The sequence below is a fragment of the uncultured Paraglaciecola sp. genome, from assembly GCF_943787955.1.
GTDB lineage: Bacteria > Pseudomonadota > Gammaproteobacteria > Enterobacterales > Alteromonadaceae > Paraglaciecola.
In genome coordinates this window covers 638,633-696,303 of sequence record NZ_CALSOK010000010.1, presented here as the reverse complement: position 1 = coordinate 696,303, position 57,671 = coordinate 638,633, and the positions used below count along the sequence as shown (strand labels likewise).

General features: G+C 39.8%; 58 protein-coding genes and 5 tRNA genes (2 of these 63 running past the window's edge). 15 read left to right on the top strand and 48 right to left on the bottom strand.

Going from position 1 to position 57,671, the window contains the following annotated elements:
• The 3 genes from Q0Y52_RS10880 to Q0Y52_RS10870 all read left to right on the top strand — a co-directional run.
• Positions 1–1,168, top strand: partial view of an ATP-binding protein gene (locus Q0Y52_RS10880; protein WP_297821437.1) — the 3' portion only. The gene continues 179 nt to the left of window position 1, outside the view; 1,168 of the gene's 1,347 nt are visible here — the last part of the coding sequence; the start codon falls outside the window, past its left edge; its stop codon occupies positions 1,166–1,168.
• 140 nt (positions 1,169–1,308) lie between these two features.
• Positions 1,309–1,959 (top strand): LiaF domain-containing protein, encoded by a 651-nt coding sequence (locus tag Q0Y52_RS10875; protein ID WP_297821435.1) that lies wholly within the window; start codon positions 1,309–1,311, stop codon positions 1,957–1,959.
• A 297-nt stretch (positions 1,960–2,256) separates the two neighbouring features.
• A complete protein-coding gene (locus Q0Y52_RS10870; protein WP_297821433.1) occupies positions 2,257–2,697 on the top strand; it encodes a hypothetical protein in 441 nt (146 codons plus the stop codon).
• 361 nt (positions 2,698–3,058) lie between these two features.
• Here Q0Y52_RS10870 and Q0Y52_RS10865 read toward each other — a convergent pair whose 3' ends face one another.
• Positions 3,059–4,132 carry an AI-2E family transporter gene (locus Q0Y52_RS10865; RefSeq protein WP_297821431.1) on the bottom strand — a complete coding sequence of 358 codons (1,074 nt, stop codon included), beginning with the start codon at positions 4,130–4,132 and terminating at the stop codon, positions 3,059–3,061.
• A gap of 86 nt (positions 4,133–4,218) precedes the next feature.
• Here Q0Y52_RS10865 and folX point away from each other — a divergent pair, with 86 nt between their 5' ends.
• Together folX and Q0Y52_RS10855 are read left to right on the top strand one after the other, a co-directional pair.
• Positions 4,219–4,587 carry a dihydroneopterin triphosphate 2'-epimerase gene (gene folX / locus Q0Y52_RS10860; protein ID WP_297821429.1) on the top strand — a complete coding sequence of 123 codons (369 nt, stop codon included), beginning with the start codon at positions 4,219–4,221 and terminating at the stop codon, positions 4,585–4,587.
• A gap of 24 nt (positions 4,588–4,611) precedes the next feature.
• Positions 4,612–5,505: a TIGR01777 family oxidoreductase gene (locus Q0Y52_RS10855; RefSeq protein ID WP_297821427.1), complete on the top strand. Its 894-nt coding sequence runs from the start codon at positions 4,612–4,614 to the stop codon at positions 5,503–5,505.
• A 74-nt stretch (positions 5,506–5,579) separates the two neighbouring features.
• On the opposite strand, the gene Q0Y52_RS10850 is transcribed toward Q0Y52_RS10855, so the two are convergent.
• Both Q0Y52_RS10850 and Q0Y52_RS10845 read right to left on the bottom strand, forming a co-directional pair.
• The gene (locus Q0Y52_RS10850) at positions 5,580–8,114 is read right to left on the bottom strand and encodes an FtsX-like permease family protein (RefSeq protein ID WP_297821425.1); all 2,535 of its coding nucleotides are present in this window, start codon (positions 8,112–8,114) and stop codon (positions 5,580–5,582) included.
• Between the two features lie 4 nt (positions 8,115–8,118).
• On the bottom strand, positions 8,119–8,838 hold the full coding sequence (locus Q0Y52_RS10845; protein WP_297821423.1) for an ABC transporter ATP-binding protein: 720 nt from the start codon (positions 8,836–8,838) through the stop codon (positions 8,119–8,121).
• Between the two features lies 1 nt (position 8,839).
• On the opposite strand from Q0Y52_RS10845, the gene Q0Y52_RS10840 reads away from it, so the two are divergent.
• A complete protein-coding gene (locus Q0Y52_RS10840) occupies positions 8,840–9,481 on the top strand; it encodes an arylesterase (RefSeq protein ID WP_297821421.1) in 642 nt (213 codons plus the stop codon).
• Between the two features lie 99 nt (positions 9,482–9,580).
• Here Q0Y52_RS10840 and Q0Y52_RS10835 read toward each other — a convergent pair whose 3' ends face one another.
• From Q0Y52_RS10835 to Q0Y52_RS10825, 3 genes are all read right to left on the bottom strand, one after another.
• Positions 9,581–9,754 (bottom strand): hypothetical protein, encoded by a 174-nt coding sequence (locus Q0Y52_RS10835; RefSeq protein WP_297821418.1) that lies wholly within the window; start codon positions 9,752–9,754, stop codon positions 9,581–9,583.
• Between the two features lie 120 nt (positions 9,755–9,874).
• Positions 9,875–10,801: a tRNA dihydrouridine(16) synthase DusC gene (gene dusC / locus Q0Y52_RS10830; protein WP_297821416.1), complete on the bottom strand. Its 927-nt coding sequence runs from the start codon at positions 10,799–10,801 to the stop codon at positions 9,875–9,877.
• Positions 10,801–10,998, bottom strand: coding sequence for a DUF1289 domain-containing protein (locus tag Q0Y52_RS10825; protein ID WP_297821414.1), 198 nt, complete (start codon positions 10,996–10,998; stop codon positions 10,801–10,803). The genes dusC and Q0Y52_RS10825 overlap by 1 nt, the downstream gene beginning before the upstream one ends.
• 377 nt (positions 10,999–11,375) lie before the next feature.
• On the opposite strand from Q0Y52_RS10825, the gene Q0Y52_RS10820 reads away from it, so the two are divergent.
• Positions 11,376–12,749, top strand: a complete 1,374-nt coding sequence (locus Q0Y52_RS10820; protein WP_297821412.1) for a hypothetical protein — start codon at positions 11,376–11,378, stop codon at positions 12,747–12,749.
• A 305-nt stretch (positions 12,750–13,054) separates the two neighbouring features.
• On the opposite strand, the gene Q0Y52_RS10815 is transcribed toward Q0Y52_RS10820, so the two are convergent.
• The 4 genes from Q0Y52_RS10815 to gltX all read right to left on the bottom strand — a co-directional run bounded on the left by Q0Y52_RS10815 (position 13,055) and on the right by gltX (position 15,138).
• Positions 13,055–13,130: transfer RNA gene (locus Q0Y52_RS10815), tRNA-Glu, on the bottom strand.
• A 185-nt stretch (positions 13,131–13,315) separates the two neighbouring features.
• Positions 13,316–13,391: transfer RNA gene (locus Q0Y52_RS10810), tRNA-Glu, on the bottom strand.
• Positions 13,392–13,550: 159 nt separating this feature from the next.
• Positions 13,551–13,626, bottom strand: a tRNA-Ala gene (locus Q0Y52_RS10805).
• A 102-nt stretch (positions 13,627–13,728) separates the two neighbouring features.
• Entirely contained in the window at positions 13,729–15,138 is a 1,410-nt protein-coding gene (gene gltX, locus Q0Y52_RS10800; protein WP_297821410.1) for a glutamate--tRNA ligase, read from the bottom strand.
• Positions 15,139–16,060: 922 nt separating this feature from the next.
• Between gltX and Q0Y52_RS10795 the strand changes: the two genes are divergently transcribed.
• The 4 genes from Q0Y52_RS10795 to Q0Y52_RS10780 all read left to right on the top strand — a co-directional run bounded on the left by Q0Y52_RS10795 (position 16,061) and on the right by Q0Y52_RS10780 (position 17,658).
• Positions 16,061–16,136 (top strand) — tRNA-Val (locus tag Q0Y52_RS10795).
• Positions 16,137–16,163: 27 nt separating this feature from the next.
• Positions 16,164–16,239: transfer RNA gene (locus Q0Y52_RS10790), tRNA-Val, on the top strand.
• A 663-nt stretch (positions 16,240–16,902) separates the two neighbouring features.
• Entirely contained in the window at positions 16,903–17,208 is a 306-nt protein-coding gene (locus Q0Y52_RS10785) for a hypothetical protein (protein ID WP_297821408.1), read from the top strand.
• Between the two features lie 24 nt (positions 17,209–17,232).
• Positions 17,233–17,658, top strand: a complete 426-nt coding sequence (locus tag Q0Y52_RS10780) for a helix-turn-helix transcriptional regulator (protein ID WP_297821406.1) — start codon at positions 17,233–17,235, stop codon at positions 17,656–17,658.
• 549 nt (positions 17,659–18,207) lie between these two features.
• Here Q0Y52_RS10780 and Q0Y52_RS10775 read toward each other — a convergent pair.
• The 38 genes from Q0Y52_RS10775 to tssB all read right to left on the bottom strand — a co-directional run bounded on the left by Q0Y52_RS10775 (position 18,208) and on the right by tssB (position 55,187).
• Positions 18,208–18,558: a hypothetical protein gene (locus Q0Y52_RS10775; protein ID WP_297821404.1), complete on the bottom strand. Its 351-nt coding sequence runs from the start codon at positions 18,556–18,558 to the stop codon at positions 18,208–18,210.
• A 2-nt stretch (positions 18,559–18,560) separates the two neighbouring features.
• The gene (locus tag Q0Y52_RS10770) at positions 18,561–20,363 is read right to left on the bottom strand and encodes a SpoIIE family protein phosphatase (RefSeq protein WP_297821402.1); all 1,803 of its coding nucleotides are present in this window, start codon (positions 20,361–20,363) and stop codon (positions 18,561–18,563) included.
• 254 nt (positions 20,364–20,617) lie between these two features.
• Entirely contained in the window at positions 20,618–21,031 is a 414-nt protein-coding gene (locus Q0Y52_RS10765; protein WP_297821400.1) for a DUF4150 domain-containing protein, read from the bottom strand.
• A gap of 13 nt (positions 21,032–21,044) precedes the next feature.
• Positions 21,045–21,692 (bottom strand): DUF3540 domain-containing protein, encoded by a 648-nt coding sequence (locus Q0Y52_RS10760; RefSeq protein ID WP_297821398.1) that lies wholly within the window; start codon positions 21,690–21,692, stop codon positions 21,045–21,047.
• 33 nt (positions 21,693–21,725) lie between these two features.
• On the bottom strand, positions 21,726–22,784 hold the full coding sequence (locus Q0Y52_RS10755) for a pentapeptide repeat-containing protein (protein WP_297821396.1): 1,059 nt from the start codon (positions 22,782–22,784) through the stop codon (positions 21,726–21,728).
• The gene (locus Q0Y52_RS10750; protein WP_297821394.1) at positions 22,785–23,465 is read right to left on the bottom strand and encodes a pentapeptide repeat-containing protein; all 681 of its coding nucleotides are present in this window, start codon (positions 23,463–23,465) and stop codon (positions 22,785–22,787) included.
• Positions 23,425–23,676 (bottom strand): pentapeptide repeat-containing protein, encoded by a 252-nt coding sequence (locus Q0Y52_RS10745; protein WP_297821392.1) that lies wholly within the window; start codon positions 23,674–23,676, stop codon positions 23,425–23,427. Before Q0Y52_RS10745 ends, Q0Y52_RS10750 begins: the two co-directional genes overlap by 41 nt.
• Before the next feature lie 7 nt (positions 23,677–23,683).
• Positions 23,684–23,941, bottom strand: coding sequence for a hypothetical protein (locus Q0Y52_RS10740; protein ID WP_297821389.1), 258 nt, complete (start codon positions 23,939–23,941; stop codon positions 23,684–23,686).
• The gene (locus tag Q0Y52_RS10735) at positions 23,941–24,093 is read right to left on the bottom strand and encodes a hypothetical protein (protein ID WP_297821387.1); all 153 of its coding nucleotides are present in this window, start codon (positions 24,091–24,093) and stop codon (positions 23,941–23,943) included. Before Q0Y52_RS10735 ends, Q0Y52_RS10740 begins: the two co-directional genes overlap by 1 nt.
• Entirely contained in the window at positions 24,068–24,382 is a 315-nt protein-coding gene (locus Q0Y52_RS10730; RefSeq protein ID WP_297821385.1) for a hypothetical protein, read from the bottom strand. The genes Q0Y52_RS10735 and Q0Y52_RS10730 overlap by 26 nt, the downstream gene beginning before the upstream one ends.
• A gap of 68 nt (positions 24,383–24,450) precedes the next feature.
• Complete coding sequence (locus tag Q0Y52_RS10725; protein WP_366939279.1) at positions 24,451–24,945, bottom strand: DUF2169 domain-containing protein; 495 nt, start codon at positions 24,943–24,945, stop codon at positions 24,451–24,453.
• A gap of 50 nt (positions 24,946–24,995) precedes the next feature.
• A complete protein-coding gene (locus tag Q0Y52_RS19530; RefSeq protein ID WP_366939285.1) occupies positions 24,996–25,082 on the bottom strand; it encodes a hypothetical protein in 87 nt (28 codons plus the stop codon).
• 44 nt (positions 25,083–25,126) lie between these two features.
• Positions 25,127–25,645, bottom strand: coding sequence for a DUF2169 domain-containing protein (locus Q0Y52_RS10720; RefSeq protein WP_297821381.1), 519 nt, complete (start codon positions 25,643–25,645; stop codon positions 25,127–25,129).
• A 2-nt stretch (positions 25,646–25,647) separates the two neighbouring features.
• Positions 25,648–27,558: a type VI secretion system tip protein VgrG gene (gene vgrG, locus Q0Y52_RS10715; protein WP_297821379.1), complete on the bottom strand. Its 1,911-nt coding sequence runs from the start codon at positions 27,556–27,558 to the stop codon at positions 25,648–25,650.
• A gap of 16 nt (positions 27,559–27,574) precedes the next feature.
• Positions 27,575–28,468 (bottom strand): type VI secretion system Vgr family protein, encoded by an 894-nt coding sequence (locus Q0Y52_RS10710; RefSeq protein WP_297821377.1) that lies wholly within the window; start codon positions 28,466–28,468, stop codon positions 27,575–27,577.
• A 67-nt stretch (positions 28,469–28,535) separates the two neighbouring features.
• A complete protein-coding gene (locus tag Q0Y52_RS10705; protein ID WP_297821375.1) occupies positions 28,536–28,820 on the bottom strand; it encodes a hypothetical protein in 285 nt (94 codons plus the stop codon).
• Positions 28,820–32,035 carry a type VI secretion system Vgr family protein gene (gene tssI, locus Q0Y52_RS10700; RefSeq protein ID WP_297821373.1) on the bottom strand — a complete coding sequence of 1,072 codons (3,216 nt, stop codon included), beginning with the start codon at positions 32,033–32,035 and terminating at the stop codon, positions 28,820–28,822. The genes Q0Y52_RS10705 and tssI (Q0Y52_RS10700) overlap by 1 nt, the downstream gene beginning before the upstream one ends.
• Positions 32,036–32,086: 51 nt before the next feature.
• Positions 32,087–32,590: a hypothetical protein gene (locus Q0Y52_RS10695; protein ID WP_297821371.1), complete on the bottom strand. Its 504-nt coding sequence runs from the start codon at positions 32,588–32,590 to the stop codon at positions 32,087–32,089.
• 49 nt (positions 32,591–32,639) lie between these two features.
• Positions 32,640–33,050, bottom strand: coding sequence for a DUF4150 domain-containing protein (locus Q0Y52_RS10690; protein ID WP_297821369.1), 411 nt, complete (start codon positions 33,048–33,050; stop codon positions 32,640–32,642).
• Between the two features lie 5 nt (positions 33,051–33,055).
• Positions 33,056–33,721, bottom strand: a complete 666-nt coding sequence (locus tag Q0Y52_RS10685) for a DUF3540 domain-containing protein (RefSeq protein WP_297821367.1) — start codon at positions 33,719–33,721, stop codon at positions 33,056–33,058.
• Between the two features lie 65 nt (positions 33,722–33,786).
• Positions 33,787–34,887 carry a pentapeptide repeat-containing protein gene (locus Q0Y52_RS10680; protein WP_297821365.1) on the bottom strand — a complete coding sequence of 367 codons (1,101 nt, stop codon included), beginning with the start codon at positions 34,885–34,887 and terminating at the stop codon, positions 33,787–33,789.
• Positions 34,888–35,523, bottom strand: a complete 636-nt coding sequence (locus Q0Y52_RS10675) for a pentapeptide repeat-containing protein (RefSeq protein ID WP_366939278.1) — start codon at positions 35,521–35,523, stop codon at positions 34,888–34,890. It abuts the gene before it with no gap.
• A 97-nt stretch (positions 35,524–35,620) separates the two neighbouring features.
• Positions 35,621–35,875, bottom strand: coding sequence for a pentapeptide repeat-containing protein (locus Q0Y52_RS10670; RefSeq protein WP_297821363.1), 255 nt, complete (start codon positions 35,873–35,875; stop codon positions 35,621–35,623).
• Positions 35,876–35,894: 19 nt separating this feature from the next.
• Entirely contained in the window at positions 35,895–37,832 is a 1,938-nt protein-coding gene (locus Q0Y52_RS10665) for a DUF2169 domain-containing protein (protein WP_297821361.1), read from the bottom strand.
• A gap of 15 nt (positions 37,833–37,847) precedes the next feature.
• On the bottom strand, positions 37,848–41,066 hold the full coding sequence (tssI, locus tag Q0Y52_RS10660) for a type VI secretion system tip protein TssI/VgrG (protein WP_297821359.1): 3,219 nt from the start codon (positions 41,064–41,066) through the stop codon (positions 37,848–37,850).
• A 50-nt stretch (positions 41,067–41,116) separates the two neighbouring features.
• Positions 41,117–42,079, bottom strand: a complete 963-nt coding sequence (tssG, locus tag Q0Y52_RS10655) for a type VI secretion system baseplate subunit TssG (RefSeq protein ID WP_297821357.1) — start codon at positions 42,077–42,079, stop codon at positions 41,117–41,119.
• A complete protein-coding gene (tssF, locus tag Q0Y52_RS10650) occupies positions 42,076–43,845 on the bottom strand; it encodes a type VI secretion system baseplate subunit TssF (protein ID WP_297821354.1) in 1,770 nt (589 codons plus the stop codon). Before tssF ends, tssG begins: the two co-directional genes overlap by 4 nt.
• Positions 43,845–44,249 carry a hypothetical protein gene (locus Q0Y52_RS10645; protein ID WP_297821352.1) on the bottom strand — a complete coding sequence of 135 codons (405 nt, stop codon included), beginning with the start codon at positions 44,247–44,249 and terminating at the stop codon, positions 43,845–43,847. The genes tssF and Q0Y52_RS10645 overlap by 1 nt, the downstream gene beginning before the upstream one ends.
• Positions 44,249–44,737 (bottom strand): type VI secretion system tube protein TssD, encoded by a 489-nt coding sequence (gene tssD / locus Q0Y52_RS10640; RefSeq protein WP_297821350.1) that lies wholly within the window; start codon positions 44,735–44,737, stop codon positions 44,249–44,251. The genes Q0Y52_RS10645 and tssD (Q0Y52_RS10640) overlap by 1 nt, the downstream gene beginning before the upstream one ends.
• Positions 44,737–46,431 (bottom strand): type VI secretion system contractile sheath large subunit, encoded by a 1,695-nt coding sequence (gene tssC, locus Q0Y52_RS10635; RefSeq protein ID WP_297821348.1) that lies wholly within the window; start codon positions 46,429–46,431, stop codon positions 44,737–44,739. The genes tssD (Q0Y52_RS10640) and tssC (Q0Y52_RS10635) overlap by 1 nt, the downstream gene beginning before the upstream one ends.
• 3 nt (positions 46,432–46,434) lie before the next feature.
• A complete protein-coding gene (locus Q0Y52_RS10630) occupies positions 46,435–48,060 on the bottom strand; it encodes a hypothetical protein (protein ID WP_297821346.1) in 1,626 nt (541 codons plus the stop codon).
• Positions 48,044–49,858 (bottom strand): type VI secretion protein IcmF/TssM N-terminal domain-containing protein, encoded by a 1,815-nt coding sequence (locus Q0Y52_RS10625; RefSeq protein WP_297821344.1) that lies wholly within the window; start codon positions 49,856–49,858, stop codon positions 48,044–48,046. The genes Q0Y52_RS10630 and Q0Y52_RS10625 overlap by 17 nt, the downstream gene beginning before the upstream one ends.
• A gap of 13 nt (positions 49,859–49,871) precedes the next feature.
• Positions 49,872–50,519: a DotU family type IV/VI secretion system protein gene (locus tag Q0Y52_RS10620; RefSeq protein WP_297821342.1), complete on the bottom strand. Its 648-nt coding sequence runs from the start codon at positions 50,517–50,519 to the stop codon at positions 49,872–49,874.
• Positions 50,520–50,522: 3 nt separating this feature from the next.
• Complete coding sequence (gene tssK / locus Q0Y52_RS10615) at positions 50,523–51,887, bottom strand: type VI secretion system baseplate subunit TssK (protein WP_297821340.1); 1,365 nt, start codon at positions 51,885–51,887, stop codon at positions 50,523–50,525.
• Positions 51,888–51,900: 13 nt separating this feature from the next.
• Positions 51,901–52,572, bottom strand: a complete 672-nt coding sequence (locus Q0Y52_RS10610; protein WP_297821338.1) for a type VI secretion lipoprotein TssJ — start codon at positions 52,570–52,572, stop codon at positions 51,901–51,903.
• Positions 52,573–52,640: 68 nt separating this feature from the next.
• Positions 52,641–53,159: a type VI secretion system tube protein TssD gene (gene tssD / locus Q0Y52_RS10605; RefSeq protein ID WP_297821336.1), complete on the bottom strand. Its 519-nt coding sequence runs from the start codon at positions 53,157–53,159 to the stop codon at positions 52,641–52,643.
• A 30-nt stretch (positions 53,160–53,189) separates the two neighbouring features.
• Positions 53,190–54,644: a type VI secretion system contractile sheath large subunit gene (gene tssC, locus Q0Y52_RS10600; protein ID WP_297821334.1), complete on the bottom strand. Its 1,455-nt coding sequence runs from the start codon at positions 54,642–54,644 to the stop codon at positions 53,190–53,192.
• A 36-nt stretch (positions 54,645–54,680) separates the two neighbouring features.
• Positions 54,681–55,187: a type VI secretion system contractile sheath small subunit gene (tssB, locus tag Q0Y52_RS10595; RefSeq protein ID WP_297821333.1), complete on the bottom strand. Its 507-nt coding sequence runs from the start codon at positions 55,185–55,187 to the stop codon at positions 54,681–54,683.
• Positions 55,188–55,471: 284 nt separating this feature from the next.
• Between tssB and Q0Y52_RS10590 the strand changes: the two genes are divergently transcribed.
• The 4 genes in view from Q0Y52_RS10590 to Q0Y52_RS10575 are tightly spaced (at most 16 nt apart) and all read left to right on the top strand, a layout consistent with a single transcriptional unit that may run on beyond the window.
• Complete coding sequence (locus Q0Y52_RS10590; protein ID WP_297821331.1) at positions 55,472–55,735, top strand: hypothetical protein; 264 nt, start codon at positions 55,472–55,474, stop codon at positions 55,733–55,735.
• Between the two features lie 16 nt (positions 55,736–55,751).
• A complete protein-coding gene (locus Q0Y52_RS10585; protein WP_297821329.1) occupies positions 55,752–56,732 on the top strand; it encodes a hypothetical protein in 981 nt (326 codons plus the stop codon).
• A 16-nt stretch (positions 56,733–56,748) separates the two neighbouring features.
• Entirely contained in the window at positions 56,749–57,489 is a 741-nt protein-coding gene (locus Q0Y52_RS10580) for a PDC sensor domain-containing protein (RefSeq protein ID WP_297821327.1), read from the top strand.
• Positions 57,479–57,671 carry the beginning of a type III PLP-dependent enzyme gene (locus Q0Y52_RS10575; RefSeq protein ID WP_297821325.1) on the top strand. It continues 995 nt past the right edge of the window, so 193 of the gene's 1,188 nt are visible here — the first part of the coding sequence; it begins with the start codon at positions 57,479–57,481; its stop codon lies beyond the right edge, outside the window. The genes Q0Y52_RS10580 and Q0Y52_RS10575 overlap by 11 nt, the downstream gene beginning before the upstream one ends.

The window sequence follows — 57,671 nt, the reverse complement described above, 5'->3', positions numbered from 1 at the left end:
CAAAGCTAGCCAAGTTCAGATGCCTGAACAACTATATAATGAACAATTCAATATTCCAGATTCTGGTTTGTACGCTTTTATTCAATCCCAGGATGGCGTGTTATGGCAATCACTGTCTACTCTCAATTGGCAGCAACAACCTGATTTTTTTGCACCCAACTTTTTTGTACCCGACATAGGTGCTGAAGTGTTTATTGAAGATTTTTTGATGCAAAACGACTACTTTTTATATGCTTATACCGCCGAATTTGAAACATCCTTAGGTTACCAACCAGTGAGTTTTTATATTCTGCAAGATAAACAAGTATTTAATATCGAGAAAAGTAAATTTGCCAATACCTTATGGAATTGGTTAGTGCTGATTGCGCTGTTATTACTTATATTGTTATTAGTAAGCCTTAACGCTGCTTTGTTACCGATAAGCAGACTGAATAAGCAAATACGCCAAGCTGAAAGTGGCCAACTCAAACGCATTGATCAGCGCTACCCACCCGAACTGGAAAAACTCAAAACTAGCATTAATAATTTATTAGATACCGAACAACAACAGCGAAGTCGCTACAAAAATAGCTTAAACGATTTAGCCCATAGCCTTAAAACCCCCTTAGCAGTGTTATCTGGAACTACAGGGCTACCAGAACAAGCGAAAGTGCCTATTAGTCAAATTAATTTGCAAATACAGCGACAACTAAAACGCGCCGTAGCAGGCACTTCTAGTACGTTCGAGCAAGCCGTTTCTATCAAGCCTGTGGTCGATAAATTATTTAACGCTATGAACAAAGTATACGCTGACAAACACTTAACGATTACCCATGATATTCAACATCAAGAATTAGGCTTTCACGGCGATATAAGTGACTTGATGGAAATATTGGGTAATGTATTAGACAACGCCTGCAAAGCTGCCTTCAAGCAAGTCACTCTTTCGGTGCAAACTAGCCTCAATATCTTACTGATACATATTGAAGACGACGGCCCTGGCATACCAAAAGACAAGCGTGAACAGTTATTAGAAAGAGGGACTCGTTTAGATAGTTATAAAGAAGGCCAAGGTATAGGCATGGCTGTAGTGACAGACTTGGTTTCTGCTTACCAAGGCCAGCTTGAAATCAAACAGAGTAATTTAGGCGGCGCTAAACTCACTTTGATTTTTCCTATTAAAGTGTGAAAATTACTAAAAAGTGCCCAATGCTTCACATTGAAACTCACAATAATAATGTAACTCCATGATTTATAATTAATTTTAAAGTGGCATGGTATCTGCTCTACCTGTCAAAAATATCAATAATTAAAAAATAGAGAACAAACATGGCCGTAATACTCGAAGACAGACCGATTGAAACCTTACGTGAAGAAGTGATCGATACCCTGATTTATAACTACAGTCATGGGGTCATTTCTAATGAAGCATTTGAACGCAGATTAGATCAAGCCATGGCCAGTCAAAACCATCAAGAGATAGTCGACTTAGCTGCCGATCTAGAAAAAAATACTGACTCTGAATTTACCTCGCAAAAAGAACGCCAGTTTAATATCAACTATGCAGCGAGTGATAACGACGAAACCGAGACCATAGTCAATATTCTCGGTGGTTCCTGTCGTAGCGGTCAATGGAAAGTGCCACAAGAGATAAGAATTATTACACTATTCGGAGGGGCTGATATCGACTTTACTGATGCAATATTTACTACCCCGAACGTCACCATAAAAATATTATGTTTATTTGGCGGAACCGATATCTCCGTACCAGAAGACATTAATGTTATTTCAAAAGCCTTTTGCATTTTAGGTGGCATTGATAATTCTGCACCTTCTATTGCCTCCCGCCAAGCTCCTACCCTCACAATTGAAGGATTAGTGATGTTTGGTGGTTTGGATATAAAAATAAAGCGCACTATAAAAGAAAAGTTTGTTGCCTTTGCCAATCAGATGAAGACTATGTTTAATAACCGCGTTTAACAACCGTATTCAACATTTTGCTAAAACGTGGCTAAGAACGGCTAAGTTAAGTTGTGACAAAGTCGCTGGGGATTAACAATACATTGATTAATGTTTACCTAAAAGCTATACAAATTAGCTTTATGAAGTTTGTTACAGTATGAGTTTGAACGGATAATATGCATCCAAGGTGTAAATAATTTTATCTTTGATTTCAACTCACGTTATATTTTTTTAATACATTAAAATCAGGAATACCCACATTCTGGCCCTAGAGTCTTGTACAATTAAATATCATAAGCGCATAGGCAGTACATTTTGAAGCACTATATTATTAGGATTACTCAGTCCATTAAACGACAGAACTCTGCCGTAAAAAACAAGGCGCTTATACCGCTAAAACGTGGTTTATTGACTGTTAAGCAAGGACTAGCAGAAGAATCCCGACAGACGAAGACCATGCTGATCACTTACCAGCGATTCACCAAAGGTCAGGCAAGCAAACTGGAAATGGAAGAAGCGAATAAACAATTTATTGATGTTATTCGTGGGCTAGGATTAGGCGTGCTTGCGATCTTACCTTTTTCGCCCATCACGTTACCCTTTGTAGTCAAATTGGGGGAAAGAATAGGCGTGAATGTATTGCCCAGTGCATTTATGATAGATCCCCAGGAAAATGAAGTTATCGACATTCAACAAGAAGTTGAAGTAATAGTTGAGTCTGCGAGTGTGATCCGCACTGCCGATGATAAACTATAACCGTTTGTTAACTACAACAAAGGTGACATTTTTAAGGTAGTACTAGAGGATTCCTGTAAACGTCTAGGTTAAGCTCTTCATGACTTGTTTGCTATCTTATTAACCTTCAATTACATACTTTATAAGATCAATGAAATAATTGTTTTGCTTATGACCTGGTCAACTTAATACGACTATGTCGAAAGCTGGAGCATCAAAGCCTTAATCACCTCGTTTTACTCTGTTAATCAGATTATATATTTACATAACTGTCTGTTACCCGTTACTCAAATTAGGACTGAACTTCAGTCTAGTGACTTAATCGAGTATTGACCAAAACACAATAAAGTCCTATTCCTGTTCTTTAAGCTTGAAGTTATTGCTATTGTTCTTTCTCCTCAGCCATAACCTCAACGTTTTGAATCACAGGTTCATCTGTGTCACTGGCTAATAATAACGCGACCCAGCGAGTATCTGGGCTGGACTCCAAAGCAATTTTAACAATCATAGTAAGAGGTACTGATAACAACATGCCCACTGTGCCCAATAACCAGCCCCAAAAGATTAAGGATAAAAACACCACCAAGGTAGACAAGCCTAAACCACGTCCCATATAACGTGGTTCGATAACATTTCCCATCACCATATTCGATACCACAAAGCCCAATGCGGTAAAACTCGCAGTGGCAGGGCCTAATTGTACAAAAGCTAGCAACACAGCGGGTACAGCTGCGATGATAGAGCCGATGTTGGGGATATAGTTGAATAAAAATGCTAAGACTGCCCACAACAAAAAGTGATCGACGCCTAAAAAATATAACCATAGGCCAATGATTAGGCCTGTGCCTAAACTGACCAAGGTTTTAATCGCTAAATAATTTTTAACAGAAACTAAAAACTTGTCAACTTGTTGCATCTTCATACTGGGATCATCCAGCGCAATATGAATTTTCTTGGGTACTGATTCCGCCTCAAACAACATAAACACCACTATCAGTAAGATCAGTAAAAAATTGGTCAACACACCGCCCAAGCTCGAAAGTAAGTTAGTTGCCATGTTCATGGCGGCACCAGGGTCTAGATAAGAAATCAAAGCATCCTTATTAACTATAATATTGACCTTATCCAGTTGGCCTATCACCCAAGCAAATTCTTCAACCAATTGTTCTCTATATTTGGGCAGATTTTGACTAAATTCATTCATCGATTGGCCAACTAATGCAGCCAAAATCAATCCAAATACCACTATAATAAGTATGACTAATATCACAGCTATGGCTCTGGGTAGCTTATATTGATTTGCCCAAGTAATAATAGGGCTGCAAGACATAGCGATAAATACTGATAGCAAAAATGGTACGACTATTGCGCTAGCCGCTTTGACACCGGCTAAGATGATGACAATTGAAGCCATTATCAGTAATATTTTGACAGATGTTTGAGATTTAATTTGCATATAAACTTTCTGAACGAATACCTTGTGGGCAAATTAGCAGATCTGTATGGTATTTTATAGCGCGTAATAAAAAATATAGGAAAGATATGAATCTAAACCCAGCCACGATTAGGATTAAAAATTTACGCTTGCGGACTTTCATTGGTATTAACGACGATGAAATTGTGAATATGCAGGATGTTGTCATCAACGTTAAAATACAATACCGCGCAGATCAGGCAACAGATTCAGATGAAATGGACGATGCCCTCAATTACAAAACCATCACCAAAAGAATTATTAAACTGGTTGAAAACAATCGATTTTCTTTACTTGAAAAACTCACCGCTGATGTACTTGCCATCGCGGCAGAACACACCAGGGTCAACTACGCCGAAGCAGAAGTGGATAAACCTCACGCATTACGTTTTGCAGATTCTGTTTCTTTATGTTTGTCATGTAACAAAAATGGATAATGTAAACATTATTCTGAGGGCGTTATGAAAATACTTATTACTGGTGGTTCAGGCTTAATCGGTTCAAACCTTATCCCTATTTTACGTCCTTACGACGTGTCAGTTTATACTAGAAATGCAGCCATGGCGGAACAAATACTTGGGCATAACATTCAATTTTTATCCTCACTCACACATCTTTCTAACTTAGACGACTATGACGTAGTGATTAATCTCGCAGGTGAACCCATTGCAAACAAGAAATGGACAGATGAACAAAAACATAGAATTGAATATAGCCGTTGGTCAATCACCGAAGACATAGTAACGCTTATCAACGCAGGGGAAAATCCTCCTAAGTTACTCATCAGTGGTTCCGCAATAGGCTTTTATGGTCGTCAAAAAGACAACATTATTGATGAAAATTTTTCATCTTCTCACGATGAATTCAGCCACCGATTATGCGAACGTTGGGAAACTATAGCTAAAAAAGCCCAGTCAGATAAAACCCGCGTATGCATTTTACGAACGGGAGTAGTTATCACCAAAAGAGGTGGCGCATTACAAAAAATGTTGTTGCCATTTAAACTAGGTTTAGGTGGCCCAATGGGTGATGGTAGTCAATATATGTCATGGATACACCTTGAAGACATGCTGCAAGGTATCGCGCATTTAATTGCCAATGATAGCTGTCAAGGTGTTTATAATTTTACGGCCCCCAATCCTGTTACAAATGCAGAATTTAGCCGTGAGCTAGCTGCATCCCTATCTCGCCCTTGTGTATTTAAAGTACCTAAATTTGTGCTCAGAATGATGATGGGGGAAATGGCTGATTTAGTATTATATGGTCAAAGAGTCGTGCCTACAAGCTTAGAAGAAAGCGGTTATAAGTTTATTTACCCTAAAATATCCCAAGCTTTAGACTGCTTACGTAAATAACTATTTGCAAAGAATGTAATGAAATTATCAAAACAAGAAAGTTGATACCTGAGGGTATCAACTTATCTTCTTATTTAAACCATCTGACGTAACAATTGACTGGTGTTAAGTGATAACAAGCGCCAGCACCCTAAGGCACCAAGAATACCCACCACCAGCGCACCTGCTAACGGCGCAATGATCCAATACTCAAGATGCAAACTGGCAGGCATTTGGAATACCTGGGTTTGTAGCATATACAAACTGAATTCATTGGCGGCTGCAGCCATAGCCCCAGCCACCACACCAATGATAATAAATTCAAACACCACACTGGCTCTTATTAGTCTGCCTTTAGCCCCAAGCGTGCGTAAGATAGCGAGTTCTTGTTGACGTTCATCCATGCTAGCCTGTACTTGAGCAATTAGCACCAAAGCGCCCGCGGCTAAAACCAATATCAGAATAAACTCTACAGCCATAGAGACTTGGTCAACGATATTGCGAAGTTGATTAATTCGCGCATCAACATCAATCAAGGTGACGTTAGCAAAAGGCTGCATCAATTGGGTGATATCGGATTTGCGCTCAGTCGGTAAATTGAAACTAGAAATGTATGTTGGAATAAAGCTCTTCAGCGCACGAGGTTCAATCACAAAAAAGAAATTCGGTTGCATAGATTGCCAGTTAACGTTTCTGATGCTGGTCACATTAAGTTCAACAATTTCACTGCCAATATTAAAGGTCAACTTATCACCTAAGCCTAGCTGCATTCGCTGTGCAATACCCTCTTCAATCGACACTTCATAAGGTCTTTGTGCTTCGGTGTCACTATTATTGTTATCACCCAACCATTTTCCAGCAATGACCTCGCTACCTTTTTGCAGAGTATTGCTCCACGTTAAATTCGCTTCTCTACCTAAACCATCACGGCCATTGCTTTGTTCGTCTGGGTCTTCTTTGGATACCGCAGTGCGCACCTTTTCATCATTTACTGCAACAAACCGACCACGAATGACAGGATAGAATTTATCGATCTCAACTTGATTAGTGACGAAGTGTTGTTGCAGATTAGGTTGCTGCGCTTGACTGATATTGACTAGGAAGTAGTTAGGAGTATCTTGAGGTAACTGGTTTTGCCATTGTTGTACCATGTCGTTTCGCATTACCAGTACAATCAACAGCAGCATGATAGTGACGGCAAAACTAATCAACTGCACACTATTATCCATTGCTCGGCGATGAATTCTTGCCCAAGCGAGCTGCCAAGCTCCCATTTTACCTTGGCCGAGTTTACGCCCCACCCAAATCAAACCGAAGGTCACACCTAACAGACTGACTACCAAAATAATACCTGAAATAAATAAGATAGCGCTAACCTTAATATTTTGGCTATAGGCCCACATCAATAAAAATATTGCACCGCCGGAGGCCACAAACTGGATCAATCTAGAGCTTAGATTTGCACCTAAGTCACGGCGTAATACACGCAGTGGTGATACCGAAAATAGTTTCATTAAGGGATACAAAGAGAATAAGACCGCACACACAGAACCGGTGAAGATAGAAATAATAAGTGGCCGCCAATGCCACACATCAATCGACACATCGACTTTTCCAGCGATGGCTGCGACGACCAAATGTTGAATAATAAAGCCAAATATCACACCAATAGTAATACCCAATGCGGTGATAAATAAAATTTGTAACAGATAAATTTGTTGCACCATTTTTTTTTGTGCACCTAGCGTTTTCATAATCGCGACGGGGTCATAATGACGCATACTGTATCTCTGCGCTGCCACAGCAATAGAAACAGCAGCCAAAACAATAGCTAACAGACTTGCCAATAAAAAGTATTGTCCCGCCCTACCCACCGCTCGTCCAATGCCAGACTCGTCGTCTTCAATAGAGTCCCAATCATGGATTTCATTATCAAGTTGAGGCTCAAGCCAGTCGTAATAATCCTCTAGATCGCCATTCTCGCCTGTAAAGAAATAGCTGTAGTCAATCCTACTGCCGGGACCTTCAACCTTAGTTGCAGCTAAATCTATTTTTGAAATTAATACTTTAGGATCACCTCCAAATACGCTAAAACCAGCGTCAGGCACTTCAGTCAAAACCTTACTGACCCTAAATATTTTGTCACCGACTTCAATATTGTCGCCTACAATAATCCCTAAGGTTTGAAACAATTGAGACTCAATCCACGCCTCACCTGACGTCGGCAGACGGTCTATCACGATACCTTGTGTGAACGGCTCATCAGCTACCTTGACTGAACCTTTTAACGGATAACCTGTATCTGCCGCTCTTAAATCGACTAGGTCCATATTTTCGTTGGCAAAAACCATAGAGCGGGCATAAGTTTGGTGTGCCGTGTTTAGGCCCATCTCTTGGGCTTTGTCAATCCAAGCAATATCAATAGGTTTATTAGATCCAAGTACTCTATCAGCGGCAATGAACTCGGCACTTTTTTCAGTTAACGCATATTTAAGCCGTTCGCTAAATAACGAAAGTGATAATACAGACGCCACCGATAAAATTATCGCCAGCAGTATAATGGTTAACTCGCCTCGCTTAGTTTCATGACGAAACAGTCGCCAGGCTAAACTCAAAGTATAATTAGTCATATCACTAACCCACTTTTAGAGCAGCTTGCTCATTAGATGAGCTTGTAAAAACCTCTTTTAATTCACCCGCTTGCATGTGTAATTGACGCTGACATTTACCTGCCAACACAGGGTCATGAGTCACCAATACCAAAGTAGTATGAGAATTTTGATTTAACTCGAATAATAACTTTTCAATCTTGTCACTGTTAGCGGCATCCAAATTACCGGTCGGTTCATCAGCAAATAAGATTTTAGGCTCAGAAATAAACGCTCTAGCTATCGCCACTCTTTGTTGTTCACCGCCAGATAATTGATTGGGATAGTGGCTTGCTCTATGATCTAGCCCCACCAGTTCTAAAATGTCCAAGGCTCTTTTTTTCGCATCGTCGCGGCCAGCAATCTCTGCAGGTAACATAATGTTTTCCAAAGCAGTTAAACTTTGAACTAACATAAAGCTTTGAAAAATAAAGCCCACTTTCGCGCCTCTCAACTGAGCACGTTGTTCTTCGTCCATGTTCTGCATGGCTTGACCGTCTATGTATAATTCTCCTTCGCTCACCTCATCTAGTCCTGCCAATAAACTAAGCAAAGTAGATTTACCTGAGCCAGACGCACCTACTATGGCAATCGACTCACCCGCCTTGACTTCAAAGCTAATTGGCTTGAGGATCTGTAATTGCCCTTGAGTCGTAGTAACTGTTTTGCTAATACCGTTTGTCTTAATCATAATTTTTGGAGTCATAGTGCTGTTTCTTAATACCAATGCGTTACGAAATAAAATATTTATATTATTGATCCTTATACCCTTATCACTGATTTCAGATCAGTTACAGGCTAAAGAAACCAAGTTGCTAATATTAGGTGATAGCCTAAGTGCTGCTTATGGTTTAAAGCAAGAGCAAGGTTGGGTAAGTTTGTTACAAAATGCGTGGCAAAGCGATGATGTTATTATTATTAATGCCGCCATCAGCGGAGAAACCACAGACGGTGCACTTGCTAGATTACCAAGACTGTTAGAGCAGCATAGTCCTACGCACATTTTTGTTGAACTAGGTGGTAACGATGGTTTGCAAGGTCACCCAGTGAGTAAGATGCGCGATAATCTGGAAAAAATCATTCTATTTTCTCAAAAAAGTGAGGTAACAGTCATACTGCAACAAATGCAAATACCGACCAATTATGGAAAACGATACACACGGATGTTTACCAATACCTATTCCGATTTAGCCATAAAATACGAGCTGAAATTACTATCTTTTTTTCTACAAAACATAGCTTTAGATAAAAACTTAATGCAACGGGATGGCATTCATCCAAATGCCAAAGCACAACTTATCATAGCGAAAGATATGCAAAAAACATTAGGCGATATTATTTTTCCCTAGCAGAGTAAAAAATCACCAAATAAAATAAATTAACTTTTATAGGAATTCATTTTGATAATAATATAAGTACGGTATGGAAATAAGTTCATCGGTGCGGGGTCACTCGGGCACAATGCACCCACTTAAACAAGCTCTGTACAGTCGGTCAACCGAGCTGAACAACAAGCCATGAGATACACCTGCAGAGTAAGAAAGTCGGCCGCCATCCTCAGAGCAAGACCAGCAAGTATGCTCTTTGATTTTATCTTCGCCAGAATCTGAATAACCCAACAAAGTAAAAAACCTGCAACAGAAACTAATTTAAATAACCATCGATTCTTACTTAAAATTTTCATGTTTTTCCTGAAAGTATATGTTGACTGAGATTATCCTAATTACATTATCGAGATTTGACTAGGATTGGATTTGCTGCAAAATCTCATCTGCGCTTTTCAAAGCACGAATACGCATAAACAGCGCCTTTGCCTCTGGATATTGACGACTCAAGTAACCCAACCATTGCTTCACCCGATTCGGGTAATATTTACCTTTATCACCAAACAGTTCGTAACCAGAATACAGCACCAACAAAGCCTTAACGTGCTCCCATAGCATGTGTTGCTCGGTATTTTTTATTACCTGAGCCAAATTAGGCATAGCCAAAGCACCGCGCCCCAACATGATATTGTCACAATCAGATTGCTGTTGGCAATTTACCGCGTCTTGCTCATTCCAAATTTCACCATTAGCGACAATAGGAATATCCACATCTTGTTTTATCTTCGCAATCCAGTCCCAATAAGCAGGTGGCTTATAACCATCCACTTTGGTGCGGGCATGAATAACTAATGAGTTAGCCCCTGCATCAGAAATGGCCTGTGCATTAGCTATCGCCAAAGAAGTATCATCAAAACCCAAACGCATTTTGGCACTCACAGTGTGTTCTTTAGGAACAGCTTGGCGCACAGCATTGACAATTTTATAAATCGTTTCAGGTTCGCGCAGTAATATCGCCCCCCCCTTGCTCTTGTTAACCGTTTTAGCCGGACAACCAAAGTTAAGATCAACACCATGGGAGCCTAACTCAACAGCTCGAAAGGCATTTTCTGCTAACCAATCAGCATGCTGACCTAATAACTGCACTTTGACTGGCACACCATTTGGTGTGAAACCTTGATTATTTAACTCTGGGCATATTCGATGAAACACACGCTTGGGCATTAACTGATCGACGACCCTCACAAATTCAGTCACGCACAAATCAAATCCACCCACTTGGGTCAACATATCGCGCATTAAATGGTCAACTACCCCTTCCATCGGGGCTAAAGTAATATGCACTAGCGTAATTCGCTTTTGGCTTTTATTAACTTACGGACTGAAATTGCCTTTACAATATCAAGTTGCTGCTGTGAACTCGCCGTACCCCAAATCAATATTTCATCCAACATTCTAAAACACCCTAAACACATATCTTTATCATCAAGACAGCAATTTCGGACACAAGGGGATTCGACGTTTGATAGGGTATTGCTCATAAATTATTCATTCAAAAAAGATTCGTTATATTCTATCAATAAGCTTATACCAATCCCAGTAAAGAAGTGGCCGCTCAGCAAGATTTAAAGAAGCTTAATCAAGGCGCGTGAATGCCCCTGTTGACGTTAAACATTGAAATCTAAGTGGTGACAACTATCCTGACACAGGAGGAATGAGGTAGCTAAGCGGCAAGGTTAAAATTCGCCAATGCTGCTTATAAGCTACAACCTGAAATATTGTAATAAGCAACCTCGAACAAACCCGTTATAGTTAATCACACCAAGCTTATTAAACAACCTGACTTTACATGGTAAAATAAAACATAATTGCCCAGTTGATGTGAAGTAATATAACCCACAAGGAAAAGAGGATATAAGTGAACAAAATCAACCTCACCCAAGACGAAAACCTTTCCATAAAAATCAGTTACCAGTTATTGCCTAGTGACCAGCAGAGGTTCGATCTTTATTTTTCTTTACCGGATGAAATGGGTATTAGCCCCAAAACCTTAGCAGAAGAACATTATTTTCATAACAGCATACAAAGCCACAGTGCTTATTACTCATACCAGCTGCATTTACCTTTAGTACGAAGTCGCTTTATTAGCCAACAAAAGGGTGAACAAAGTGACTACCGCTTAAACCTTAATTTATTTTCATATCAAATTCGTATTGCCTTGGATACGGATATAAAACAAACCATTAAGCTTAAAGAAAGCAAGGATTTTTATCCGCAAGCCATAGAGTTGGCAGAGCAAATATCAGGACTATTAAAAAAACTAAGAAGATATACGCCTCCGGATCAAAAACTCAGCGCATATTTTAAAAACGCCGACAACTACCTCAGTTGGCAAGTGGAACAATCGTTTTTAAAACTTCTGTCAGGAGCCCCCAAAAGTAATGATTTTACCAGTGAAAAAAACTTTTTATTGACTTTGTGTCGCAGTGAAAATGAATACCGAAAAGAGAACCAATATAACTCACAAGTTACTTTAAGTGACCCTAATCGCATCACCAATAAAATGCGATTGCTGCAACGATTAATTGAATATGGTGTGGTATTTCAAAAAGAAGTTAAAAACCTCAATACTAGTTTAAACCGCATGGTACGTGGCACAGTCACTGCTGTTATTATGGCTTTTGTTATGGTGCTAGTATTAAATGCGCGCACTAACTTTACTGAAGTGACGATTGCATTAGTTGGCATGTTGGGCGTCATTTATGGTTTAAGGGAAATATTTAAGGACGATATCACACGTATCATTTGGCGCCGCATTCAAAAAGGTCTGCCCAAATGGAAAATAATTTACAGTCATAGTGTCAATAAAAGTCGAGTGGCGAGTCAAACCATATGGCTTGAATATATTCGCAATAAAGATTTACCCATACAGGTGGATAAATTATTTCAAACCCGCAGACAACAAAACAAACAGGCCGCACAACTACTGCATTTCCGCAGTGACACGAAAGTAAATGCAAAATATTTTTTACCGGGCTACGATGAAATTCAACAACGTATTTATTTCAATTTAACCCCCTTCATTCGTTTTTTAAAAAAAGGTGAAGGCCGTTTATATTCACTCGACAGCAATAAAATAACAAAACAAGCAGTTGAACGTCGTTATCAAATCAACGTAGTTTTAATGCATACAGATAAACAAAATCAGCAGCAAATTCAGCGTTTCAAGATCACACTTAATCGCTCTAACATTATTAATATTGAGGCAATACATTCAGATATAGATGATTGATAAGAACACCCTATTGCTCTGCTTTAAGTTTTTATCACAACCAAAGATAATGCATTAAGCCTCAGTCTGGTGCTAATGAGTTACTGGATAGTTTAAATTCACAACGACCCATTGATATTAGGCCGTGCTAAAGCACGTTCAAAAATGCTCCAGACATTTTTGTATTCGGGCTATCCCACCCCTCACCCGTTGGGCCGTACTAAAGCACGTTCAAAAATGCTCCAGACATTTTTGTCAAACCGAAGGGTCATCATTATCTTTAGCCAATAAAAAAGCCGCTTAATTGCTTAAGCGGCTTCATTATATGGCGTCCCCAAGGGGATTCGAACCCCTGTTACCGCCGTGAAAGGGCGGTGTCCTAGGCCTCTAGACGATGGGGACAAAAACTTCGGTTATCGAAACACGTTACGATAAGTTTTTGTAAGGCAAAAAAATTGGCTAATTGCGCGACCTAACTTTGATGCTTTACAAAAATGAAACCTCTATCAAACTATTTATTAACTGGCCTAGGCGGTAGTTAATAATCCTTGTTTTTGAACTTAAGTTAAATCATTTAACTTAATATATGGCGTCCCCAAGGGGATTCGAACCCCTGTTACCGCCGTGAAAGGGCGGTGTCCTAGGCCTCTAGACGATGGGGACAAAAACTTTTTATCGAAACACGTTTCGATAAGTTTTTGTAAATAAATAGAGATTCACGATACACGCGACCTAATTTATTAAACATTACAAAAACAAAATTTTTATCTTGTCTTATCTTTACATCTACTGGCCTAGGCGGTAGTAGACAATCCTTGATGTTGGTGGAGCCAGGCGGGATCGAACCGCCGACCTCTTGCGTGCCACGCAAGCGCTCTCCCAGCTGAGCTATGGCCCCAAACTTATTTAAAAGGCTCTCACTTTATCCTAATAAGTAGGCGTCGTTCCGTGACAGCGGGGCGCATTCTAGGCATCAGCTCTTTTTATGTCAATGCTTTTTTCAGGAATTTTCTCTGTTTGCTATATATTCCAGCGCTTTGTTTATACGTTGTTCAATTTGCGCTGGTTTAAGTAAATTTAAGGTTAAATCTAATGAAGGTGAATTACCTGCTCCTGTGACTGCTACTCGCAATGGCATGCCCACTTTCCCCATACCCACCTCTAACTCTTCAGCAGTTTGGTTAATCGCGTTATGAATAGACTCAGTATTCCACTGAGTCAGAGCTGATAATTTACTTTGCACCAGCAGCAAAGCGTCTTTGGCAACAGGACGTAAGTGCTTTTTAGCCGCTTTTTCGTCAAAAGCTTCATATTCCTGATAAAAATAGCCACTGATTTGAGCAAGCTCTTTTAAGGTTTTAACCCGATCAGCCTGCACAGTAATCACGTCTTCTAATGCTGGGCCTTGAGTAATATCAATACCTTGTTGAGCAAAATGCCATTTAGCATGTTCAGCCACTTCTTTGGCAGGCTGTGTTTTCATGTAATGTTGGTTTAACCAAATAAGTTTATCTGTGTTAAACGCAGAGGCAGACTGACCAATGGCATCTAGAGAAAACAACTCAATCATTTCTTCTACTGAGAATATTTCCTGATCGCCGTGTGACCAACCAAGACGCACCAAATAATTTAGCAATGCTTGAGGTAGATAACCTTCATCTCTAAACTCCATTACACCGACAGCATTAGTGCGTTTTGATAATTTTTTACCGTCGTCACCTAAAATCATAGATACGTGGGCATATTCTGGAATAGGCGCACCTAAGGCCTGTAATATATTAATTTGACGGGGGGTGTTGTTGATATGATCTTCACCTCGTACCACATGACTAATGCCCATGTCCCAATCATCTACTACCACACAAAAATTATAGGTTGGCGCCCCGTCAGTGCGACGGATAATCAAGTCATCTAATTCACTGTTAGCAATTTCAATATCACCACGAATATGATCTTTAATGACCACACTGCCTGTTTGCGGTGTTTTAAAACGAATGGCAAAAGGTTTATCTTGAGGATGATCAGTACGCTCGCGCCATGTGCCAGGATAACGAGGCTTTTCGCCCTTAGCCATTTGTTGTTCGCGAATAGCATCCAATTCAGCAGATGGCATGTAACACTTATAGGCTTTACCTGCAGCTAGCAGTTGGTCAATTAATTGATTGTAACGATCAAAACGCTGGGTCTGATAAAACGGACCTTCATCCCATTGTAAACCTAACCACTGCATACCTTCGAGGATCGCATCGATAGCTGCTTGGGTGGAACGTTCAATATCCGTATCTTCAATACGTAATACAAATTTACCACCCTTACTTTTGGCATACAGCCAAGAATAAAGCGCGGTACGCGCACCACCAACGTGAAGATAACCTGTGGGACTAGGGGCGAAACGGGTAACAGTTGTCATGTAATAGCAGCCTGATCTAAAATTGACTGCATTTTAACAGTCAATCACAGTAATTTATATCAGCAAAAAATCATTTAGAATAAAAGATTGAGTAAAAATGGCAGTGTATTTTTTACCTGGAACTTCAGTTAACTTTAAAAAACGTCCAGTTTTCATTCAATAGCACAATAATTTTCATTTAGATGTTGACAGTCAAAAGCTCATATCTATAATAGCGCTCCTCTTACCGGCCAAGGCTAGTAAGAAAGACAGCACTGATAGCTTCTTGTTCAGATGCCAAGAATAGAAAGCATCATCGTCTTTACGAAGAAAAGACGGGGTCACTGGTTCAAGCCCAGTAGCAGTAAAATTTGGTCGCTTAGCTCAGTTGAAAAAAGACAGAGCATCGCCGCTCTTTATAAAAGTCGGTCGAGTGACACTGGTTCAAGCCCAGTAGCAGTAAAATTTGGTCGCTTGGCTCAGTTGAAAAAAGACAGAGCATCGCCGCTCTTTATAAAGTTCGGTCGAGTGACACTGGTTCAAGCCCAGTAGCAGTAAAATTTGGTCGCTTAGCTCAGTTGAAAAAAGACAAAGCATCGCCGCTCTTTATAAAGGTCGGTCGAGTGACACTGGTTCAAGCCCAGTAGCAGTAAAATTTGGTCGCTTAGCTCAGTTGAAAAAAGCCAGAGCATCGCCGCTCTTTATAAAGGTCGGTCGAGTGACACTGGTTCAAGCCCAGTAGCAGTAAAATTTGGTCGCTTAGCTCAGTTGAAAAAAGACAGAGCATCGCCGCTCTTTATAAAGGTCGGTCGAGTGACACTGGTTCAAGCCCAGTAGCAGTAAAATTTGGTCGCTTAGCTCAGTTGAAAAAAGACAGAGCATCGCCGCTCTTTATAAAGGTCGGTCGAGTGACACTGGTTCAAGCCCAGTAGCAGTAAAATTTGGTCGCTTAGCTCAGTTGGGAGAGCATCGCCCTTACAAGGCGAGGGTCACTGGTTCAAGCCCAGTAGCGACCACCACATTTTTGTTAGTAGAAACAGTATTTTGGTCGCTTAGCTCAGTTGGGAGAGCATCGCCCTTACAAGGCGAGGGTCACTGGTTCAAGCCCAGTAGCGACCACCATTTTTAGCCTTCTGGTTTATATAGATTTTATCTATAAATATTCTCGCATTATTCGTGCAAATTAGGTCAAGTGCCACCATTTTTGGCACACCTGTGCCTTATCTGTGCCTAAAACGTGCAAATCCGCCATCCAGCATCTCAGTATACCACTGTATTAAAGCGTTTCAGACTCATTCAACTTGCAACCCTACTTCACTCACCAAATTGCTAAAATGAGACTTATTAGACGGTCTCAAAAAGATCTGATGATGCTATGCAATCCTTGATGTAGGCATCTGAGTTTAAGTCGTTCTGTGTAGCTGTCGAACACAAAGATGTTCTTTTCCCTTAAAAGTGTATTGTTAGCCCTTGAGAAGCACAGGTTTCATATATTAAGGGTAAAATAATATCAGTCCATACTGAATCCATTTAATCGCAACAGGCAAGCACTGCGAGTTTCAGCCATTGCTATGGAATTTAAAGTAGGGGACCAAAACCCAAGCTCGTCTTCCACATCATGTCATTATAATAACCTGACCCCGCAGGTACTGGCGACTATCCACTTAATATCTAGGTAATAGATTGCATGTCTACATATGTAGACGCAGAATTTTGCACACTTTTGTTCAAAAAATTGTTATGATTTTATATGATTAAAAGTTGTAAAAAAGAAGCCGATTACACATGTTAAATTATTTCACTCTTGTTGCATTAGACATGTTTATCCCGATTAAATTATTGTCGAGTGATGTACAGAATATCCACATTGACAATACAAAAAAATGCACCTCCTCTTGCACCATCGACTGCGACTTACAACTCATCAAAGGCAACCAACAGGTGAGTCCTGACGCGCTCGAAGAAACTAACTTTGGGGTTGGACTGTTTAGGTTGAGTCGTTTGATGCTGTTGCTGAACACCACAAATAACTACACAAAGCAATTCTTGCCTAGTAATAAAAAATATAAGATCCTAAAAAAAGTAAACTAACTTTAAATGTAGTGGGTAGTAGTAATGTATTCAGTAATAAAAAGTCATAAAACAGATAAAGACGATTTAAAACAAAGGTTAGATGCCTTTTGTATAAATAATGCCACATGGCGATACCACCAAATTCTTGCTGAAAGTGAAGAACTTGAGGGATTACTGAACGAAATATTGCACACTAAAAGTAATGAAGAAAGTGCGGTGTTATTGACTGAATTTTATATGTCTTTAGATACAAAGCTCAGAGATCGTAACAATATCGAATTAACGAAGTTGAGCCCTAGAGAGCGCGATGTATTTGACTTAATTATTAAAGGATTAAGCAATAAGGAAAGTGCTAAGTTACTGTCTTTATCACCACATACTGTATCAGATCATGTGAAAGCAATTTATAAAAAGTTAAACATCAATTCAAGATCAGAAGCGGTATTAAAATTTGCATTAGTGTATTAGTTCCTACTTAATCTAACAATCCTCCTGCAAAATAGAGCTCCGCTATGATAAAGGTGCCGGGTCTTTACATCAAAACCAAAAAGTCATTCTCATATTGCATACTAACAACCCAATCATTAAACACAAATCTGGATTAATCAACTTTAGCCCATAGCTTGAAAACGTGTGAAAAGCTGCAAAGCAATGGGTGACCAAGTTAAATACAGAGGACTTGTTGTGGTTGCATTAGCCGGACACAATAATCAAAAATAATATCCGACTATTGTCGTGTAATAATAACCAAGGGACTAACCAACCTGCGCTCTGAATAAGCCATACCGTCCAGCACCACTATTATCAGGCCTGCCTTAGTTGAACTTGTCCAAAACAGTCAGCATAAAATTGCGCTGAAGCTCACTGACTCGTTAGGAGTCGATAATTAGACCAACACTAACAATTGATGCTCACACTAATTCAGTTTATTTGACCTAAAGTCCAACATATCATATTGATTAAGAGACAGTAAAAATTCTGCGGAACAACACCCTAATGTGCTTGTCGCCATTTCAGTTAACTAACAGTAAACGCAACATTACAGGTGCGATTAATTAGTAACAAATTAGCAATTAATTTATTTTGCACTTCATTATCACCATCGGCTTGTAAATAAAAACTGCTCTGTGTATTTTTAGCAAAATAATGCGCTATTTGATACAAAAAGGACTCCACATTAGAGTCTGCTGAATGCAGCTGCTCGATGTCTATGGTTAAAATGGTTACTCTGTTACGTTCAAGATAAGTCATAAAACGTTTGGCGTTTTTGATATCTGTTAAATGAAACAATGTAGCATCAGCTTGCAATACCAGCTTATCCTCTTGCTCAATAAATTTATAACAAGCTTCTACTGTTAACGTACTCATTATTAATCCCCTTTGTGGTGAATAATAATAAAACTAATGTCCTGATTAAAGTCATCAAACCAAGACTGAGTCTCAATTGAGGCTAACACTTCATCAACACTATCACTTAAAATCCCACTGAAATTAATAATATCTTTGGCCTGCAAGTCATTTGCTTGCATTTTATGCAGCTGCGCTAAGGCATATTTAAAGCCCGTGCTAAATAAAAATAAGCGATCACTTCTTTTAAAGGCAATATCAGTATGTTCAATGCTGACATTCGCGCCCACACCCAATGGCACCATGGCTTTAAGGTCAACAAATTCGCAATTAGCAGAATTGAATTTAATCGGCGCTTCAATACAACCTGCTAAACTCAAGCCCTGCTCCGTCGTTTGAACCGACAACACTTTACAAAACAGTTTTAAATTAGTTGATTTTTTCTGCTCAAACAAATACTGATTTGTGGCCTTAAATCGCTCATCAACATTATGGCCTGCCGCCTTTAATAACGTTTGAACCTGCATCGCCATCATCGCGGTTTCTAAGCCATAACCTGACACATGGCCTAACACAATATCTACACTTTCATCAGTTTCACTCACTGTCCAAAAATCACCGCATACGGCTTGAGACGGTAAGTAATGAAAAACAACCTGCAGTGCTGCAATGTTAACGTTCTGATTTAAGTAGGGCAATGTACGCTCTCTTAAACCGATCAGGTCTGCCACCTCAGCGCCTAAATGGGCATTTTCTTGCTTCAAAATATTATTAAGCGACTCGACTTTTTCCTGAGCTTTGGATAGCTGAGCGGTTCTGGACTTTACAATACTATCTAAGTCTTTAGTGAAAACCTCTAAATCCTCACTGACTTTATTGAAGGTACGCGCCACCAAGCCAAATTCATCGTTGCTATTTATGTTTACACGGTGATTAAAATCTTGTTTCGATAGCTGTTCTGCGCCAATGCGCAACTTTGATAAGGGAATGGACACCCAGGCGGTAACAAACAGCGTTAACACTAAGCCCAGCGCCACTGATGCAACAAACATCAATAGACCATAATATTTTTGCTCTTCAACCCGCTGACTAAAAACATCCACAAGGTAATCAATGCCAAGAGCCGCAATAATTTCACCTTTATCGTTGCGAATAGGCACGGTGCCCGACATTACAGTACCAAATTTATCCTGAGTCCAGTCGTCAGTAATACCTATTTCACCTTTAAAGGCTTTTAAGGTAAAACTGTCACCCCGGTATAAATTACCTACGGGGTTTGGATCGACACTAGCGCTACCTTGATAATTAGAATCCGCTAAGAACATGAGGGTTTTTTCAGGTGTCAGCCCCGGCACCACCACCATTAAATACGCCCAGGCAATATCTGATGCATCCACATCCTCTTTATTGGCCTGAGGCAAAATGGAAAGCGACCCCAAGGTCTCTTTACTGCCAGCCTGAATGCGGCGTAACAACTGAATAATATATTGAAATTCCACCTGAGATTGCAGCTCAGCAGAGACTTCATTAGAGAATATTTCTTTGGTTTCACCAACAGGGGCTTTTTTAGCAAAGCCCCCTGCTACCTGTTGATAATCATCGGGTAAATTTTTATATACTTGCTCACGAAAAGACTCAATTAGATCTCGGTCTTCTTCGTTAAATATGTAAGCACTGGTGCGTGTCACATCCGCTATCATATCTTTCAGGTCATTTTTCATCATGTTCGAACTGTACCGATAAAAAAATAACAACATACTACCCACTAAAATGGTGATAGCGAGCTGCATAAACACCCCAAATTTTATACCGAAAGATATTTTCATTTTTCCAAACCTTCCCTATTTTTATTTTATTTTGTTTTGTTTTATTTTGTTTGTTCTTTACTCGTAGCGCTAAGACATTATCAAGAGTTTAACCTGGCTGGGCACTAAACTCATGCCAAACGCGCCAGGGCTGATACCATTTTGTCCAGTAGGCTTCAACATAGTGGTCGCCGGCATGCCACCTATGAATGTTTTAAAACTGCCCATTAAATGCTTGCTGGACCCATAACCCTGCCTGATAGGGGCTTAATTTGTTATGCCAATATCATTACTTTAATTTGTGATGGGCTCAAGGTCAGACCAAACGCACCTGGCATGATGCCGTTTTGGCCAGACAAACCTAACATTTTGTTGGCAGGTAAGCCGCCCATAAAAGTCTTTACACTTCCCAATAATTGTTTTTGCGGCCCCATAACCATTCCTGATAGTGGATTCATCATTAAGCCACTATTATCACCATTACTCATTGGGGTGATGGTCATCATATTATGATTGGGCATGGCCAATGTTAACACCTTCACTTGTGAGGGAATTGCCGTCACTGTCAGCGCAATATTCGGATAGGGAATAGGCACAGGAATAGGGCCCACAGGTGAAGGAATAGGGGTTAAACACACATCAGGCATTGCCATATTGATTGCCGGCATTTGAGTTGTTGCAAAAACCATAATATATCTCCTTTTAGCCCATGTGAATTCGTTCGCCATCAATTTTCATATCTTTTCGCGCAGTGATCACCGCATTTTTAGACCGAATAGAGGCTGTCTCTGCAACGTTTTGCACATAGTTTTTACTGTTTATTTGGTCAACACCTTCAACACTTTTGAAGCTGTTCTTAACTCGTTGGACAAAACGGTCCGCAACAAAGTTAAATGCTTCACTAACTGAATTAACTTCGCGCCATTGGCTTAGCACTTTTTCACCTGACACTGATAATTCAGTCGCTTTAATATTGGCTTTTACTGTTGTTACCGCCAATTCACTACTGACAATCTGGGTTTTATTTGCACTGGTTAGCAACAAGTTTTCATTAGTGACAAGATTAATATTACCCGCTTTGGCTTCTAAACCTACATTAGCTGGGAATTTAAGTGTCATATCTTGGCCATTTGGCCGCTCAATAATGGCCAAGATATGATTCTCTTTATTATTATTATTCAATAGCACTCTATCGCCCGGCTCCGGTAATACCAAACAGCTAAAAGCAACGGTAGCGTGAACCACCCCGCGATCTGATGAGACCATGAAATCACGACCAAAGCCTCCTTGTACAATTGCTACTTCGGTTACATTTATTGCACTAGTACTTATCGGTAACACATTTGTCATGGTTATTTCCTTTAGCATTTATTATTAAGAGTATTATTGAGGTGCTTGCCAATTTTCCGCTTTTTTCTTCATTTCATCTGTGCCTAGCGCAACTTTTCGATCAGCATTAAACCACTGAGTATCCTGTTCAACTATTTCATGTAAATTTGTGCGATATAACGTAGTGTTCGACAAGTTTGCTCTAATTAACTTAGCGTGGCTTAAATCAACATAAGTTAAATCAGCCCCATCAAATATAGCCCCTGTGCAATCTGTTTTCACCATTAACGCTTGTTCAGCTATTATTCCAGAGAAATTAACATCCGTTAAGTTTGCTTCTTGTAACAAAGTCTGCTGCATTTTAGCCTGGCTAAAGTCAGCATGACTCAAGTTCGCTTTTATAAAATTAGCTTGTTTTGCTTGAACGTTTCTAAAATTAGCATCACTTAAATCAGCCTCCATAAAACTTGCTTGGCTTAAATCCATACCCATAAAATTAGCACCGATCAATATAGTCTCTTGGAACTGTGGCTTTATTAAACCTACTTTGGTGAAATCATAACCTGTAAAGTCAGCTTTCATAAAAAAAGGCAGCTCTAAGTGCGCACCGGTAAATATAATGTCCTGAACTTGTGCCTCAATAAAATTAGCGCGAAACATAATGACGTTGGAAAAGTCAGCCTGCTCTAAATTAGCGTTAATAAAATTACACTGCGTTAATTTTGCACCAATAAATTTTGCTTGATGCATTAAGGGATTAATAAAACTGGTATTTTCTAAATTGGCATCGGATAAATCCGCCTGAGTAAAATTGGCATCAATAAAATTGGCCAGCCGTAAATCACTGCCCTTTATACTAATACCCTCGCCATTGGGCTCAATAAAGTTGGCTAAAATCAAGTTTGCGCCATCCAGTTTTGCCTTGGTAAAAGTACAATTAATAAAATTACATTCTTTTAATTTGGCACCACTCAGATTAGCACCCGAAAAATTGACCGACTCAAAGGTACCGCCGCCTAAATCAGCGCCTTGGTAATCCCCCCCCGACAAATCGACCTCGTTTATTAGCGGCTCGCCCCCTTTAACGGCTTTTATTAACGTATCTTTTAACATTTATGGCTGCCAATCTTTTAAAATGGTTTGATCAAGATTCGCGTCTTTATAACTATTATTGCCTAACGTACTATCCATAAAATTAACGCAGTATAAGTTGGCCTGATCAAACTTCACCCCCACTAAATAGGCTTTATATAACGAGCCTTCCATTAAATTCAGTTGGCGCATATCGGCATTTTCACACTGGGATTTCATAAATTGCGTCCGGTAAGCGTTGGCCCCCACAAACTGACTATTGACCAGCTCTGCGCCGCTAAAATCGGCTTCTGCTAATTGTGTACCGGAGAAATTACAGTGGTTTAACTGGTTTTCACGTAAACATGACTGACTTAAATTGGCTTGGCTAAAATTACTGTTATTTAATACACAGCCGCCCACAAAACGGCTATTGATCATTTGTGCCTGGTTAAAATCACTTTCACTGGCCTGCGCTTCAACAAAATTTGCACCATCAAGGGTCGCCTGGCTAAAATTGGTCTGCACTAACACCGGCTTTACCATATTAACTTGAGTTAAATCACTGCCGATAAACTCACAGTTGTTAAAGACAGGGTTAATAAAATTACATTGTTTAAGCACCGCACCATTAAAAACGGTCTGTTCAAAGGTGGTGTCTAAAAAGTTCATTTCGGGCATGTCACAGCGCAGCAGTTTGGTGCGGGTGGAAATTTGACCCACCGAGTTGTGCTTTGCTTAAGTTAGCTTCGCTAAAATCAGCATCGGTTAAATTAGCCGCGCCAATATTGGCTCCCTGACAATGGGCATTAAATAGCTTCGCATTGCTTAAATGCGCCCCTGCCAGTATGGCTTTTTCTAAGTTAGCATTGCTTAAATCACAATCACTAAAGTTCACCCCTTCAAGGTAACAGCCGCTTAAGTCAATGCCCACTAAGTTTTCACCGCTTCAAATCAATACAAGCATAATCGCCATCGATCAGCGTTTGCCCGGTGTGCCATTTTTGTAAAAAATCGGCTTTGATTTGCGCTTCTTGCTCAGGGTGCGGTGAGCGGCATGTCGGCATTAAGTGCGCGCCCATCGCATAGGTTTCTTTTAACTTAATTTCAGCCTCTGCTAATTGTTTTTCTATCTTTTCAATATCAATAGTCGATTTTCGGTAACTGCTCTTCTGGCACACCTTGCTCGCGTAATTCATTAAGTTGTGTTGTCAGCCTCTGCGACTTGCTTTTTGACCGCAACCAACTGCCCTTTTATATCAGTACGCGGCCACATAGGGGGCATGTCTATTTCATTCACTTTTTGCTCCATTTTACTAATTGCATCAGCAAATAGGTGGGCATCCGGCATGTTGTTTTAGTTTTTCGGCGTCCACTTTGATTTGCGCTTTGGCTTCGGCTGTTTTTTGCGCGGCGAGTTCGTCGGTGTAGGCTTTAATTTCATCCATTACTGATAAATCAATATTAAAAATATCGATATTTTCCGGATCGGTCACTATACCCGGTGCCATTTTTTCCATTAAGGCTTCAATTTTGACTTGCTCAGGGGCTTTTTCAGGATTGTTGATTTTGTCTAAATAGGGCGTTGGAATCCACTCCTGCCGCCTTACATTGCGCAATGATTTGTAGTTTGGCATCATCGACTTGTAACATCGCCTCGGCTTTTTTAGTATTAGCGAATTCATCTATATTCGCTTTACCGAGCATTTCAAGGGGGGAAATCGAAATCATCCTGCAATTGTTTAAAACCACAACGCATGCCCTCGGCAATTAACGGGGATGAAAATAACGCATATTTATAACCGTGATCGGGGTCTAACCTTTTAGTCAGCTGATCTTGATAATGCTGTAAATGACGAGGGGTATCGTTTCGGTTTTCACACGCTAATAATAGCGCTGTAATATCACAACCATCATCAGAATAAGCTTCAATAGTACCGCGATAGATCATCACCCCCATATTGGCATTTGGGAATAACCATAAGGTATCTAACTTAGTTTTTATTTCTTTAAACTCAGTTAGATAATCACCGGTGAGCTGCTGATTATCATCGCGTACTGGCACACTTTGATTCACAAAAGCGCGGCCGTAAATCGGCGGTAATGGCCCTTTAAGCTCCGCATGCTGTGCATGCATATTGCTAATAGAATACTGCTCGTCACCTTGAAAAAAACCATCAATCCACTGATCTTTACGCGGCATCGTTAAAATATAACCAGTTAATATCGTTAGCGAGACCCGGCATTTCATTATCAAGGTAAGCCTGGGTCGTAGGTGCCAGCAAGGGGTAAACGCTGCGGCCACATCATATCGACTCGGCCAAAACTGGCAGGCGGCACTTGTGTGTGACGATGAGGTTAACAATTGATTTTTATATTCTATATTAGGCAAAATACTGCTTTTCACCCGTGTCTGTCTGTACCGGTTGAAAGCCTTTGCCTTCGGGGTTTAATTGATAGTCTTCCCCGCCATAAGCATTTTGATAGCTTATGGTCATAGTCGTTATTGGCTCAGCCGAGCTGTTAGCAACCCCCGCGCCTAGTAGTTTAACCCAGTGGCGATCGCCATAAACCAGCAGCTCTTTATCCACTAAGTGTTGCCATTGACCACGCGAGTCTTGACGAGACACTTGTAAATGCACCGAGCCCACTTCTACCGCTTTATTATTAGACGCAATAAAATCACCCGCCACCAGCACTTCAGCACAGGCTTTGGGCATAGCAGCATCAAAAATATTGTTGCCAATTTGTTGGCCTACGCTTTCCCAGAGTTTTTGCTCAAGTAAGATTTCGCCGCTTGTTAAGGAAAAAGCGATAGGAATAGACACCGCAAAAATATCCTTCTCCAAATAAGAAAAAGATTTATGCAGTACAGCGAGTTGTAGGGGTTTGATTATGTTCATAACTAATTAAGCATTGTCAACATTTGATTACCTAATTTGAGAGCTCCATTACCAATAGCACAAGCTGTATTGCCAATTGATGTTCCTACATTTTTTATTCCTGTGGCCCCACTTTCTATCGCTGTCAATGCGCTATCGATACTTGCAACTTTAGTCCGTAAGTCCGCAATGCTATCTGCTTCCACCCTTGGGCCAATATTTAACTCAATCTTAGCTCCTACAGTGGTTTCCATCCACGCTCCAAGGTTCGTACTGTTTGAAAGGGAAAGGCTCATTTCATTTTGGAGTCCTAAGACAATCTCACTTGTTGCTGCCAAGCTTATCGCTGTTGTCGCCGCTAAATTAAACTCACTTTTACCGCCCATAAAAAATTCATCACTGCACCCATGCTGTAGGGAGTAACTATCACCTATGTGCTCTTCATGACTATTACCCGTATGATAATCATAACTATTCCCATAAACTTGGGTTTCAGAGTGCCCATCTACTACCTCGAGGGTATCGCCTTGGCGATAATCATATGCATCACCGAAAGATTTAGAAACCCAAGCCCCTTTACCTTCACTAGTGAAATTAATATTTTTCCCTTCAATTTTTGTCCAGGCAGGACCTCCCAAATCCGCTTTATCATTAGACGTTTTTAGACTTTCACGAGGATATTGCAGCTTTGTCGCATTTATATCCAGTATAGTTTCGACCAAATGGTTTTCTTCATAACCATTACCAAAGTTATAATCGCAAGTATCACCCCAAGAGTAATTATTACCCTTTTGATAATTTATTATATCAGCCCATTTTTTTTCAACTAAATTGTTATCTGGTTTATAATTATTAGCACCAAGAATTTCTGGCGGAGTAGTCCATTCACCTATGATGTTATTCCCATTATGTATTTCGGTATATCCATTACCAAATTCAAAAACCTTACCACCGCCGTAAATGTATTCGTTACCGGCTGTCCACAAGTATTTATCACCAACACGACGTTCAAATAAGTGTTTACCCTCCAACTCAGTGTCTTTATTGAAATTAGTTTTACCTACCCCTGCATCGTCCTTTTGGTGAAAAGCAAAAACGACTTGCTCATCAATAACATCATCAAAAGTTTTTCTGGCTGCGGTAGCTGTTCTGGTTGGTATTTTAACAATTTTACCTGACGCATTCTCATAGCTTGCACCCGAAGCGGCAACAAATATCTGTTGTCCACCTGTAATCTCTTTTCGCTCCATGCCTTTAGACGTCAAAACCCAGCCATCACCGGGATGATTGGGCGAGCCTAGATGCATATAGGTTTTATTATCCCCCGTCTGCAATTTAATACGGTTTTTACCTTCTTTGTCTTCCAACTCTATTTTATTACCCGATGCAGTCTTGATAATATTATTGGTTTGGTTTTCAGCGGTGACTATGCTTTGCTGCTCGCCACTGTCGTTGATGGTGCCGCTAATAAAAGGTCTGTCGGGGTCGCCGCCTATAAAACCCAATAATACCCGGGTGCCGTTACGCAAGGGGAAATGCATGCCTTCGCTAGTGCCGCCGTAAGGCTGCATCATCCGCACCCAATGAGAAGCCTTGCCGCCATTACGGTCTTTTCTATCAAAGGGCAATTTTACTTTATAACGACCTGATTCATCGAGCTCTGCATAACCAGAATTCCCTTCAGCATCGATAATCGCGTTGAGGGTGCCGTTTATTTCAGGGGCAACGGTCTGTCTTTTAGGGGCAAAGTCGTGTTCTATTGACAGCGCAGTAAAGCTATTGTTGTAATTGACTATGACACTATTTTGCAGGTGATGGGCTTGATACTCGTTTACATTAACCCCTTCGTGATGAATGCTGTCTAACAAATACGTTAGTTGGTTAAATTTGTCACGGGCATGTCCGACTAGTTTAAAGGTGTGCCCCATGGCCATGGTTGCTACGTCACCTTCACCAATATAGTTTTTTTTGCCGGCTTAAATAGGCATTGGCGTGTATCTCGGCTAACTGCTGCCCTTCTTCAGGGGAAGTAATATTTAAGCCATACAGGTTAATTTCTCCCACGCCCTGATTATTTATAATATGGGTTCCTCTTATATCTAGGGACGGAGTTTCATCATTAAAATCACGCAAAGTGACTTTTTTAGGCAGGGTTTGCCGTTTACAAATAATACTGTTTATGGTGTTGGCTTGGCTTACCACATTCAGCCCACTGCTGGGTTGAAACACCACCTGACGGGTGTCTTTGGCCTGGCTGATATTGGGTAGAGCTTGATTGTTATCACAAAACACCAGCACTTCACCGCTATCACTTTGTTCAAAGTAATAATAAATACCCTCACGCTCGATAATACGCTGCAGGTAAGCTAAATGGGTTTCGTTGTACTGCAATCTAAAAGGCCACTTGCGGTAAGTGCGGGCAAGTTCAAAGCGAAAATCTTGCCCTTGAATAAAGTCAGCCTCTTCGAGTATGACCGTTAACGTGTCTTGTATGCTTTCGTTTAAATATACTTCGTTGGTTTCAAATAAACCCAGTTGCCATATTCTTGGCACCACATTCGCACGGTATAAGGTGCTGTCTGGCAGGTAGTTGATGTCTTCAAACTCATTGATCAAACCATGGATAATGCGAATAGGTTTAGCTTGGTCTCCATAATAAATCTCAATGCTACAGGGCTGATTTAATATGCTGTCTTCATCAAGATTGATGTTGCTTGATTTAAGCTCTATTTCAAAATTAAATAAGTGTGAAATAGTTTCCTGACCAGAAAATTTTAATAGCGTCAAACTGTCGTTTTTTACACCATTTTTCTGGTAAGTAAATCTAAAATGAAATTGGCTCACTAACTTATTCCTTTGATGAAATATTAGGGGGAGTTCATATTCATCGAACTTATGTGTATTCACTAACTTATCGAGACACTTGTAAATGCACCGAGCCTGCACCTACCTCTTTATTGTTAGGTGCAATAAAATCACTGGCCACCAACACTTTAGCACAGGCTTTGGGCATAGCGGCATCAAAGATATTGTTGCCAATTTGTTGACCTACGCTTTCCCAGAGTTTTTGCTCAAGTAAAATTTCGCCGTCCGTTAATGAAAAAGCGATAGGAATGGACACAGCAAAAATATTCCGCTCTAAATAAGAAAAGAATTTATGCAAAACACCAAGGTGTAAGGGATTAATTATTTGCATTATAAAAACATTTTCATACCACCAGATTCAATGCTCATTAAACAAGATTCAATGGCTACCGCATGAGTGCTGATATCATTAGTAATTGTATTTATATCGTTCATTATCATACTTATATCACTTAAAGCTGTTTTTAACTTAGCCGCAGCCACGGCCTCAGTTTTAACAACCCTAGCATTTAGTTCAACAGCGCCATCCAAGGTAAATTTCCCACCCAAACTTATATCTGTCCACAACCCCATATTCACATTATTAGAAATAGCCAAGCTTATATCATTTTTTGCACCTAAGAATAATGAACTGGCACCTCCCAATTGCATTTCTGAACTACCAGCAATCATCATTTCATCTTTCCATCCATAATAACGATCGACAGAATAATTACCGCCTCCAGGTTTACCAAAAACACTTTCAGAATTTCCCTGTACTTCTTCATAAGAATTACCCGTGTGCTCATCATGAGAATTTCCCGTATGATAGCCGTAAGAATTACCCGTATGATAGTCATAGGTATCGCCCCACATTTGAGACTCTGATTCTGCTACCACTGTAATATCAATTGATTTTTCGCATTGTGTATAATCGTATGATGCAGCATAACTCTTCTCTACAGCCTCAATACCATCTATCTTTATAATCTCAACCTTATTACCGCTTATTTTTGTCCATTGTGGCCCAGCCACATCCACGGCATCACGTCCTATAGGGGCAGGATCCTTTTTATTAATCGTACAACTTTGGTTGCCATGATTTTCCACATAAGAATTCCCCAAGTTATAATTCCAATAGCCACCAAAATCAAAAATATTACCCTTCTGAATATTAAAGGTATTGTGTCTGGCTACTCTGAAATTACATTTATTATCTAACAGGTCGTTGGCTTGTGCGTCTGTTAATGTTTCTGCTTCACAATTGGTTTCAGCTCTCCAATAACCCTGCTCCCAATCAGGCTTTGGACCAGTACCATCTTCCTTTTGAAGATCTGTATTGCTTGCGAAACTTTGGTAACCTTTAAGGGTACTGGTCAACAAAGTGACAAGAGAGCCGTATAATACGTCTGCACCCTGAAGTTGACGATTTATTGTTTGATTGGCTGTAATGCTAGCCGGGGTCCTTACATAACTGTTGTCTAAAATTACATCATCTTGACATATGATAATTTCTCTGTCCGCACCGAACTGAAAGCGTTTATCCCCCGGCGAATTAAATTCATATTCATTTCCCTGCTCAAAAGTATATTTATCACCTAGCGTTCTTTCAATCAGGTAGTAGCCCGATAACTCAACGGCTCTATTCATCATGGGCCGTGGCTCAACGGTGATCCCATCCGCCAAGGTAGTATTTTTATAATGGGTGATATCGTTGATACCAGTACCATTCTTAGCAGTAAATGTATCCTGAGTAGCATCTGCCCCGTTACCCGTGCTGCTTTTTATTGGAAATTTAAAATAGAGTTGTTCATCAAACAGATCGTTAGTTTCTGCAGAGTCAGTAAGGCTCATGGAGCCCGCAGCGGATTGAACTCCAGCGGTGGTGTCATCAGCATCGTTTAAATGATCGAGTTTTTCTTTAGTCACTCGTGTAATTTGTTTACCGCCCGTGACTTCTTTACGTTCTATTCCACTGGACATAACGACAAAGCCATCACCGGGATGATTGGGCGAGCCTAAATGCATATAGGTTTGATTATCACCCGTCTGCAGTTTAATGCGGTTTTTACCCTCTTTATCTTCCAGCTCTATTTTATTGCCCGAGGCGGTTTTGATAAGATTGTTGCTTTGATTTTCAGCGGTCACAATACTTTGCTGCTCGCCACTATCATTAATAGTGCCACTGATAAAGGGTCTGTCGGGGTCACCACCTATAAAACCTAATAATACCCGTGTGCCGTTACGCAGCGGAAAATGCATGCCTTCATTAGCCCCGCCGTAAGGCTGCATCATGCGCACCCAATGGGATGCTTTACCGCCATCACGGTCTTTTCTATCAAAGGGCAGTTTGACTTTATAACGACCGGATTCATCCAGCTCTGCATAACTCGAGTCTGCCGCTTCAGCATCGACAACCGCATTGAGGGTGCCGTTAATTTCAGGGGCAAGCGTTTGCCTTTTAGGGGCAAATTCGTGCTCGGTTGACAGGGCGGTTAAGGTATTACTGTAATTGACTATGGCATTATCTTGCAGTTGTTGCTCCTTGTATTCATTTACATTAGTTCCTTCGTGGTGAATGCTCTCTAACAAGTAGGTTAGTTGGTTAAAGTTGTCTCGTGGATGGTCGGATAAGGTAAAAGTATGCCCCATGGTCATGGTTGCCACATCACCCTGACAAATGTAGGATTTTTGCCGGCTTAAATAGGCATTGGCGTGTATTTCGGCTAACTGCTGCCCTTCTTCAGGGGAAGTGATATTTAAGCCATACAGATTAATTTCGCCCATGCCGGTGCTATTTATCACATGGGTGCCACGTATATCCAGCGAGGGGGTTTCATCATTAAAGTCACGTAGGGTGACTTTTTTAGGCAGGGTTTGCCGTTTACAAATAATACTGTTTATGGTGTTGGCTTGGCTTACCACATTCAGCCCACTGCTGGGTTGAAAAACCACCCGTGTGGTACTTTGTGCCTGACTTATGCTAGGCAAGGCTTGATTGTTATCACAAAACACCAGCACTTCACCGCTATCACTTTGTTCAAAGTAATAATAAATACCCTCACGCTCGATAATACGCTGCAGGTAAGCTAAATGGGTTTCGTTGTACTGCAATCTAAAAGGCCACTTGCGGTAAGTGCGGGCAAGTTCAAAGCGAAAATCTTGCCCTTGAATAAAGTCAGCCTCTTCGAGTATGACCGTTAACGTGTCTTGTATGCTTTCGTTTAAATACACTTCGTTGGTTTCAAACAAACCCAGCTGCCATATTCTAGGCACCATATTCGCCCGATATAAGGTACTGTCGGGCAGGTAGTTGATGTCTTCAAACTCATTGATCAAACCATGGATAATGCGGATAGGTTTAGCTTGGTCTCCATAATAAATCTCAATGCTACAGGCTTGATTTAATATGTTATCGCCATCGAGGTTGATGTCGCTTGATTTAAGCTCTAGTTCAAAATTAAATAGACTGGAGATGGTTTCTTGCCCTGAAAATTTTAATAGGGTCAAACTGTCGTTTTTCACCCCACTTTCTTGGTAAATAAATTTAAAGTGAAATTGGCTCATTAAAGATGTCCTTTAAAATAGCTTTGCTGAAGAATGAAAGCGGGATATTGCTTATAAAAGTTTTATTGGCGCATGTAAATGGGGGATTTGTTCGCCTCTAGCCAGCCATGCGTTGCGTCCCAGAGCGAATGCGTCATCCGGCACTAAACGCAAGTTAAAGTCAGGCTCCGCCACTATGCCTACATGTAATTGCACTATGTATTGAAAGTCATATTCATTTTGGATATCGCTTGAGGCATCCATAGAAAAGAGTTTATCTACGTTACCTTGTAACTCTTCGCCACCCTGAGTTAATCGCTCAAATGTCTGTACGGTTTCTTTATAATCTGCCGGTAAACGGGCATAAATCTGATCACGAAAATTTCCGATTAAGAGTCGGTCTTCCTCGTCTAAGATAAAGGCACTGGTGCGGGCCACATCTCCTATTCGGTCTTTGAGGTCAGTTTTCATCGTATCCATGCTCTCTTGGTGAAAAAACACCAAAATGCTGCCGACTAAGGCCATAATAGCAATGAGCATCAAAGCCCCAAATTTTATACCGAAAGATATTTTCATTTATCCAAACCTTCCCTATTTTTATTTTATTTATTCTTTACTCGTAGCGCTAAGACATTATCAAGAGTTTAACCTGGCTAGGCACCATACTCATACCAAATGCGCCAGGGCTCATACCATTTTGTCCAGTAGGCTTCAACATAGTGGTCGCCGGCATGCCACCGATGAGTGTTTTAAAACTGCCAATTAAATTTTTACTGGGCCCCATTACCATGCCTGACAAAGGATTCATCATAGTACCGATATTATCACCATTACTCATCGGAGTAATGGTCATTAAATTATGATTTGGCATACAAACAGTCAACACTTTAAATTGACTAGGGATAGCCGTCATCGGCATAGCCATATTAGGATACGGAATAGGCATAGGCACAGGCCCTGCTGGGGTCGGTATCGGTGTTAAACAAACATCAGGCATGGCAAAATCAAGCCCCATCATATGTGTTTTAGCAAACATATCCTCTACCCCATATGAATTCGTTCAGCATCCACCTTAACGTCGCTTTTTGCAGTAATAACCTGATTATTAGCGCGTGAATTTAACGTACCTTTAATATTGTGAACCCAATTACCAATATTGAGGGTTTCTATTGTTTCGACCCAGCGGATCACTTGATCAGCTTTTTGATACACCCGTTCAAACATACCATGTACTTCTTTTATATGGGCTTGGGCTTGGTCACTTTTTACGTCTAGCTTTTGACTGTTGGTCGATAGCGTCTCAGTGGTAATAGTATGACGCTTTGACAGGGCACTGACTTCTGGTGATAGATGAGAGATAGACTCTAAAGAAGTAATTTGCATCGCTTTTTTACTCGTCATTGACAAACAGCCCTCACTTTCAAAGGTAACGTCACCTTTTAGAGAAAGCTTACTGCGCTGGGAGGCTTTTTCTAAAATAGCTAAAATATAAACGTCTCCGTCAATCATGTTAATTAATACTTTATCATCCACTTCAGGCACTAATAAGCAACTTGCCGACTGCTTTGCTGGTAACACGCCCTTATCAGACTGCACAATAAATAACTGCGCTAATTCTTTTTTGACCACACCAGAAAGCAGTGAAGCCACGGGCGAATGCATTGAAACAACATTGTTTTGTACATAACTTTGTGCATTATTTTGCATGGTATTTGCCCTACTTAAATTCGATTAAAAATAATGGATGACTTATTACTGACTCTTATCACTTACTATTGACTAAAATTCTCTGCTTTTTCTTTATTTTTATCCGTGCCTAACGCTAAGGTTTTATCACTACCAAACCAGTTAGTGCCTTGATCTGTTATACAATGTAAATTGGTCCTGAATAATGTGGCATTGCTGATTAATGCATCGGTTAAATTAGCATTTGAAAAATCAACGTAGGTTAAATCGCAACCGTCAAAACTGCTTTCAGAGACATCCGCATTGGTAAATTGCGCTTGTACTAACTTAGACTTAGCAAAATTGCTTTGTTTTACTATTGCTTCATTAAATAATGCTTGCTCAAGTTCGCAATCTCTAAAATCACTATTGCTAATGTTTGCCTTAATAAACATCACATTATTCGCAATGGCTCCCCTAAAGTTAGTGCTATTTAATTTTGCTTCCATGAAACCACATTGCGTTAAGTTACACTCCTGAAAGTTAGCATTTTTTAAACTGCTTTCTCTAAATTGGCAAATTTTAATGATGACTTTTCTGAAGTCAAAATCATCAAAGTTGGCATTTTGAAAAAACACCAACTCAAGCTCTGCCTCATCTAAGTTAGCCTCATTAAATTCACAGTCAATATAGTTGGTACGGTAATGTACAGTTTTATGCCATTGACTTTGATTCAATTGACACGTAATAAAGTTCGCTTCAAAAAAGTGACTGTGGTTAAAGCTGACCCTATCTAAATTAGTCTCAACGACATTCAATTGCTTACATTGCCAATACTCAAATTTCGCCTGCGAAAAATCACTTTGAATAATATTCACCCCTTCACCAACGGGTGCTTGAAAATTGGCTTTAAGGGCTGAACACTTAACAAAATTACAACTGGCTAATTGTGCTTGAGTAAAATTTACCTTATCAAAAATACATTCAACAAAATTAGCTTGTTGTAAATTAGCCTGACTAAAGTCACAACCCGTAAAGTCTACCTTGGCAAAAGCCCCGCCAGAAAGATCGATGCCTTGATAGTTTTGACCCGACAAATCATGGTCACTCACCGCTGGCGGCTCGTCGGATAATCCTTTAATACGATTTTGTAGTGCTTGTAACGATAATTTAGTTTTATTGAGTGGACTTGGCTGTTGATCGGTCATTTAACTTGGTCTCCAATCTTTTAACAGGGTGTTATCTAAAATCGCACCATAAAAAGAAGTACCACCTAACGTCGCGATGAAAAAGCTGGCGCTATATAAATTAGCATCTGAGAAATTACAGTGGCGAATATCAGCCTGCATAAAACTGGCTTCCATCAAGTCAGCCCCTTTTAACGTACTGCCCGATAAACGTGTATCTAAAAAATGACACTGTTTGGCGATTGCCTTATTGAAATTACTGTTAGTGACGACTGAATCGCCAAAGTCGCATCGATACATTATGGCATGTGAAAAATCTGCATTTTGTAATTGGCAATCTCTTAAGTTTGTTTCAGTGATTTCAGCATGGTTAAAACGACTGCCTTTTAAATCGCAACCGCCGACAAAACGGGTGTTATTCATAATGACTTGTTCAAAGTTATTATTGCTCATCTTCGCCATCACAAAGTTAACCTTAGACAGATCACTACCGGTAAAACTCGCATCGTTAAAGAGTGGCTTTATGAAATTACTTTCAGAGAGATCACATTGATTAAACTGACAACCGGTTAATTTCAGCTCAATAAAGTTTAATTTTACTAGCTTACAACGGGTAAATTTACAATCTTTAAACTGAGTTTCAAGCAGCATATCCATACGCTCACCAAACTCGCAATCAATAAACTCGCAGTTGCGGAGGGTCGATTTTGCTAAGGTGATTTCATCAAGATTAAGACCAATAAATTTACAATTATCAAGTTTGTGCTGCGCCTAAGTTAGCCCCCTTTATTTTGCAATGATCAAAGGTGACGTTAGTTAACTTAGCGTGGGCAAAGTTAATGGCGGTTAAATTTGATTGATTAAATTGAACCTGACTTAATTGGCTATATTCAAAAAAGCCATTTTCTAGATTAATAGCGGAAAATTGCTGTTGTGATAACGCGCAAAACGCGAAATCTTTTTTGCTGATGGCTTTTCCCGCAAGGTAAGCCGCTAAGAGTGCCGCCACTAATTCAGGCTCTTGACCTTTATGGGGGAGAGCTGGACTCTGCTATAAAGTGCGCCCCTTGTAAATAACTGTCATTAATAAAGTCATTAGCCTCCTGCATTTGCGCAGACAGCTCTTTGTTATCTAACAGCTGCTCCAGCTCATTCATTTGTTGCTGCTGCTCCTCGTTTAACTCAATGTTATGCTCCGCCATCATTTTTTTCTGCTCGCTCAACTGTTCAGCGGCTTGTGCAAGCTGAGCACTTAGCTGAGTATCTTGCTCAATAGTATCAGGACGGGTTAATACCGGAATAGCATCCATACTTGCTAACATCTCTTCAAGCTGTTTTATTGATGGGTTCAGCTGCTCTGCCATTTCAGGCTGCTGGGCGGCTTGTTGCTTTAATTCTGAGAGCTGCTGCTCTACCTGCAATAACGCTGTTTTTTTTTGTTTTTCGGCCATCGCCTCCATATGCGCCTGCACTTCATCCATGGCTTTGAGGTTTAGCTTAGTCAAGTCAAGATCATCGAGTTTCGGTGCCTCTTTCATCGCGCTTATACCCGGTAATATTTTATCGGTTAAGGCCTGCAGTTTTTTGGCATCTTCGGGCAATTCAATATCCTGAGGCGGATTTTTTATTTTATCGACTAACTCATCCGCTTGTTTGTCCATGCCATTGGCTCTTAATTGAGCCACTTGTTTGTCGATAGCCTCATCCATTTCCTGCTCGGCCTGCTGCTTTTTGCCCTCGGCAAAGGCGCTCATATTGTCGCCCATTGCCTGTTCATATTCAGTATCACTTAATAATTGCTTAAAACCACAGGTAACGCCTTCGGGGATAAGGGGGGCTGAATACATCATATATTTAAACCCTTCTTCAGGATCAGAGCGCAATTGCATCTGTTCCTGATAAAAAGCGCTGGGTTTAGCCGATTCAGCTAAACCTTGATGCGCCACTAACAGCTTTTTAATATCTTTTGCTTGAGGATGATTGATCTCGATCGTGCCGCGGTGCACAACAATGCCGATATTTTCGTTAGGGAAAAAATATACTGTGTCTAAATTAAGGGGCACTTCTTTAAACATCACCAATTTATCATCACGTTTCTCATCTTCTGGGTATTGCTCTAACTCAGCTTGTTCAAGTGTATTTAACGGAATTTCTTGTTCAATGAAACAACGACCAATCACGCTAGGTAAATTACCTTTAATTTCAGTCATGGTTTCATGCATATTGGTAATGCTAAAAGCTTCATCGCCCTTTAGGTAGCGGTCAAAGCGCTGATCCGCTGGCGCAGTATAAAAATAATCCCAGTGAATATCAGGGGCTAAGCCCGGCATATGGTTTTGCAGGTAATTGTCATCAAAGGTGCCATACAAGTTTTTTCGTTGTGACCACTCACTGTTAATAGCAGCAAAACCCTGAGGGGTATAGGCGCTTTTATCCTCAGGAATTTTTTTCGAAAGGACCGGAAAATCAGGGTGTTCAATATTCGGTAAAAAACTTAAAACTTCATCGGAATCATTATCAATCAAGCCTTTTCCGGTTTTATTATAGAGGTGCGCTTGTCCGCCATAAGCATGATCAGAACTCATCGGCATTTGCGTAAAAGGCTCTGCCGCAGAGGTATGTAATAAAAGTCCTGTGCCCTGCCAGTAGCGCTCACCATACACATTTAAGGTTTTTGTAATATTTGCCAAACTAACTGACACATCCACTCTGGGAGCGGGCAGCTGCTGAGGCGCAAAGGCATCGGCAAACACCAAAAATTCACAGGCGTCTTTATTGATCGCCTCATCAAACAGATTATTTTCACCCAGATTAGCGGCGATAATGGGCCATAATGTCTGCTCCAGGACAGCCTCACCCGAATCGAGATAGAAGCCCCATAAAGTAGATGCTACAAAAAATTGCTTTTGTTGATACTTAAAAATATTGGTTAATAATGAAGCCTGTTGGCTTTTTATAATATTCAAATACTTTCCATATAGTTAACTTAACAGAGTAATTATAGAACTCAACAATCTAGCTTTAGAGGAGCCTACTTCAAGTTCTTTACTTTTTAATTCCATTAACTCTTTCTGAATTTTCATGTTTTTTTTCACTAATTCGACAGCATTCTTTGATCTTATCTCAGCCATTTTACCGCTGTGTTGAGCATCCCCACCCATGAATGAACTTTGGCACTTTTCCAGCCCCCCAAGACCTGTTTTTACCTCGTTTTCCAAAATAGTACTTGAAATAACTATGGAATTACTCATCAAAGTACCATCTATTTTTAATGAATTGGACATTCCCATCGCTTCGAGGTGCATTAAATTATCCATCACGCCAATGTGGGTAGACATTACTGTTGACCCAACGTCAATTTCCATTTTCATTTCTAGCGTAGGTAAACCATCCCCTTTAAAGCTAAATTTTGTGCCTGGTGCAGGTTCCCTTATTATTTCATAAGAGGTGGGATTCCCCCAAGTACTCACTCTGGTTTCTGTTACTTTGCCTGGAGCACCACCTTCGGCCATGTCTACTTTTTCATATTCAGTTCGACTTCCTGTTGGCGTGCTTTTCCACTCTTCTGATATGCCACCCTCTGACTTAGACTCATAAGTCTTATAGCCTTTGCCATTGAACTTAACCTCTCGACTTTTCCCTCCCACAGAGACCTCTATAGAATTACACTTATGACTTACCTCAATACTGTGGGTATTATGACTATAGTCATAGGCGTGGCCATCTATAGTTTTTTCGACATTAGTACTATCTTTAAAGTCGGTAAGATAATCGGGCTCACCGAACTGTTCAAACAATGTTGTAGATACTATACGGTCTTTTTTTGGAGAAAGTGCAGTCCAATGGGGGCCTCCAATATCACACCAGTCATAAGGTAAATCCTTGCGATTAACCTTTGTGTGTGCCTGACTGATAGTGTTTTCTGTGTAACTATTGCCCAGGTTATAATTCCAATAACCGCCAAAATCGAAGATATTACCGTTTTGCGAGTTGAAGGTATCGTGATGAGCGACACGAACCCGGCCTTTTTTGAGTGTGTCAGGCCAATCGACTTCATTGTTTTCGTAATCTAACACCCCTAGTAAATTGAATTTTTCCATTGTAGTGATTAAATTGGCTGGGTCGGCAGCATGTCTTGAGCAATGCACTTCCCAATTATTACCAAAGTAAAAATGTTTATTATCTGAGCTAGGGGTTTTATCTGCGCCTGTTGCGAAATAATTAAATTGGTTGCCTTTATTCCATGAGTACTGGTTCCCTGACAATCTTTGAATTATATATTCTCCACTTACTTCTTGACTCTTTGTTAGTGCATTGGACGGCTTTCCATTAGTGCCCATTTTATGAAATTTAAATAATGAGGTGTCTCTGATGTACTCGTCCCAAAAATTTGATTTTGAATCAGGTATAGCATTCTGTGTCAATGCAGAATTTGCGACTATAACTCTTTTACAACTATAAGATTTGCCCTCATAAGTAACGATATCACCTTTAACATAAGCCGAAGTGTTATCGAATGCACTAATCGTCGCGGTGTCATCGTTGGATTCACTACTCGTCGTAACGGTCACTCTCTGCCCACCGCTGATATCTCTGCGCTCAATCCCCCCCGTCACCATTACAAAACCCGAACCGTCGTGATTAGGCGCACCTAAATGCATATAGGTTTTATCATCACCGGTTTGCAGTTTAATCCGGTTTTTCCCCTCTTTATCTTCCAGCTCTATTTTATTGCCCGACGCGGTCTTGATAAGATTGTTGCTTTGATTTTCAGCGGTGACAATACTTTGCTGCTCGCCACTGTCGTTGATAGTGCCACTGATAAAGGGTCTGTCCGGATCGCCGCCTATAAAGCCCAACAATACCCGGGTACCGTTACGCAAGGGGAAATGCATGCCTTCATTAGCGCCGCCGTAAGGCTGCATCATGCGCACCCAATGGGATGCTTTACCGCCATCACGGTCTTTTCTATCAAAGGGCAGTTTGACTTTATAACGACCGGATTCATCCAGCTCTGCATAACCCGAGTCTGCCGCTTCAGCATCGACAACCGCATTGAGGGTACCGTTTATTTCAGGGGCAACGGTTTGTCTTTTAGGGGCAAAGTCGTGCTCCGTTGACAGGGCGGTGAAGCTGTTGCTGTAATTTACCAGGGCATTTTCTTGCCGGTGCCGCTCCTGGTATTCATTTACATTAGTCCCTTCGTGGTGAATACTTTCTAACAAGTAACCTAATTGGTTAAAATTATCTCGGGGATGTTCGGCCAACTTAAAGGTATGACCGATGGTCATGGTTGCCACATCACCCTGACAAATGTAGGATTTTTGCCGGCTTAAATAGGCATTGGCGTGTATTTCGGCTAACTGCTGCCCTTCTTCAGGGGAAGTGATATTTAAGCCATACAGATTAATTTCGCCCATGCCGGTGCTATTTATCACATGGGTGCCACGTATATCCAGCGAGGGGGTTTCATCATTAAAGTCACGTAGGGTGACTTTTTTAGGCAGGGTTTGCCGTTTACAAATAATACTGTTTATGGTGTTGGCTTGGCTTACCACATTCAGCCCACTGCTGGGTTGAAAAACCACCCGTGTGGTACTTTGTGCCTGACTTATGCTAGGCAAGGCTTGATTGTTATCACAAAACACCAGCACTTCACCGCTATCACTTTGTTCAAAGTAATAATAAATACCCTCACGCTCGATAATACGCTGCAGGTAAGCTAAATGGGTTTCGTTGTACTGCAATCTAAAAGGCCACTTGCGGTAAGTGCGGGCAAGTTCAAAGCGAAAATCTTGCCCTTGAATAAAGTCAGCCTCTTCGAGTATGACCGTTAACGTGTCTTGTATGCTTTCGTTTAAATACACTTCGTTGGTTTCAAACAAACCCAGCTGCCATATTCTAGGCACCATATTCGCCCGGTATAAGGTGCTGTCGGGCAGGTAGTTGATGTCTTCAAACTCATTGATCAAACCATGGATAATGCGAATAGGTTTAGCTTGGTCTCCATAATAAATCTCAATGCTACAGGCTTGATTTAATATGCTATCGCCATCGAGGTTGATGTCGCTTGATTTAAGCTCTAGTTCAAAATTAAATAGGCTGGAGATGGTTTCTTGCCCTGAAAATTTTAATAGGGTCAAACTGTCGTTTTTCACCCCACTTTCTTGGTAAATAAATTTAAAGTGAAATTGGCTCATTAAAGATGTCCTTTAAAATAGCTTTGCTGAAGAATGAAAACGGATATTGCTTATAAAAGTTTTATTGGCGCATGTAAATGGGGGGTTTGTTCGCTGTTAGCCAGCCATGCGTTGCGTCCCAGAGCAAATGCGTTGTCTGGCACTAAACATAAGTTAAAGTCAGGCTCCGCCACGATGTCTACGTGTAATTGCACCAATAGAGGTTGCCCAATAAAGTATTGTATTAAGCCCTGAAACGCTTGCCAGTACTGAGGACTTAGACACCATTTTTTATACTCTGTGCCTGACAGTGGTGAAATAGACAACACAACTTTAGATTGCAGGTCTAGCATTTTATTACCCAGTACAGTACTAAAGCTTAATTGATTAGCTTGCTGGTTTAAGGCTAATTTTTGCGATGTGGCGATATCCACTTCACGGTTAACACACTGGGTTATGGATATGGTGGCGTTGGGGAATAAGTCTTGCACTAAATTTTGTAAGCCCGCTACGGTGCCCTTTTGATGGCGGAAAATATTCACGTTACGCAATATAAAGGCTTTATCAGGAAAGTCGTTTAACCACAGTTCATCTTTAAAACCCACCATCGCCAGCATAAACGCATAAACATTCTTGCGCCCTTGGTCTAAATAGTGGGGTAACTGCTGAATATTAGCGCTATACAGCAGTTGATAAAGCCGTTGATGAATAAGATCTAAAAATATACGGGCTTGGTTTTGGTCTTTATGTGAGGCTTGTACTAATTCTTCGGTGAAAAATTTAGGCAATGGCGATGCATTGCCGTATAGGCCGGGCAAATTTACGTTTAAATAATATAAAAACTGTTGTTCATTTTGCCATTGCTTGCTGACAGAAACCACTTGGGTTCGTGCATGCTGTAAGCCCAGTATGGGCCTTATACGTATCATGTTAAGGGGATCGAGTTTATTCGCTAAGCTAAGCTCACATAGCAGTTTGTATACTTCTATAAAGCTATATTTGCTCGCGTCTGCGATCAATTCTTGTTCGATCATTTGGCTATACCGCCAAAATTAATCGGCCACAGTCTCAACTCTCCTGTACGTGACTCTGTGATCCCTAGTTGACTAAAACTATTAATAGACACTTGCAGGGCTAACAGTTGATTCAGCAAAGCAGAAAATAAAAAACTTTCTCCTTGGTTAATAAAGTGCTCGCTGTTTAATTGCACTAAAAATTGGCTACCTCTGATCAACAAGCCGTTCTCTAAGTGATCGATGGCTTTCATATCAAGCTGGGTGATGGCGTTAATTCTGTGCTCGAGTGTTTTATATTTGGCAGTATTTTTAAGCTGCGCGGGAATATGATGCCGTAACACTTGTTTTAGTTGTGGTGCATTCTCTACATTTTGTAAACTTAAGGCTTGATCAGATACGACCTGCCACGCCTCATTCGCAATAATTTGCGCAGGAAGATATTCGGTAGTGGTCGTTAGATTAGTAAACGTCACTAATTCAGGGCTAGTACTGGTTGCTTGGGTAATTTGCTGGGGAGGTAAATTAGCCGCCACTTCACCGTGACAACATTTAAGCTTAACCCTCAATACTTCCTGACTTTCTGGGCGCGAACCCGGTTCAAACTCCAGCGCTAACCAGTTGGCTACTTCGCCGTCATTAATGCCGTGTTTTCGATAGTAATAAAAGCCCCCTGATTTTGAAGAAGTACTTTTGGGTTTAACAATGTTCTGATATTTTTTATTGCGCTCACGCTCACGCTTTATGCTTTCAACACTCAGTACCTCAACAATGGGTAAGAGAAGCTCGGTTGATACATTGCGAGACTGCGCTGTTAGCGGAAAATCAAGCTGTACGCCATTCATGGCTGCAGGCTCAGCAAAGTGCTCAAACTCATTCACTACCGGTGTGCAATACAATTTTAGGTGCTGGAGTGTGATTTCAGGCAAGCTCCAACTGGGCTGCTTAAACTGAAAGGTAATTGAAAAATTATCGCCGCTACGTCGTTGCCACTGGGATAGGTTGAGTTCAAAAAACTGCAATTTTTCAGGCACAGTATAATATTCTTGTAAAATACTGTGCTGGTTTGATGCACTACTGCCATCGAATATATTGTCTCCAAGGCTGTAACCTGTCAGGCCTAGTTTTTCGACTGATATGTCGCTCACACCTTCGTTTGAGCTGATTTGAATAGACTGTAAATTTTGCGCCAGCATTTTTAACCAGATACTTGCATCACTTGCTGGCTGATTGATGTAAAAGCGCAGGGTATCAAATGTGTAATTGGCGAGATCGTTTTTCTCAGAGGTAAAACTACCTACCAGCTCGACAACTCGTTGTGAGGTTTGCTTAATGTGTTTGTCAACATGATTTACCTGCAATGACGTCAGTCTTACCGGTAGCACTTCCACTTGCCATGCACTGCTAAAGCGACAGGAGATTTTATCTTGACCATCTTCGTCTAATTTTACCGGGATTGAGTCAAAATTAGCACCGTTTTTTATGGTCAGCGGCGAAATCAAGTTGGCCTTCGGCGCTAAAGACAAAATACTAACGGCTGGAATGGGTTGCATGAGTGTGGGTGTTAAGGCTTGAGATAAAGCCTGTAATGCAACAGGGAATTGCTCATCCAGTTCTTTTTTAAATTGCGCCGTTAAATATGAAACACCTTGCAAGATCATATCGACGTCGGGGTCGAGTATGTCACGGTTTAAACTTTCAGTAATTGCCGGGTATTCTTCACTAAAGACTTTAGATGATTCTTTGAGAAGCTTTAATTCTTGTTGATATAGTTCAGCTAAATCCATTATTGTAATTCCAGTTCAAAGGTACTATCAGATTGTAATTTCCCTAGTATGTTAATGGCATGCTCGGATCGTGTTACCACCGACAATTGGAATGACAAAATTACGGTCACGTTTTTATTCTTGGTGAGTTCACTGGTCAGTGTTTCTATTCTTTGATCATACTTTTTCAGTAATGTATGAATAATATTCAGTACACTTTGCTGCTCTTGCAGCCCAATGATCCCCTCATTGATGTTGATTGTCGGCATTCCCATTGCTGGGGCACTTAGTACGCTTCCCTGACGGGTATTTAACAGTTTTTGCAAGAAATTCTTTATGGACGTGGCAATATTCAATGACTCATCAAAATTATTGCTTTCTTTTTTTGCATTAAGCGTATTGAGTTTTTCAGATAATCTTAACATTATCGATCTCCCCGCCAGTTAGTTTGGTAGGTGATATCGCCATCGGGTCCCCAGCTCCATGTAATGCCCTCGTAGACTAACGAAACATTTTCCATAAAGCGTAAATATTCTTTTTCTGAATTTTCTACTGAAGGTGTCCAAGGACTCAGAGAAATAATGTGTGCATTCGTTAACTCTATACGAAAATAAACTAATTCTTGACCTTGGTCGGTATACCTAAACCACTCTAAAACGACCGTGCTTAAACATTCTTTTTCAACTAATGCACGGTATAATTTGGGGGTGCTTTTGTCTAATTCCTTCAGTATGCTGATTGGTTGATGCACAACCGGTCCATTCCCCATATTCGCGTGCAAATTAGTGGGTAATTTTACTTCATGACTGTAAGAAAACAGCTCGATGGTTTTTTCTCGTGCCTTTCTGATGGAAGAGCCTTCAATAACACCTTGCACTTCACCTTCAATGGTCATGTAACCTGAAAATTCCATTAGCTTACCTCTTCAATCATCGGCACCACAGTATTAATAGCAATCGTATTGCCTAAATACTTCATGTGAGGGGAAAGCTCTACTTGAATATCAAACCAACCTGCGTCGCTTGTTGCAACCACCACAACGCTTGCATCTTTTAAAGGTCTTTGCGCTCTCAACACTTTTGATGGCGCTTCAACATCTGATACAAACTGCCTAAGCCATCTATTTAATATAGTAGAAAGCGCGCTTGAGCTAGTTGTGGCCCCCACACTTTCTCTAAAAATGATTTTCAAACAATGGATGATACGCATCACAATAAATAGGTACTGCAATTGTGCACTTGCAATGCTATCGACACTCTGATGTCGATGGTTGACTTTAACATTGCCCCAGCGCACTGAGTTTGCTGATTGAAACAGTAATTGGTTTTGGTAAGCCTTGGTACAAACGGGGTTGAAACCTAGGCTGATAAGTTCTGCTTCTTTTTCTTCTGAAAAAGCAATTTCAACCGGTAAGTTGGTATTTTTGGTCTGTAATGCGGATAAATCTAATACCCCACCTTCAGTGCCAGAAATAAAACTACAGAAACCGCTGTCTTCAAAGCTTTTGAATAGGTTGTCAACAAAACCAAAGCTGGCATTACCCCACAGGCAATCTTCGTGACTATTGCCGGTATTTTCTTGAAACCAACTCAGGCCTTTTGGGTCTTTGTTATAGATATCTCTAAATAATAGCCGCGGCATGGTTAACGCCAGAAAGCTGGCTTGTTCTGTTGAGATAAAACTACGCCATTTAATATAGCGATTACTGCCATGGATCTCTGAGATATAAGAAGAGTCTTGGAGGGTATTAAAGTCGGGTACATCAAACATGTTGGCACTTACGCCGGTGACTACGGGCAGGTGTGCTTTGCTGCACACATCTGTGATAGCTTTTAGTAAGGTAAGGTCAGAGCCTGACCCGGCAAAGTAATCGTCAACCAGTAACACACCGTAAGGTACGGCACCATATTGACCGATACTATTAATGTAGACATGCTGGTATAAACTGGAGCTGGGTAAATCACTGCTGCTGAAAAGGTCATCCCAAAGTACGTTCTTACTGGCTGATGCACATTCAACAATTAACACCTCACTTTGAGCTGCGGTTTGACATAATAAGTACAGGCCACGCCATGCTGACTCAAGTTGCTGCCAATTAGCCTGGTGTAAAATTTGATTTAACACTTGTGATAAGACCAACTCAAGCTCACATATAATAAGCTCTAATTGGTGTCTTTTAACTTTTTCTACACTCAGTTCAGCAAGTTGAATGTGTTTAAGGGTAAAGACTTCGCTTGAGAAAGAATTACCATCTTGTTGTAGCACTTTATGGATGGTGTCAATCACTCTGGATATTTCCAGTAAAGAAGGCTCTTTTTGTATTATGGCTGCTGGCTCAAAGTCAGAGTAGCTATCCAGTGCATAGCTTAAAGTAATAGTTTGTTTTTCTAAACCCATCAATTGGCATAATTGTGGATTATCAATATCAACATCAATCACAGGTGAAAAACTTTTAATCACGTGATCAAAGTTATTGTGATTAATTTCTATTGGTTCATTCAGTTCTTCAGGTGGATTTTCGCCACATAATGGCGCAAGGACTAAGGCTTTAAAGGGTACGATGGCGCCTTGTTTGGGTAAAAATGAAATACTGTTTACATCGACCATTTACTATGCCCAGCACTGAGCAATAGATGTGGGTGGCTTAGGGGGTTTGATTGACAAGGCTCGACTCAACTTACCCGCGCCTTCAATGTCTAGTTTTACGTCAAAGTATTGTATTTTATAACTATTAAGTTCGTAGAAGTGCTCGGGAAACTCTTCTAAAATAAAGCGTTTTTTACCGGTTTTAAAATTTAATAAAAAGTCGAGTACAGCATTTTCACCGTCATAAACTTTTTCAAGGGTTTGATTACCGACCTTAAACTTTAGACTTACACTTCGGCATGTGTCGTCCCATTTGAATAACTTTTTAACAATGTAATTACGATTTACCAGTGTTTGATCTTCAGCCGGACAGTTTAAGCTGATATCTGTTTTTGATACATACAGAAGCGAATTTTCACTGGTATCTGTGGGTTTTGCGGTGATAAGGAGGTCAAACGACTCATACTTTTTGCGCATGCTTAGGTCTTTTGCTCGGATCAGGTAATCTAACAGACTCGGTTCAAAGGGCATTTTCTTCTCAGCAACCTTTTTGAAGCCATATCCCGCACCCCGTTTATTTTTAACAAACGGCTTTAGGGTGCTATCGAAAAATGCCCACAACACCCCCCCTTCACCATAAACAAATTCGTCTAATTTGTAGTTAGGCACACCGGATAACTCATAAAGGAAATCGTCCTCCCATGACTGCTCTAACAAACACGCACTTTCTTCTAACATGAAATCTTCCAGCACCAATATGGCGCCGATGTATACGCTCCAGAAAGCTTCAGTAGAATTGCCTGCTTTGCCAATTAAGCCTTGTAGCTTAGTGATGGTAAGTTTAGCGTTAGCTAAAGGTGTACTTTCGTCTATTGGATTATTCTCAAATTCGAAGAAGGCTTTAATCGTTTTATGGGATTCTTTTTGCTGCTCAACATTAAATACCAGGTTTGCAATTAAACCTTTATATTCATCTAAGGTCTTAGCCGCTTCCTGCAAATTCAACTCTCGCTCTGATGGGCCAGGTCCTGCGCCACTTGCTTTGTCCAGCTTTTTCTTGGTCTTTAAGCTGCTCTTGGCTGAACCCGCAATGGCTTTACCAACTGCACCGAAGGCACCTACTACTTTTAATCCTAATTTGGTCAAGACCTTGTTCTTCTTGGGATTACTTTGAGATTCATTTTCACCCATCGCAAGCATGTCTTGATAATACAAAACAAATTCAAACCAATCGGGTTTAACGTCGATGTTGTTAAAAGGTGCTAATTGAAAGTCTGCATCATTTAATAATCGGAAGAATATGTTTCTTCCTGTGGATAAATTATTAATGACATCCAACCATTCGCTTCTGCTGCTAAGGGTATTTTTACCCGTATGAAAATTCTTTAAAAATGCTCCCCAACTGGCTAAATAGTTTTGTTGGTATTGCTGCTGAAATACCGGTAAGTACCTAGCTAAAAAAGGATGGTCATCACCTAAAGCTATTAATATTTGTTCTGAAAAATCATCAATAACCTCTTTACCTGCTAGGGTATAAGCCCCCTGAACTGAGCCGGAAGACGCCATAGATTTTGAACCCTGCCAGTAGTCATTGAGATTTACATGCTCGACGTTTTGATTGTTATTAACCCAATCAATCAACCAGTCCATGGTGCCGTCTGAAGATAGTAATAAAGAAGAGATCGCTCCCTGGTATGTGAATGATTTGTTGTTGCCACGCTTTACGATAGTTTGCGCTATCTGCTGCGCGCTGCATCACAAGACTTTTCAGGTATAGGTCATTTAAGCCATCAATGACATCAGGCGAAAAATTTTCAATATATAAGCTATCAAAGGGTTGCGGTAGTAAAGCCAGATCAAATAATGATGCCCCATTTCTGGCTGAACTTAATACGTTAATGCGTCGCATTAATATTGTTAAGTAATCAACTTTAACTTCAATATCAGCTTTATCGAGTTGCCCAATTTGGTCTTCAAAAAAGCTATCTATCGGCACAATCAATGTGTCTTGAATATCGTGGGCTAAGGTGGCTTTGAGTGTTGGTACCTTAAAGTCACCTTCGGAAAGGGGCAGCCAGTGGGATATATTAACGTCATTCAAACGGTTAATTAGCTGATATCGACTTTCAAAGTTTGCAATGATTTTATCTTGCTCTTCTGAATTAGAAAGTTGCATCTCGTATTGCTGATAGATATCACCGATCCTTTCCTTATCATTGCTATGTAAAAGCACAAGAATAATAACCAGTATCGAAGCGGCAGAAAAATAGGTTCCCAAACGTTTGTTGCTTTCAATATCGCTGGCTGTATTTTTATTCGTCGATGTTGCAGGTAACCAACATAATGCTGATTGCTCTAATAATTGATCCGCAAAACTTGCTTTATTGCCTTGGGACATCACAACAAACAAACCAGCACATATAGGCTTGCCTTGAAAGCTGTTATTTGAAAATAATCTATTGCAAAAAGAATCTACTGTCAGTTGAACTTCATTGGTTTTATGGGGAAGGTTTGCGACAGTCTCCTCAAAACCTTGATTAACTAGATAAGTTAAAGAGCCTTGTTTAAAAACATCCTGCATTTGTAGGAAACAGTTATCGACTAAAGTATCTACTGTATTTAAATTTTGATTAACAATGCCTAATGTTTGCGCTTTCCAGTCTTCAGTTAACCTTGCTAACCAGTTATCAACGCCACTTAACTCCTCTAAACCAAGAAGGGTTATATTTATTGGCACTTCAACACCACAATGCTCTTTGATTTCTTCATACTTTTTACGAAGTGTATCTGCTATTTGATTTCTGGCGCTAAGGTCTACTAAATCATTTACGTGGATAGATACTAATAATCCATCTAATGACTTTTCTTTTTCGCTTGAGGCTAAACCATGAAGTATTTGCAACCATTCACTGTTGGCTGCGGCATTAACATCCCTCATTAAATAGGAATCTACGTCCACCACTACAAGCTGATTAAAAACAAGCCAATTAATATGTTTATACTCAGTAAAAATAGGATCATTTATTTTCGGCTTATTGGTTGAGTCATTGCATAACCAGTCGGCGTGTTTATTATCCATTTTTAAATGCATAATGAAGTTTGCATCTTGCTGCTGTTCATTCGCGCTATGGTTTCGATGAACTCTGGCGATCACGCGTTTAATATGTTTATCAATATCTTTAGAAAACAAAAAATGGAAAAAGGATAGTTTGGTTTTATCACTTTTTGCAGACTCGATATTGATTAGCTTTTCAACCCGTTGTTTGGCCTGCCAGCGCTTATATAGATAAATACAAAATTTAATGCCGTACCAGCCAACGAAAATGGCAACAAATACTTGTATACCGATGGCTTCTGTTAAACCTGCCAATATAGCCCCTGCAAAACAGACACCAAATATTACTGACCAAATAAAGACAATAAGTAGAAACTTCAGGAATTTTTTCATTCTATAATACCAACTAAATTTGGCTTAAAATTTGAGATACGCTCTCGACAAGATCGCTTCTCAATAAAAAGTAGGTTAATAAAACCGCTGCAATTGGGACAAGTACTAAGAGCAACTCTTTTTGTTTTTTTCTACTAACCTGACTACCGTTATTTATTTCACGGTTCGGGATCTCTGGTGAAAACAAATGGCTATCAATGTTTTTTGATAGAAGCGCATAATTTGCCTGAATAATTTCTTGCTTAACGCTTTGCTCTCCACTTTCAAAATAACAACCGGAAAAACCTTGCACCAAGGCATAAAGAAAAACTTCTCTCACATCTTGTTCTTTTTCATCATTTTCGTTTAAACCGTCAAGCCTTTCGTAAAATTGCATTCCGGCTTTTTGAGTGTCGAAATAGGTCTTTTGAAAGGGCTCATTTGCCCACTCATCACGGTGTTTCCAATCAGACGCTAAAATCATTTCGTCAATTAATGCACAAACCGCGAATAAGGCATTTTGATTTTGTTGTTTAGAATAACTTGCACAGTTAACCTTAGATAACAAAGCGTTTAAGTCTTCTTTTACGCCAATCAGGGATTTATCTAAAGTATCAGATAGTTCTTGATGAAGTTCTTTAAGTCCTTGAAATACTGGAATATAATTATCTATTAATCTCATTATTTATCCTTGCACTGCGATTAATTCGATTACTATATCTTCTGGAGCGTCATTCCAGATAATACCAATTCGTCTCATTTCTATCACTTTTTGCCACTGGTACGACTGTCGATCAATATTAAAATAATAACTGTCAGGAACCGTTGCAACACCTTGTGGCTTTTTGTTCAAATAGCTCAATTCAGCCCCTGGCAATGCCCGTTTAAGATAAACATCCACCTGACCATCAGCCCCTACTTTTACAAAATCAAGTCTCGAGTCCATATCATCTAATAAATTTTCTTTGGTCCTAACCCGAATATATATTCGGGTATTTGCGGCTAAAAATTCACTGCTTAATGGTGCAACAAACTTAGAGCCGCCTTGATGTACCAAATTGATCAATAATTCAGGCTTAATAGTAAGTTCATTTAATAATTTAACCGTGAGTTTGTTCGCTCTAGAGAAGCAATCCGATAAATTATTACGATTGAAAGGGATGATTGATTGAGTTTCTACCGCGCTTTCCCCTGTAACAGAGACATCTTGTGAAAATATACTTAATTGAGAAATTAATTGTCTATAAGCCAAGTATATATCTGACGGTAATGTTGAATCATCGTCTTCAAATTGATTAAAACTAGCAATATTATTGCCAATTGCCATCATGGCTAGACCTACTGAGACATTATTCGAATTATTCGCTAGTCCCCCATCGAAAGAGCTAATATTTTGTAATTGTTCAAAGCGACTGATTAAACTTAGCCGTGTTTTTTTCACTAATTTATTAAGTGTTTCAGAGCCACTTAATAACGTTATTTTGGGTATATAACTTTCAGACAATACATACTCGTCGCTCACTACGTTCAGCTCTGCAATTTTTATGACCTTAGCACCATCACTTGAGCGTGATAATGCCTCTGTCATTACCTTACAGTTAAAGTTCAAGGTGGATAACGGTGCTTGCTCATTAGCATCAAAAATATCTTTTGTATCGACATCTGGCGCAAGTGTGAAACGAGCATTCGGTGTGGTGTTTGAAGCCAGGTTAGACTGCTCTGCGGAAAGAGAGCCCAGGCTAATGTAAATTTCAATTATGCCCGCCTCATCCACACTACTTTGCTCTAACTTTAAAGAAGAGATTTGACTGTTTCCTGGATATGAAATCAAGGTACCGTCATCAAGTATGCATTCAAAACTTTCTATTGTTATCAAGCCCAATTTTAAAGCGGGCAAGTCAAATTTTAATTGAGAAATACCTGAATCTGTACCACAGCGTGCTTTAGAATATGCATTAGAAGTGGCAGATATATACTTATCTAGATGTTGAAAGTGTTGAGGCTTCAAAAATAACCCCTGATTCCAATATAAGGATTTTATTGAATCCATTAATTATCTCCAATTAGCTAGCTATCGCGCTAAACTCGGTAATACTGCTTTCGCCAAGACGAATATTCAGTCTGATTTTTGAGGGTCTGACGATGTCTGGTTGAATTTCTTGTTCAGTAAAATAGCCTAACGTTAGATAATCTAGATAAGACCAATCAGTCTTTATTGGTTCTTGTGCTTTGATATTTATCGAAATGGGTATAATACGTACAACTTGATTCTTATTAAGCTCTGCAAACCCTGCGACGATTGCTATGTATTTAACATTTTCTTCTCTAGCAAGATTAAAGGTAATTTCTTGCTTAGGTGCGACGATAAAAGATTCACTAAATACCGCATTGGGTATCATTTCCAGTGATTGACTTAGCACCGTGGCTATACCGTCAGGGGTTTGAAATAATGTATTGATGGCGCTGATTTCTGTTAACTGTATAATTTTCACACTCAGCGTATGTGCCCTTTGACCAAAGATATTTAGCTCTGAACTTGCCGTAAACTTTGCATGAATGGCATCCTCAGCTCTTGACCATATTACGTCTTTATTACCCGGGCTATTTACATTCCATTTATCCCAAGACTTTAAATTAACATTCCAAAAATCAGTTTCAGCATTTTGCTGTAATTGAACATTGGACATGGTTTGCTGAAATGGATCATCAGGTAGATAGCTACAGCCAAAATTCAAGGCAGATACGCAAAATATGCATATCCACCTTAATGAGTAAGAAGCAATGTTTTTCATAAGCCCCTAACCTAGCCTCCCTCGCCAGACCAATCATCTATTGCCGTTGTACCGCAAACCACATGGTCAGTTTGGATCAGGCCATAGGTGAACGTGACTTCTTCGTAGGGCATTAATCCATCATTTTCAACATTTAATATGTTCGGTGATATGGTATTAATGCTAACAATTTTGGCTCTTTGCAGGGTGATATTATAATATTCAACAGGCTCGCCAGCACTGGTTTCATCAGGTGTTCTAAAAAACCTTAAAACAACTTCAAGCTCCGAAGGCGAGGTGAGCTCATTAAAAATCAAAGGTGAGCTCTTATCGATGAATTTAGTGATGGTCAAATGCTCATGTTTTCGTGTTCCTGTCACCTGACCTGTTAAGGTGTTGGTTGGCACGCTTACTTTATGATCGTAAGCTAGTACCAGTGACTCTTCATCATGATCCGCTTTAAAAAAAGAACCGATACTTTCTTTTGAACAAGCTTCTTCTGTTAAACATCCTTCCGGATCATTTATTGACATATAAATTTCAGTTGGCATTACTAAGTTCCTTATTTTATGTAGGTGATATTATCCACGCTCTAATATGCTAGTAAGAGATAACGTAAAGCTAGCCCCCATGAACTTAAAGTGAGGTGTCACTTCCATGCCCACTTCATACCAGCCCGCTTCAGTTTCTATTTCACTAACCGCAATTGAAGCTTTTCTTAAAGGTCTTTGACTTCTTGTGGCTGCTGAAGGGTTATCTTGATCCGCAACGTATTGACGGATCCATTTATTTAACTCAGTTTCAAGCTCTATTCTACTTTTCCAGCTTCCCAAGTTTTCACGCTGAAGCACTTTTATGTAATGGGCCAATCTGTTAACGATAAACAAATACGGTAGTTGTGTACCTAAACGGTAGTTAATTTCTGCTTGTCTTCCTTCATCATCATTAGTGAACTTTTTAGGCTCTTGAACAGAGTTTGATGAGAAAAACACGGCACTGTCAGAGTCTTTTCTAAGAGTTAATGGAATAAAGCCAAGCTCGGATAACTCATACTCTTTTCTGTCTGATATTTTTACTTCGACAGGTCCAAATACTTTATCTGTACCATTGTCATTGACTATGTTTATGGGTAAGTTTGCAACTTCACCACCTGCCTGAGGACCAATAATATTAGGACACCAGCGGTATTGGGCAAAACTATTATTTAAGCGCGTTGCATATGCGAAAGCAGCATTACCCCACAAGTACTCTGACTTATTATCGATACTTTCTTGATAGTTAAAACTTCTTACCGGGATGTTGTCACCGTAGGTAGGTCTTAATATAAATTTAGGTAAAGTTAAGCCAACATTTCGTGCATCGTCACTATTTCTGAAGTTTCTCCAATTCAGGTATTGAGGCCCTTCAAACATAGCTTCTAATTGTTTCAAATCAGCTAATTGCGAAAAGTCATCGATACCAAAAAAGCTTTCACCGGCGCTGGTAATAAAAGGAGCATGAGTCATTGCACCTAAACTTGACATATAGGTTAATAAACGAATGTCAGGTGCTGATGGAGACATAGAATAATTGCCAATAACAACCCCGTAAGGGTCACCACCAAACTGGCCAAACTCATCGGTATATACTTTACGGTACAGCCCTGTCTCAGTTATGTCAGAAGCATCTTCAAAGTCTTCTAACAATTCTTCTTTTGACACGGAAAGGAATTCAATCTTTATATTTTCATCAAATTCAGTTCTATCCACCAATAATTTTAAGCTTCTCCAGGGAGATTCTAAGGCCTGAAATACATCATGATGTATAATCGCATCCATTTGCTTACTTAACTTTACATCAAGCTCATCAATAATATCTTCTATATAACGCTTATCCACACGTAAATTGTCTAATTTTTGACCATCTTCAAGGGCTCTAGAAAGTAATGATTGCAAGCCTTGGGTCGCAATATCATAACTATAATCATCACTTGGAAGTTTGCTAAAACTTAATATATTTGCAATTAACTTTTTTTCTTTTAAATTTACTTTTGCCATTTCGTACTCCTCAAAGACACAATTTAAATTGTGATTTTATTTTTCGTTAACTGACAAACCCAACTCACGTTTTAATTCATCACGAGATGATTCGTTAGTTAAAAGCTCACGGATTTGCTTACGCATTTGAGGTGAATTGCCAATGGGCCCCTTCAATGCTTTCAAAGCATCTCGAAGTTGTAATATTTGCTTTAACTCATCAACTTGTTGAAGAATATTATCAGGCTTAAAATCATCTAAGTTATTAATTTTGAATGATATATCAATTGACTCGCCACTATTTGCTGACACTTTATTTTCAACGCTAAAATTAACCTTCAGATCTAAACCACCCATAACGTCTGAAAAATTACTTTTATTTAAATTAATTAACTTTCTATCTTCTAGTGAAACATCGTTGTTGCTTTGTGTAAAATCGCCTAAAACCAGCAATTTAAAGGGAAGCTCAACGCCCTCTTTAGCATTACCTACCGCTGGTTTGTAAGAAATATTAATACGCTCTTTAGGGGCAACCGAACCTGAATTCTTAGTTCTTTTAGACATACTAACCTCCATTAAATTATCAATCCCAATAATATTTTTATATATACAGTTAACTGGGCTAAAAAATTATCGCTCTATAAAACATAAAACCTTGAGTACCGTATCATTTATTAAAAATTATTTGCACTCCCTTAAACTAGGGGGGGTTAACTTAATTATATTTCCGGTATCATATTTATACAGAACAATTTAGAAAAATTTAATTCTAACAGCTGTGTGTTGGATGATTTTAATATTAAAGTTAGCAGTAATTGTCTAAATAGAACTATCCGAGATTTGAATTAATGAAAGACTTTGAAGCAAAAATGACTTTAAGCGCAGGTATATCGGTTAACAGAAATAATGAAATTTCAGATGAATTTTCTACATACGACCTCCCAAGGCCTGAAGGTATTGGGTGGCAATTAAAACAAGTGATTCCAGTACATAATAACCATCGCTTCCTTCAATTTTTTTGGGAAAGAGATGTAGAAGACTTTGACGGTGCTGATAATGATTTTGAGACAAATGCTCAAGTCAAAAATACCAGCATTAAACTTCACATTTAACTTAAAGACAAAAACAATGAAAAAAATATACAACGCAATTTTGTTTGTTATCTTTTCTAATGCATTAATTTTCACTGCTATTGCTGAAGAAGTCCCTGCCACACCTGACGTGGAATTTGGAATGTTTATTACGAATTTACATGATATCAATTTTTCTGATAATGAATTTCAAATTGAGTTTTGGTCTTGGTTTTTATCACCAAAACTTGATTACTTACCTAGTGAGAGAACAGAAATAACAAACTCAAAAAAATTCTCCATTAGGAATGCCAATACTCAAAAGTTCGATGATAACTATTTACATTCCCAAGTGTTTAAGGGAACGATAAAAAAGCAATGGGATATACGTGATTTTCCGTTTGATACTCAAACACTTATCATATCTTTAGAAGATACAATAGAAACAACCGATAGTTTAGTGTTTAGCATAGATGAAACAAGCAGTATTGCGAATGATGTTATTCCTGAAGGTTGGAGATTGCAGAGTTTCAATGTTGTTGCAGCGGAATCAGATTACCCGACGACCTTTGGTGATCCTAGAACGTCAGCAGATACAAACTATAAATTTAGTAAAGTAGAGGCAAGGTTAACCCTAAAACGCAATGGTGTTAGGGTTTTTATTACTGCATTTTTAGGTCTGTTTGTTGCCACCGTTTTGATGTTAATTGTATACGTAATCAATTCTACAAAAACAGGTCTATCCGTCATCCCCTTACAACCCAGAATAACTCTATGTGTAGGCGCTATTTTTGCGGCAGTTGGCTCTATTTATAGTTTGAATGCCAAAATCCCCTACACTACTGATTTTACTCTTTCTGATTCATTACAAATTACCACTTTCATCGGTATAGCATTAGCGATCATTAGCTCTGTTTGGTCTGAAACTCTAATGAAGAAGGGACGTGAAAAAATACAACGAAAACTAATGATTTCTATTTGGTGCTTATTTCTTATTGTGCACATAGGCCTAAACTTTTACCTAATCAACCTGGCTTGAAAACGAGGACATTACAATGAGTACACCTAAACGTGCGTGGAAAGCTTATAGAATTTATCCATTACAAGAAGCCATTGTAATAGGATTTTGTGTATTTATTGCCATTTTTGGAACCACTTTTTTTATTTATCATTACGCGCTAAGTGCGCAAAAGGGTGAAATAAAAGAAGGACTGCTAAGAACGGCTAAAGTAGTATCAAATTTTATTGAGCAAGATATTCATGAAGATTTAACTAAAGGGCAAGAGTCTACTCAGGAATATAAAGACGCCATTATTCCACTTGAAAAAACCTTAAAAGCCGATGATTCAATTGAGTATCTGTACACCGCTATTTTAAAAGAAGATAGAGTGTATTTTATTTTAGATGGCACTCCGTTTGGTGATGCTGATGGGGATGGTGTAGAAGATAAAGCACTGATAATGGATGAGTACGAAGAAGCGAGTAGCGATATTTTGCGCTCGTTAAAAAATCAAGAAGTCGTAATATCTGACACAGCATATACCGATAGGTGGGGTTCACATTTATCTGCTTACATTCCTCTTTATGATACTAAGGGTGAGTTTATGGCCGTATTGGGCATCGATATTGAGGCAAGCAAATATTTTGCTCGCCTAGAGCCTATAAAGCGGGCGACGACGCGAACCATGGTAATCGGGTTTTTCATCTCATTCTTGGTTGCCTCTATTGTTTGGTTTACCCGCAATTTTGGTTTAAAAATAAACAATAAAAGAAAAGAACTGATTGATGAATTATAGATGTGAAAATAGTAATTCTGAATTAACGGATAAATTACAAAATTTTCTAACGTTGACAGATAAAGATACGCCTTACCTTGTGATTGATCTCGATGCTATAAGGCAAAAATATCATGAATTGGTCACCTATATGCCATCGGTTAAATGTTTTTATTCTGTAAAGTCCAACTCTTCACCCCATA

Coding starts and splice junctions, on each gene's coding strand:
- Q0Y52_RS10875 (WP_297821435.1), top strand. CDS start 1,309: ATGGCCGTAATACTCGAAGACAGACCGATTGAAACCTTACGTGAAGAA.
- Q0Y52_RS10865 (WP_297821431.1), bottom strand. CDS start 4,132: ATGCAAATTAAATCTCAAACATCTGTCAAAATATTACTGATAATGGCT.
- folX (WP_297821429.1), top strand. CDS start 4,219: ATGAATCTAAACCCAGCCACGATTAGGATTAAAAATTTACGCTTGCGG.
- Q0Y52_RS10855 (WP_297821427.1), top strand. CDS start 4,612: ATGAAAATACTTATTACTGGTGGTTCAGGCTTAATCGGTTCAAACCTT.
- Q0Y52_RS10850 (WP_297821425.1), bottom strand. CDS start 8,114: ATGACTAATTATACTTTGAGTTTAGCCTGGCGACTGTTTCGTCATGAA.
- Q0Y52_RS10845 (WP_297821423.1), bottom strand. CDS start 8,838: ATGACTCCAAAAATTATGATTAAGACAAACGGTATTAGCAAAACAGTT.
- Q0Y52_RS10825 (WP_297821414.1), bottom strand. CDS start 10,998: ATGAGCAATACCCTATCAAACGTCGAATCCCCTTGTGTCCGAAATTGC.
- gltX (WP_297821410.1), bottom strand. CDS start 15,138: ATGACAACTGTTACCCGTTTCGCCCCTAGTCCCACAGGTTATCTTCAC.
- Q0Y52_RS10785 (WP_297821408.1), top strand. CDS start 16,903: ATGTTAAATTATTTCACTCTTGTTGCATTAGACATGTTTATCCCGATT.
- Q0Y52_RS10780 (WP_297821406.1), top strand. CDS start 17,233: ATGTATTCAGTAATAAAAAGTCATAAAACAGATAAAGACGATTTAAAA.
- Q0Y52_RS10775 (WP_297821404.1), bottom strand. CDS start 18,558: ATGAGTACGTTAACAGTAGAAGCTTGTTATAAATTTATTGAGCAAGAG.
- Q0Y52_RS10770 (WP_297821402.1), bottom strand. CDS start 20,363: ATGAAAATATCTTTCGGTATAAAATTTGGGGTGTTTATGCAGCTCGCT.
- Q0Y52_RS10765 (WP_297821400.1), bottom strand. CDS start 21,031: ATGGTTTTTGCAACAACTCAAATGCCGGCAATCAATATGGCAATGCCT.
- Q0Y52_RS10760 (WP_297821398.1), bottom strand. CDS start 21,692: ATGACAAATGTGTTACCGATAAGTACTAGTGCAATAAATGTAACCGAA.
- Q0Y52_RS10755 (WP_297821396.1), bottom strand. CDS start 22,784: ATGTTAAAAGATACGTTAATAAAAGCCGTTAAAGGGGGCGAGCCGCTA.
- Q0Y52_RS10740 (WP_297821389.1), bottom strand. CDS start 23,941: ATGAATTACGCGAGCAAGGTGTGCCAGAAGAGCAGTTACCGAAAATCG.
- Q0Y52_RS10735 (WP_297821387.1), bottom strand. CDS start 24,093: ATGCCGGATGCCCACCTATTTGCTGATGCAATTAGTAAAATGGAGCAA.
- Q0Y52_RS10730 (WP_297821385.1), bottom strand. CDS start 24,382: ATGATGCCAAACTACAAATCATTGCGCAATGTAAGGCGGCAGGAGTGG.
- Q0Y52_RS10725 (WP_366939279.1), bottom strand. CDS start 24,945: ATGCCGCGTAAAGATCAGTGGATTGATGGTTTTTTTCAAGGTGACGAG.
- Q0Y52_RS10720 (WP_297821381.1), bottom strand. CDS start 25,645: ATGAACATAATCAAACCCCTACAACTCGCTGTACTGCATAAATCTTTT.
- vgrG (WP_297821379.1), bottom strand. CDS start 27,558: ATGGCCATGGGGCACACCTTTAAACTAGTCGGACATGCCCGTGACAAA.
- Q0Y52_RS10705 (WP_297821375.1), bottom strand. CDS start 28,820: ATGCAAATAATTAATCCCTTACACCTTGGTGTTTTGCATAAATTCTTT.
- tssI (WP_297821373.1), bottom strand. CDS start 32,035: ATGAGCCAATTTCACTTTAAATTTATTTACCAAGAAAGTGGGGTGAAA.
- Q0Y52_RS10695 (WP_297821371.1), bottom strand. CDS start 32,590: ATGAAAATATCTTTCGGTATAAAATTTGGGGCTTTGATGCTCATTGCT.
- Q0Y52_RS10690 (WP_297821369.1), bottom strand. CDS start 33,050: ATGTTTGCTAAAACACATATGATGGGGCTTGATTTTGCCATGCCTGAT.
- Q0Y52_RS10685 (WP_297821367.1), bottom strand. CDS start 33,721: ATGCAAAATAATGCACAAAGTTATGTACAAAACAATGTTGTTTCAATG.
- Q0Y52_RS10680 (WP_297821365.1), bottom strand. CDS start 34,887: ATGACCGATCAACAGCCAAGTCCACTCAATAAAACTAAATTATCGTTA.
- Q0Y52_RS10675 (WP_366939278.1), bottom strand. CDS start 35,523: ATGGATATGCTGCTTGAAACTCAGTTTAAAGATTGTAAATTTACCCGT.
- tssI (WP_297821359.1), bottom strand. CDS start 41,066: ATGAGCCAATTTCACTTTAAATTTATTTACCAAGAAAGTGGGGTGAAA.
- tssG (WP_297821357.1), bottom strand. CDS start 42,079: ATGATCGAACAAGAATTGATCGCAGACGCGAGCAAATATAGCTTTATA.
- tssF (WP_297821354.1), bottom strand. CDS start 43,845: ATGGATTTAGCTGAACTATATCAACAAGAATTAAAGCTTCTCAAAGAA.
- Q0Y52_RS10645 (WP_297821352.1), bottom strand. CDS start 44,249: ATGTTAAGATTATCTGAAAAACTCAATACGCTTAATGCAAAAAAAGAA.
- tssD (WP_297821350.1), bottom strand. CDS start 44,737: ATGGAATTTTCAGGTTACATGACCATTGAAGGTGAAGTGCAAGGTGTT.
- tssC (WP_297821348.1), bottom strand. CDS start 46,431: ATGGTCGATGTAAACAGTATTTCATTTTTACCCAAACAAGGCGCCATC.
- Q0Y52_RS10630 (WP_297821346.1), bottom strand. CDS start 48,060: ATGGACTGGTTGATTGATTGGGTTAATAACAATCAAAACGTCGAGCAT.
- Q0Y52_RS10625 (WP_297821344.1), bottom strand. CDS start 49,858: ATGAAAAAATTCCTGAAGTTTCTACTTATTGTCTTTATTTGGTCAGTA.
- Q0Y52_RS10620 (WP_297821342.1), bottom strand. CDS start 50,519: ATGAGATTAATAGATAATTATATTCCAGTATTTCAAGGACTTAAAGAA.
- tssK (WP_297821340.1), bottom strand. CDS start 51,887: ATGGATTCAATAAAATCCTTATATTGGAATCAGGGGTTATTTTTGAAG.
- tssD (WP_297821336.1), bottom strand. CDS start 53,159: ATGCCAACTGAAATTTATATGTCAATAAATGATCCGGAAGGATGTTTA.
- tssC (WP_297821334.1), bottom strand. CDS start 54,644: ATGGCAAAAGTAAATTTAAAAGAAAAAAAGTTAATTGCAAATATATTA.
- tssB (WP_297821333.1), bottom strand. CDS start 55,187: ATGTCTAAAAGAACTAAGAATTCAGGTTCGGTTGCCCCTAAAGAGCGT.
- Q0Y52_RS10590 (WP_297821331.1), top strand. CDS start 55,472: ATGAAAGACTTTGAAGCAAAAATGACTTTAAGCGCAGGTATATCGGTT.
- Q0Y52_RS10585 (WP_297821329.1), top strand. CDS start 55,752: ATGAAAAAAATATACAACGCAATTTTGTTTGTTATCTTTTCTAATGCA.
- Q0Y52_RS10580 (WP_297821327.1), top strand. CDS start 56,749: ATGAGTACACCTAAACGTGCGTGGAAAGCTTATAGAATTTATCCATTA.